Genomic DNA, 47,587 nt, shown 5'->3' on the forward strand with positions numbered 1-47,587 from the left:
TGGGCGTCGATCCGGGCCACGCGCCCGGCCGGCCCCGGGTCGGGGGGGGGGGGGCCCCTGGCCCGGGGCCCGCCCCCCCCCCCGCCGGGCGGGGGGGGGGGCCCCCCGGCGTCTCTACGGGCGTGCGTCAGCCGCCGGTCATCGGGCGGGCCGGGCTACCCGCGCGCGGGCCCCGCTCGGTGTGCGGCTGCGGACGGCGGACGCCCGCCGGGGCGACCGGCATGGAGCCCGGACGTGCGGGGTGCCCGCCATGGGCCCGGGCCCTGACGGCCGCCGTCGGATGCCCGGCGGGGACCACCGGTTCGGCCGGGGCGGCCACGGGCGCGGCGCCGCGGCCGTCGGTGGCCATCGACTGCGGCAGTAGTACGGGCTGTGGCCCGGCATCGGCCACGGGACGGGTGCCGTCGCGGCGCTCCCGCCACCGCTCGCGCATCGCGAAGATCCAGGCCTCGGTCCGGGCGATCAGCGGCTCGAACCAGGGCAGCGCCAGCAGGATGAGCAGCCCGGCCGCCCAGCCCAGCAGGACATCGCTGAGCCAGTGCGTACCGATGTACACGGTGGTGAGGCCGACGCCCAGCGAGACCGTCGCGGAGACCGCCGACAGATAGCGCCTGGCCCGTGGCGTGGTGGCCAGATAGGCGAGGATTCCCCAGGTCACGACGGCGTTCGCGGTGTGCCCGGAGGGAAATATATCGCCGCCGGCGAACATCTCGGCCGACCCGATCTGTGTCGCGTAGTGCGGGCCGAGCCGCCCGAGCCCCAGCTTGACCGCGCCCACCGTCACGTTGAGCAGCAGCAGGGACGTGCCGAGGACCAGCAGCGGCCGGAGCGTGTGCTGACGCCAGGAGCGCCAGCCCAGCCAGCAGGCGACCATCACCGCCGTCGGGCCGCGCTGACCGAGGACGACGTAGTAGTCCAGGAAGGGGTGCAGTTCGGGCCACTGCTGGTAGGGCCGGAACAGCATGACCTTCCAGTCCAGAGCCACCAGCCAGGACGTGATCAGCACCGCCCAGACGATGGCGAGATAGAACGCCAACGTCCCGCCGAAGAGGGCGATGCGGTGACGGCTCATCCGCGGTGCCTCTATCTTCGGCGGTTCCGGCTCCCGGTCCAGCCGGGCAAAGATGTCGGTACGCACCCAATCGACGTTACAGCGAGTGAGTGTGCGAGCAGGCCAATCCGGCTGCTTTGTGATGACGATGTGATGTGGACTTTGTCTCGGAGCGGCGTCTTTTCCGGGAGCGGAGAAGAATCTCCGTGATCTTGGACCCAATTGCCCGCGGGTTCCGTTCGTAAGCGTGTTTGATCTCTCGGAAAATGAGGCGCACCGGAATCCACGGGATTTGATCCGGCCATTCGGGGGAGGCGCACGCCGTCGCGCCGGCCCCGCGCCGACCGTCCCGACCCCCGCCGCGACGGGCCTCCCGCGCCCTGGGGCGGGAGCCCTCCGGCCGGGCCCGGAATGGCGTACGCCACACTGTGCGGCGGACCGGGGTATGACGTGGACCACGTGTGACCACACCGAACTCGCGTACGCTGACGGCTCACTCGCCCGTCGATGCCGGGCCCGAGGGACGCGCACCCCACGTCACCGTCGGTCCGCCGAGCGCGAGGGACTCATCGGGAGGTACGTAGATGTCCGGGACGACCACGGCCGGGGTCCGGCTGCGCAATGCCGCCGACAACGCCAACCGCTGGGTCGTCCTCGTCGTCCTCTGCCTCAGTCTTCTGGTCGTCGCCCTGGACGCGACCGTGCTCCATGTCGCCGTCCCGTCCGTCACCGAGGACCTGCGCCCGAGCGGCACGGCCCTTCTGTGGATCGTCGACGCCTACCCCCTCGTCTGCGCCTCGCTGCTCATCCTCTTCGGCACGCTGGGTGACCGGATCGGCAGACGGCGCGTGCTGCTGATCGGGTACGCGCTGTTCGGCGTGGCCTCCCTGCTCGCCGCGACGGCAGACACCTCCGCCGTCCTGATAGCGGCCCGGGCCCTCCTCGGCGTCGGCGGCGCGATGATCATGCCCGCCACGCTGTCGATCCTGCGCCAGGTCTTCCCCGACCGCCGCGAGCGGGCGCTCGCCATCGGCGTGTGGACCGCGGTCGCCGCCGTGGGCGCGGCCACCGGTCCGGTCGTCGGCGGCTTCCTGGTCGAGCACTTCTGGTGGGGCTCGGTCTTCCTGATCAACATTCCGCTGATGGCCGTGATCCTGCCGCTCGGCCGCTGGCTGCTGCCCGAGTCGCGCGGCGGCGACGACGGCCCGTGGGACGTGCTGGGCGCGCTCATGGCCGCGGCCGGGGTGCTCGGCGTCGTCCTGGGCGTCAAGCGCCTGGGCGGCGGCGCGGGGCTCCTGGATCCGGTCGCGCTCGGCCCGCTGGCCCTGGGCCTCGCGCTCCTGATCCTCTTCGTACGCCGGCAGCGGCGCCGCAGGCATCCGCTGATCGACGTCGCGATGTTCGCCCGCCCGGCCTTCTCCACCGCCGTCGGCTGCATCGTGCTGGCCATGCTGGCGCTGGTCGGCCTCCAGCTGATCGCCGTCCAGTACCTCCAGCTGGTGCTGGGGCTCACCCCGCTGGAGACCGGGCTGCGCCTGTTGCCGCTGACCTTCGCGGCGATGGCCGCGGGCGCCACCGGCTCGTACACCCTGCGCCGCTTCGGCCCCCGGCGCATGGTCGGCTGCGGCTTCGTCCTCACCGCGTCCTCGGTGCTGCTGCTCACCTCGATGGGCCAGCACGACCGGCCCGCCTTGCTGACCTGCGCGTTCGTGTTGCTCGGCTTCGGACTGCAGACCACGCTCTTCGGGGCGTACGAGTCGATGCTCAGCGACGCCCCGCCGGAGCGGGCGGGGGGCGCGGCGGCGATCGGCGAGACCTCCTACCAGCTGGGCGCGGGCCTCGGCATCGCCCTGCTCGGCAGCGTCATGAACGCCGCCTACGCCCCCGGCCTCGCCTCCCTGCGCGAGCAGGGCGTCCCGGCCCGCGCCGGGGCGGAGGCCTCCCACTCGCTGGGCGAGGCCTACCAGGTCGCCGCGCAGCTCGGCGGCCCGATGGGCGACCTGCTGCGCTCCACGGCCCGGCACGCCTTCATCGGCGGCCTCCACATCACGCTCTTCGTCAGCGCGGGGCTGCTGCTGCTCGGCGCGCTGGCCGCCCTGCGGCTGCCGAGGGTCATGGACTGCCCGCCGAAGGAGCACTGCCTCCGGAGCGAGGGCGAGGGCGAGGGCGAAGCTGCGGAGCCCGGGTCGATCGAGCCGGACGCCGCCGAGCCCGAGGCCGCCGGGCCCCGTACGTCGGAGGCCGTGACTCCCGGCTACCGGGCCGCCGACGCCGCCCGTCCGTCCGGCCGGGACCGCCAGGTCCCGCGTCCGATGCTGCCCGCGCGGCGCGAACCGGCCGAGGCGGCCGGCTCTGGACGAGCGGCACACTGACCCGTAACGTCAGCACGACGCTCTGACTACCACTGCTAGTTTTCGGAGGGCGGGCGTCTCCCGGTCCCTCCGAGCACCGTGCGAGCCGCCGGAGGCACCCTCATGTCCAGCACCGAGTCCGCGAAGCCGTCGAAGCTCCCGCCGTTCGACGCCGCCGACCCCCTCGGCATCGACGACCTGCTCGGCCCGGACGACCTCGCGATCCGCGACACCGTCCGCACCTGGGCCACCGACCGCGTCCTGCCGCACATCGCCGAGTGGTACGAGAAGGGCGAGCTGCCCGGCATCCGCGAGCTGGCCCGCGAGCTCGGCGCCCTCGGTGCGCTCGGCATGTCGCTTGACGGCTACGGCTGCGCCGGGGCGAGCGCCGTCCAGTACGGGCTGGCCTGCCTGGAGCTGGAGGCCGCCGACTCCGGGATCCGCTCGCTCGTCTCCGTGCAGGGGTCGCTCGCCATGTACGCGATCCACCGCTTCGGCTCCGAGGAGCAGAAGCAGCGGTGGCTGCCCGGCATGGCGGCCGGCGAGATCATCGGCTGCTTCGGACTGACCGAGCCCGACCACGGCTCGGACCCGGCCGGGATGCGGACGTACGCCAAGCGCGACGGGGATGACTGGATCCTCACCGGCCGCAAGATGTGGATCACCAACGGCTCGGTCGCCGGAGTCGCCGTCGTCTGGGCGCAGACCGACGAGGGCGAGGACGGCCGGGGTATCCGCGGGTTCGTCGTACCGACCGACAGCCCGGGCTTCTCGGCCCCGGAGATCCATCACAAGTGGTCGCTGCGTGCCTCGGTCACCAGCGAGCTGGTCATGGACGAGGTGCGGCTGCCCGCCGACGCGGTGCTGCCGGACGCGAAGGGGCTGCGCGGCCCGCTGAGCTGTCTGAGCCATGCGCGCTACGGCATCGTCTGGGGGTCCATGGGCGCGGCCCGGGCCAGCTTCGAGTCGGCCCTCGACTACGCGAGGAGCCGGGAGCAGTTCGGCCGCCCCATCGGCGGCTTCCAGCTCACCCAGGCCAAGCTGGCGGACATGGCCCTGGAGCTGCACAAGGGCATCCTGCTCGCCCACCACCTGGGCCGCCGGATGGACGCGGGCAGGCTCCGGCCGGAGCAGGTCAGTTTCGGCAAGCTGAACAACGTGCGGGAGGCGATCGAGATCTGCCGCACCTCGCGCACGATCCTCGGGGCCAACGGAATCTCGCTGGAGTATCCGGTGATGCGGCACGCGACGAACCTGGAGTCGGTGCTCACCTACGAGGGAACCGTGGAGATGCACCAGCTGGTACTGGGCAAGGCGCTCACCGGTCTCGACGCCTTCCGGTGACGGAGGTGCGCCGCGACGCACACGCCGACCGGAAGCGTTGACCGGAACTTTCCGGCGAGTGCCCTGCTCAGCTCTGGTTGAAGAAGCCGTCGGCCTTGCGGCCGGCGGCTTCGCCCGCCACCACCTGGGTGTCGGCGGGGGAGAGCAGGAAGACCCGGGTGGCCACCCGGTCGATCGAACCGCGCAGGCCGAAGATCAGCCCGGCGGCGAAGTCCACCACGCGCTTGGCGTCGGCGGGGTCCATGGCCGTGAGGTTGACGATCACCGGGACGCCGTCCCGGAACAGCTCGCCGATGGCCCGGGCGTCCCGGAAGCTGTCCGGGGTCACCGTCGCGATCCGGCGGTCCTGCTCCTCGGCCGCCTCGGCGGCCACCTGCACCCGCGGGTCGGTGACCCAGGCCGCCTGGTGGCCCGTGCCGGTCTCCGCGCCCTCGTTGTACTCGTCGTCGTAGTACCGCTCGTCGTTGTTCTCCACGAGGCCCAGCCAGGCACTCGCCTTGCGCACCGATCCCATGGACGCCTCCTCTCACCGCGGTTCTGTGGTGTTCCGCATCTCTTTCGTATCCCTATGGTCGTCCATGATGCGGATAGCGCGCCAAGTAGATAGTCGGCTCGCAGGCGATTCGTGACGCTACTGGTGCAGAGGATGTGGCGATTCGTCAGGGTTCGTCCTGCATAAGGGGGGTTGCGAAAAGAAAATATGATGCGTCGAGCCGTACGGGTGATCCCGGGGACGTACGGGTGAACGGGGCACTCGGTACGATGCACGACGCCCCGGTGCACGAGCGTCGCGCACCGGCTGAACGGCTCCCGGGGGATCGTCGTGTTCGGAATCGTCAGGCCCTGCACCCACCGCCTCTCCGAAGGCCTCAGAGTCGAGTGGATGGCCCATCTCTGCGGCCTCTGCCTGGCCCTGAGGGCGGATCACGGACAGTTCGCCCGTATCGTCACGAACTATGACGGCCTGATCGTGTCCGTTCTGACGGAGGCTCAGGCGGGGCTCGTACCCGGCGGGCGTCGCACCGCCGGACCCTGCCCGCTGCGCGCCATGCGCACCGCGCCGGTCGCCCAGGGCGAGGGGGCCCGGCTCGCCGCCGCCGTCTCACTCGTCCTCGCCTCGGCGAAGGTCCGCGACCACGTCGCCGACCGGGACGGGCTGTTGGCCCGCCGCCCGGTCGCCGCCGCCGCGCGCCGGGTGGCCGCCGGATGGGACCGGGCAGGCGCGCGGACCGGGGCGGCCCTCGGCTTCGACACCGCCCTCCTGGTCGACGCGGTCGACCGGCAGACCGGCATCGAGACCCTTGCCGGCCCCGGCACCCCGCTGCTGACGGTCACCGAGCCCACCGAGACCGCCACCGCCGCAGCCTTCGCGCACACCGCCGTCCTCGCCGGGAAGCCGCAGAACGCCGCCCCGCTCGCGGAGGCCGGCCGGCTCTTCGGGCGGCTCGCGCATCTGCTGGACGCCGTGGAGGACCGAGAGGCCGACGCCGCGGCGGGCGCCTGGAATCCACTCGCCGCCACCGGCACCCCGCTCGCCGAGGCGCGCCGGCTCTGCGACGACGCACTGCACGGCGTACGGCTCGCGCTGCGCGAGGTGGAGTTCACCGACGGGAAACTCGTCCACGTGCTGCTTGCCCACGAGCTGCGCCGCTCGGTCGACCGGGCGTTCGGCACCTCCTCCTGCTCGCACCAGGAGGGCCAGGGGCTGCTGGTGCCCGACGGCTCCTTCGGGCCGCCGCCGGGGAACCCGTACGGCCCGACGCCCGGTCATCCGTACGGTCCGCCGCCCGGCGGCCCGGGCGCGCCGCCCCCGCCGCGCCCCCCCCGCGACCGGCGCGGGCTGATCGCCGGATGCCTGGTCTGGGTCGGGCTCGCCTGCACCTGCCAGATGTGCTGCGGGAGCTTCGAGGACCCCTGGAGCAGGGAGCAGCGGCAGTCGCCGTGCCAGAGCTGCGGCGACTGCTGCGAGGCGTGCAACTGCTGCGGCCAGTGCGGCGAGGGCTGCTGCTGTTGCGGGGACTCCTGCGGCTGCGACTGCTGAGGCGCCGACTGGCGACCGCCGGGCTGACGCCGGGTCACCTCAGCTCGGGCGGGGAGATCTCGGAGGTCTCGATCGCGGACTCGGTGGTGCCCCACTTCTTCAGGATGCGGTCGTAGGTCCCGTCCTCCTTGAGCCGGTTGACGGCGGCCTGGAAGGCGGGGGCCAGCGGGCTGCCCTTCTTGAAGGCGAAGCCCACGTCGAGCCGCTTGAACTCGTTGAGGAAGCGGAGCCCCTCCTGCTGGCTCACGGCGTAGCGCAGCCCGTTGATGGTCGACATCACCACATCGGAGCGGTTCTGCTGGAGCGAGATCCACACCGCCGCCTGGTCGGCGTAGGTCTTCACCGTGTACGGCTCCTTGCCCGCCTCCGCGCACCGGGGAAGGTTCTCCTGGAGCGTGACCTCGAAGGTGGTGCCCGCCCCGGTCGCCACGTCCAGGCCGCACAGCTGGGTCAGGTCGTCGACCTTCTTCAGCTCGCTGTCCTCGCGGACCGCGAAGCCCTGCCCGTCGTTGATGTAGGTCACGAAGTCGATGGTTTCGCGGCGTTCGTCGGTGACGCCGAAGTTCCCCGTGCCCAGGTCGTACTTCCCGCTGCCGAGCGCCGGCAGGATCGCCTCGAAGGACGCCACCTCGCGCTTCAGCTTCAGCCCCAGCACCCGGGCCGCCGCGTCCGCGAAGTCGATGTCCGCGCCGGCCGGTGTGGAGCCGTCCTCCTCGTAGAAGGCCCCGGGCGGGGCTCCCACGGAGGAGACGATCCGCAGGGTGCCCGCCTCGCGGACCCCGGCGGGCAGCAGCTTCGCGGCGGCCTCGTCCTTGCGGACCTCGGAGACCACGTCCGTCGTCGGGGTCTTTCCCTTGGAGGCGGCCTCCGCGGATCCGCCGCCCGCCGCGCCGGTCGGCTCGGCGCAGGCGGTGAGCGTCAGGGCGGCCACGGTGATCAGGGCGAACAGGGCGGCAGGTCGGGATCGGGACATGGTGGTGCTTCTCCGGGTTCGTCAGGGTGGCCGATCGCCCCCGGGCCATGACGGCACGGAGCCATGACGGCACGGAGCCGTGGAGGCACGGGGGCAGCGGAAACGTTCAGCGGTGCGAGGGGAGGGCGACGCGGTGCGGTGAAGGTGAAGTCACGCCAGGAAGCGTGGCTCGAACGCCGGAAGAGGGGCGTGAGCAGGAAGAACCGGACAGCAGAGGGTCAGCTCAACAGGAAGAGGACCACACACGACCGAAGTCGATGTGGGAGCGGGTGACCAGCCACTGCTGCGGATGCATGGGCCAAGTGGAACAGGCATCCGAGTGCACGTCAACCAAGGTGAGATGTACAGCTCACAGTGTGGACAGGCTTGACAACTCCCCGCGCACGCCGCTTATCTCGGAGACGGACCGGCGCTGAGGGGCCCGGCCCATGTGTGGTTCTTTTCGGTGTGAAGGCACGCCCCGTGTTCGATCTGAGCATCCACGGAGCACCCGCATGCCCCCGCAGACCGTCTCGCCACCCTCCTCTCCCGCGCCCTCCCCGTCGCTCGTCAAGGACGGTGACGAGGTCGTGCCACGCATCGTTCCCGTACGCCGAACAGGCCGCTGGGCAGCGGCCGTTGCCGTCCTCGTGCTGCTCGCGCTGGCGCTGGACTCCGTCATCCGCAACGACGCCTTCCAGTGGGACGTCGTGCTCTCCTACTTCGCCACCGTCCCCGTCCTGCGCGGACTCTGGCTCACGCTGTGGCTCACCGCGGTGGTCGTGGTGCTCGGGTTCGTCCTGGGAGCGCTGCTCGCCGTCCTGCGGCTCTCCGGCAACCCCGTGCTCCAGGCGGTCGGTTGGGGTTACGTCTGGCTCTTCCGGTCCACCCCGATCCTGGTCCAGCTGCTGTTCTGGTTCAACATCGGCGCCCTGTACCCGCAGATCCTCGGCGTCTCCACGGTCAGCCTTCTCGGCCCCGTCACCATCGCCGTCATCGGACTGACCCTGCACGAGGCCGCGTACGCCGCCGAGGTGGTGCGCGGCGGGATCCTCTCCGTCGAACGCGGACAGGTCGAGGCCGCCCAGTCCCTCGGCCTCGGCCCCTGGCGGCGCTTCCGGCGCATCGTGCTGCCGCAGGCGATGCGCTCCATCGTGCCGCCGGCCGGGAACATGCTGATCGGCACCCTCAAGGGCACCTCGATCGTCAGCATCATCGCCGTGCAGGACCTGCTCTACTCCGTCCAGCTCGTCTACCACCGCACCTACCAGGTCATCCCGCTGCTGCTCGTCGCCACCGTCTGGTACGCGGTCGTCACCACGCTGCTGAGCATCGGCCAGCGCTACGTCGAGCGGTACTACGCCCGCGGCACGGCGGGTGCGCGATGACCTCCGCACCCAGCATCGTGGTGATCGGCGGCGGCCCCCGCGGCACCGGGGTCATCGAGCGCATCGCCGCCAACGCCGTCGAGCTGTACGGGGACCGAAGCCTGGACCTCCACCTGGTCGACCCCTACCCGGCGGGCGGCGGACGGATCTGGCGGCCCGACCAGTCGCCGCTGCTGTGGATGAACTCCATGGCCGAGGACGTCACCATGTTCACCGACGAGACGGTGGAGGTGGCCGGACCCGTCGTGCCGGGCCCGGCGCTGGACGCCTGGGCCGAGGACGTCCGCGCCGGGCGCGTCACCCCGGACGCGGACCCCGCCGTGCTGGCCGAGATACACGGCCTCACCGGAGCGGACTTCCCCACCCGGCGCCTCCAGAGCGCCTATCTGCGCTGGACCTACGAGCGCGCCCTGGCCGCCCTGCCGCCCGGCATCACCGTCCACGAGCACCGCACCACCGCCCTCGCCGTCACCGGACCACGCGGCGGCCGCCAGCGCGTCCGGCTCCAGGACCGCCCCGAACCCCTGCTCGCCGACCTGGTCGTCCTGACCGTGGGCCACCTCGACGCCGAGCAGAACCCCGAGCAGGAGGAGCTGAGCGCCTTCGCCCGGCGGCACGCCCTGGTCCACCTGCCGCCCGACTTCACCGCCGACAGCGACCTGGAGGCCCTGCGCCCCGGGGAGCCGGTCGTCGTCCGGGGCTTCGGGCTCGCCTTCATCGACCTGATGGTCCTGCTCACCGAAGGACGCGGCGGACGGTACGGGAACGGGGAGTACCTGCCGTCCGGCCGCGAACCCGTGCTGTACGTCGGATCGCGGCGCGGCGTCCCGTACCACGCGAAGATCGGCTACCCCTGGACCGGCGAACGCCCGCCGCTGCCACGGCACTTGGGGCCCGCGTGGACCGAGGAGCTGGTCAGCAGGACCGGGCCGCTCGACTTCCGCCGCGATGTCTGGCCGACGGTCGTGAAGGAGCTGGGTCACGCCCACTACCACCGGTTGTTCACCGCCCACCCCGAGCGCACGGCGCTGGCCCACGAGGTCTTCGCCGAGAAGTACGCCGCCGCCGACCCGGGCAGCCCCGAACTGGCCGCGATCGTCGCCGAGGCCGTGCCCGACCCCGCCGACCGGCTCGATCTCGACGCCCTTGACCGACCCCTCGACGGCGTCCGCCACGACTCGCCCGAGGCTCTCCAGGACGCCCTGCGCGACTACATCTCCGGCGACCTGACCCGACGTCACAACCAGGAACACAGCGAGGATCTCGCGGTCTTCCTGGGGCTGCTCTCCGCGTACGCCCAGCTCGTCCGGCTCGGCGACATCGGCACCTGGTGGCACGGCTTCTTCAGCTATCTGGCCTCCGGCCCGCCGGGCCCCCGCCTCCAGCAGCTCCTGGCCCTCTCCCGGGCCGGCGTCGTCCGCTTCCTCGGCGCCGACCTCACCGTGGAGACCGACGAGGAGCAGGGCCTCTTCCGGGCCCGCAGCGCCACCGTCCCCGGTGCCCACACCGAGGCCCGCGCGCTGGTCGAGGCCCGGCTCCCCGACCCCTCGCTCCGGCACACCGCGAGCCCCCTGCTGCGCGCCCTGCGCGACGGCGGGGCCGCCGTCACCGACGACGGGCTGCTCGCCGTGGACCCGGCCGACAGCCGGGTGCTGGACGACGAGGGGCGCCCGCACCCGCGCCGCTTCGCGCTCGGCCCGTTCACCACCGCCCGCTCCAGTGGCGCGTTCACCCGGCCCCGTACCGGCGGACCCGCCTTCCGGCAGAACGACGCCGCCGCGCGCGCCGCGCTCACCTTCCTGCGCGACCTCTCCTGTCGCGGCCGCCTCGCCTCCTGACGACCGCCCGGCCCTTTTCCGTACCGCCGGCCCCCTTCCCGTACCGCCATCGCTTCCGCGCCCAAGGACTCCACTCATGTCGCTGACCAGCGATCCACCCGTCGGCCCATCCACCGGCCCGCCCATCGATCCGCCCGTCGAGCCGCCCGCAGATCCGCCCGCCGCGAAGGAGGCCGGAAGCGGTGCGGGCCCCGACGAGCTGACCGTCGTGCCCGTGCGCCACCCCTGGCGGTGGGTCGCCATTGCCGCGACGGCCGTCCTGCTGGCCCAGTTCCTCAACGGGCTGATCACCAACCCCGGCTGGGAATGGGACGTCTTCGCGCAGTTTTTCACCGCGCCGACCATCCTCAAGGCCGTCTGGGTCACCCTCCAACTGACCGTCTACGGAACGGCGATCGGCTTCGCCCTCGGCATCGTCCTGGCCTTCATGCGGCTGTCGGCGAGCGTGTTCCTGAGGACGGTCGCGTACGGCTACATCTGGGCGTTCCGCTCGATCCCGCTCATCGTGCAGCTGCTGTTCTGGTTCAACCTCGCCTACCTCTACAAGGAGTTGCAGTTCGGCATCCCGTTCGGGCCGGGCTTCTTCGCCTTCGACACGATGAACCTCGTCGGCGCCACGAGCGCGGCCGTCCTCGGCCTCGCCCTGCACCAGGCGGCGTACGCGGCGGAGATCGTGCGCGGCGGCGTACTGGCGGTCGGAAGCGGCCAGTTGGAGGCGGCCGCCGCGCTCGGCATCCCCAAGTTCCGGCAGCTGCGCCGGATCGTCCTCCCGCAGGCGATGCGCTCGATCCTGCCCAACGCCGCCAACGAGATCATCTCGCTGTTCAAGGGCACCTCGATCGTCTCCGTCATGGCGATCGGCGAACTCTTCTACCAGGTGCAGGTGGTCTACGGCCGCAACGGCCGGGTCGTGCCGCTGCTGATGGTCGCCACCGTCTGGTACATCCTCCTCACCACCGCCCTCTCCGTCCTCCAGCACTACGTCGAACGTCACTACGCCAAGGGGGCCGTGCGATGAGCGCACCCAGCGATGCCATGGTCGAAATCCGCTCCGTGCACAAGAAGTTCGGCTCCCTGGAGGTACTGCGCGGGATCGACCTGTCGGTTCGGCCCGGCGAGGTCACCGTGATCCTCGGCCCCTCCGGATCCGGCAAGTCCACCCTGCTGCGCACCATCAACCACCTGGAGAAGGTCGACCGGGGCTGGATCAGCGTGGACGGCACCCTCGTCGGCTACCGCAGGGACGGTGACAAGCTCTACGAGCTGCGTGAACGCGAGGTGCTGCGCCAGCGCACCAGGATCGGGTTCGTCTTCCAGAACTTCAACCTCTTCCCGCACCTCACCGTCCTGGAGAACATCATCGAGGCGCCGATCTCGGCGCTGCGCCGCCCCCGCAAGGAGGCCGTGGCGTCGGCGGAGAAGCTGCTGGAGCGGGTCGGCCTCTCCGACAAGGCGGCCGCCTACCCCGGACAGCTCTCCGGCGGCCAGCAGCAGCGCGTCGCCATCGCCCGCGCCCTGGCCCTGGAACCCCGGCTGCTCCTCTTCGACGAGCCGACCTCCGCCCTCGACCCCGAACTCGTCGGCGAGGTCCTCGACGTCATCAAGGACCTGGCGCACGGCGGCACCACGATGATCGTCGTCACCCACGAGATCGGCTTCGCCCGTGAGGTCGCCGACACCGTCGTCTTCATGGACGAGGGCCGCATCGTCGAGCAGGGCCCGCCCGCCGACGTACTCGACCGCCCCACCCAGGAGCGCACCCGCGCGTTCCTCTCCAAGGTCCTCTGACACCCCCAACCCTCTGTCTTTCTACGCAAGGAGCACGTACGTGTCCGTCCGCCGCAGCATCACTCTCGCCCTCACCACCCTCACCGCCACCGGTCTGCTCACCGCCTGCGGCGCCTCCGACCCCGCCACCGACCTGGCCGCCCCGAAGGGCCGGAAGGACAGCGGGGTCAACATCGGACCCGACCAGGACCGCATCAGAGGCAAGAAAGTCGCTGCCGCCGCCGACCTCGTCCCCGAGGCGGTCCGCAAGCGCGGCGCGCTCAGGATCGGAGCCAGCGCCGACGCCTCGCCGCCGCTCGGCTTCTACGCCACCGACGACAAGACCCGCATCGGCTCCGAGATCGACATCGCCACCCTCGTCGCCGACACCCTCGGTCTGAAGCCGCAGTTCGAGGAGGTCTCCTGGGAGAACCTCTTCGTCGGGCTGGACAGCTCCAAGTTCGACGCGGTCCTGTCCAACGTCACGGTGACCGAGGAGCGCAAGGAGAAGTACGACTTCGCCACCTACCGGCTCGACAACATCGCCTTCGAGGCCAAGAAGGGCTCCGGCTGGAAGGTGAAGGAGCCCGCCGACGTCGCCGGGAAGACGATCTCGGTCTCCTCCGGCACCAACCAGGAGAAGATCCTCGTCGAGTGGAGCGAGGAGAACGTCAAGGCCGGCCGTAAGCCGGTGGACATCAAGTATTTCCAGAAGGACACCGACTACTACCTGGCCCTCCAGTCCGGCCGCATCGACGCCCACCTCGGCCCGAGCCCCACCGCCGCCTACCACGTCGCCACGGCCGGCCAGTCCGAGATCATCGGCCAGCTCTCCGGCGCGGGCGGCGACCTCCAGGGCAAGATCGCCGCCACCACCAAGAAGGACAGCGGCCTGGTGAAGGCGTACGCCGCCGCGATCGACCACATCGTGCAGGACGGCTCCTACGGCAAGGTCCTGGGGCGCTGGGGGCTCAGCGGCGAAGCCGTCGAGAAGTCGGAGATCAACCCGCCCGGCCTGCCCAAGACCGAGAGCTGACGCCCGGGCCGTGCGGGCGGGGGGGGGGGGGGGGGGGGGGGGGGGGGCGCGGGGGGCGGGGGGGGGGGCCGCCGGGCCCACGCCGCTCCCAGCCCCCGCCCCGCCCCCCGCCCCCCCCGCCGGCGGGGGCGGGGGGGGGGGGGGGGGGCCCCCCCCCCCCCCCCCCCCCCCCCCCCCCCCCCCCCCCCCCCCCCCCCCCGCGAGGCCCCCGACCGACCGCCGACCCGAGAGGTCCCCGCCATGTCCGCCCGTACACCCCTCCATCTGGCCGCCGAGATCGGCGGCCCGCCGCACTACGACGCCGGGCACTACCTCCGGCTGGCGAGGCTCGCCGAGGACGGTGCGCTCGACTACGTCACCCTCGGCGACTCCTTCGCCCGCCCGGGGCTCGACGCGCTCGCCGTCCTCGCCCGCGTCGCGCCCGCCACCGACCGCATCGGCCTCGTCCCGACCGTCACCACCACCCACACCGAGCCCTTCCACGTCTCCTCGGCCGTCGCCACCCTGGACTGGGTGAGCCGGGGCCGCGCGGGCTGGAGCGCCGACGTCTCCACCACCGAGGCGGAGGCCCGGCTCTTCGGCAGACGCCCGGCCGCACCCGCCGCCGACCTGTGGCAGGAGGCCGGGGAGGTCGCCGACGTCTCCGGGCGGCTGTGGGACAGCTGGGAGGACGACGCCGAGATCCGGGACGCCGCCACCGGCCGCTTCATCGACCGGGACAAACTGCACTACGTCGACTTCGAGGGCTCCACATTCACCGTGAAGGGTCCGGCGATCGTGCCGCGCCCGCCGCAGGGGCGTCCCGTCACCGTCATCGACGCCACCACCGCCCCGGCCCGTGAGGCGGCCGCCCGGCACGCCGACGTCGTCCACATCCGGGCCACCACCCCCGAGCAGGCGGCCGCCGTCCGCGACGAGGTGCGCCGCAAGGCCGCCGCCCACGGGCGCGACCCCGGGGCCCTGCGCGTCCTGGTCGCGCTCACCGTCGACCTCGGCGACGTCGAGACCGCGCCGGAACCCGGTCTGGAGAGCGGACCGCAGCTCGCCGGGCGCGGCACCTACTTCCGGGGCGGCCCGGTCGACCTGGCCGACCTCATCGCCCAGTGGCACCGGGCGGGCGCTGCCGACGGCTTCCACCTCACGCCCATCACCCCCGAACGCGACCTCGAAAGGATCGTCAACGGCACCGTGGCCCTCCTCCAGCACCGCAGCCTCTTCCGTACCTTCCACCCCGGCGGCACCCTGCGCGAACACCTGGGGCTCGTACGCCCGGCGAGCCGGTACGCCGCCGCCCGGACCGCCGCGAAGGAGGCCTGACCGTGCCCCGTCCGATGCATCTCGCCGCCCACTTCCCGGGCGTCAACAGCACCACCGTGTGGGCCGATCCGCGCTCCCGCAGCCAGATCGACTTCTCCTCCTTCGAACAGCTGGCGAGGACGGCGGAGCGCGGGAAGTTCGACTTCTTCTTCCTCGCCGAGGGGCTGCGGCTGCGCGAGCACAACGGCCGCATCCACGACCTCGACGTGGTCGGCCGGCCCGAGTCGCTGACCGTGCTGAACGCGCTGGCCGCCGTCACCGAACGGCTCGGTCTCGCCGCCACCGTCAACGCCACCTTCAACGAGCCCTACGAGCTGGCCCGCCGGATCGCCACCCTCGACCACCTCAGCGGGGGCCGCGCCGCCTGGAACGTGGTGACCTCCTCCGACGCCTTCACCGGGGAGAACTTCCGCCGGGGCGGCTATCTGGACCGGGCCGACCGGTACACGAGGGCCGCCGAGTTCGTCGCCATCGCCCGGGAACTGTGGGACTCCTGGACGCCCGGCGGCGTCTCGCGGCCGTTCGCCCACGAGGGGCCGCAGTTCACGATCTCCGGGGAGTTCACCGTCCCGCGCTCGCCGCAGGGCCACCCGGTCGTCATCCAGGCCGGGGACTCCTCCGAGGGCCGGGAGTTCGCCGCCTCGGCCGCCGACATCATCTTCACCCGGCACGGCACCCTGGAGGCGGGCCGGGAGTTCTACGCCGACGTCAAGGGCCGGCTCGCGGCGTACGGCAGGGAGCCCGACAGCCTCAAGATCATGCCCGGGGTCACCGTGGTCGTCGGCGACAACGATGCCGAGGCGCAGGAGAAGGCCGCCGAGATCCGCCGTCAGCAGGTCTCCCCGCAAAACGCGATCCTCGCCGCCGAGCAGATCTGGGGCACCGACCTCTCCGCGTACGACCCCGAGGGGCCGCTTCCCGAGATCGACCCGGTCACCGACTCCGGGATCACCCGGGGCAGGGTCCTGCACGGCGACCCCTCCGCGGTCGTCGCCCGCTGGCGCGCGCTCGCCGAGGCCAAGGGGCTCTCGCTGCGGGGGACCGTCATCGAGACGACCACCCGCCAGTCGTTCATCGGCTCGCCCCGTACCGTCGCCGCCGAACTGACCGCGTTCGTCGACGAACGGGCCGCGGACGGCTTCATCCTCGTCCCCCACCTCACCCCCGGCGGCCTGGACGACGTCGTCGACCGGGTCGTCCCGCTCCTCCAGGAGACCGGGGCGTTCCGCTCCGCATACACCGGCTCCACGCTGCGGTCGCACCTCGGCCTCCCGGAGCCGGTATGGAAAGGTTGACCGCATGAGCACGGACGCACAGCAGCAGGAGCAGGCCGGCGGCGGGCCGGACGCCGCGCGGGACTGGCAGCGGTGGCACGAGGGGCGCGTCGTCGCCGTCGCCGCCCCGTACGGCCCGCTCTCCCTGACCGGAACCCACTGGCTCTCCGACCACCCGGAAGGGCGAATTCCGGCCGTCCCCGGTCACTGGCGCGAGGACGGCGACGAGGTGGTCCTCACGGCCGCTCCCGAGGACGGCATCGTCGTCGACGGCAAGCCCCTGACCGGGGAGGTCCGCCTCGGCGCGGACCGAGGGCCGATCGACGACTCCCGGGTCGCGCAGGGGGAGCGGCGGCTCGTGGTGCTCCGCCGCGAAGGGCTGTGGGCGGTACGGGACTTCGACCCGGGATCCCCGGCCCGGCATGCCTTCTCGACCATCGAGGCCACCCCGTACGACCCCCGCTGGGCGGTGCCCGGGACCTTCCGTCCGTACGGCGACGACCGGACCGTACGGGTGGCCAACGCGGACGGGGTCGAGCGCGGTCTCGGCCTCGGCGGGGAGATCGCCTTCACACTGGACGGCGAGCAGCACACGCTCCAGGTGGCCGTCGAGCCGGACGGGTCGCTGTGGGCCGTCTTCGCCGACGCGACCAGCGGGAACGGCAGCTACCGCTTCCGATTCCTGCGGCCCGGTCCGCCGGCCGAGGACGGCAGCGTGAGCGTCGATCTCAACCGCGCGCTGCTGCCGCCGTGCGCCTTCGCCGACCACTTCATCTGCCCGTTCCCGCCCCCGGGCAACACGATCAGCGCGGCGGTCCCGGCGGGGGAGCGGAACCGCATCGACGCCTGACCCGCGAGCGGACACTCCGGCCCCGGCAGCCCCACGGCTCCCGGGGCCGGAGACGACACGGCGACCGGGACCGGAACGTCTGTGGCCCGCGTGGCCGAAAGGCATTCTTGCGCCTCCTGTCGGAGCCCCTCGATACTCCGGTCAGCGATTGTCAGGGGCACGGCAATTCCGGAATCCGGACAGGCCCCCGACTGCGCCTCACGGGCCCGCCACCCCACAGGAGGGCCCCCGATTCCCCTCGGAGGAACCCGAAGTGAGGATCAAGCGCACCAACCCCCGCTCCAACGCGGCGAGACGCGTCCGTACCACGGCCGTACTCGCGGGGCTCGCCGCCGTCGCGGCGATGGCCATCCCCACCGCGAACGCCGAAACCCCCCGAACGTTCAGCGCCAACCAGCTGACCGCGGCGAGCGACGCCGTGCTCGGCGCCGACATCGCGGGCACCGCCTGGAACATCGACCCGCAGACCAAGCGCCTCGTCGTCACCGTCGACAGCACGGTCTCGAAGGCGGAGATCAACCAGATCAAGAAGTCGGCGGGCGCCAACGCCGACGCGCTGCGCATCGAGCGCACGCCGGGCAAGTTCACCAAGCTGATCTCCGGCGGCGACGCGATCTACTCCAGCACCGGCCGCTGCTCCCTGGGCTTCAACGTCCGCAGCGGCAGCACCTATTACTTCCTCACCGCCGGTCACTGCACCGATGGTGCGACCACCTGGTACGCCAACTCCGCCCGCACGACCGTGCTCGGGACGACCTCCGGGTCGAGCTTCCCGAACAACGACTACGGCATCGTGCGCTACACCAACTCCTCCATCCCGAAGGACGGCACGGTCGGCGGCCAGGACATCACCAGCGCCGCCAACGCGACCGTCGGCATGGCCGTCACCCGCCGCGGCTCCACCACCGGCACCCGCAGCGGATCGGTCACCGGCCTCAACGCCACCGTCAACTACGGGGGCGGCGACGTCGTCTACGGCATGATCCGCACCAACGTGTGCGCCGAGCCCGGCGACTCCGGCGGCCCGCTCTACTCCGGCACCCGGGCGATCGGTCTCACCTCCGGCGGCAGCGGCAACTGCTCCTCCGGCGGTACGACCTTCTTCCAGCCGGTCGTGGAAGCCCTGAACGCGTACGGCGTCAGCGTGTACTGACCGGCCCCGCCGGCCAGGTACGGAGCAGTCCGTACATACGTGCCCCCGTCCGGAATTCCGGACGGGGGCTCCCGCTCGCCGGGGGGCTCTTGAGAGGATGTCGCGACGGGTCGTCGTGAGGGGGCGGCGGGGGGGGGGGCGCTCCCGGGGCGCGCTCCGCTGGCATCAGGGGGTAGCAGGTCCGTGTATCGCATCGGAGTGACCGGTCACCGCTCCATCCCCGCCGAGGCCGAGGCCCATGTGCTCGCCGGACTGCGGGCCGCGCTCTGCGGCCGCGACCGTGCCACCCAGGCGCTCTCCAGTCTGGCGGTCGGCGCCGACCAGCTCTTCGCCGACCTCGCCCTGACCTGCGGCGCCGAACTGACCGCCGTGATCCCCAGCGGCGACTACGAGGACTGCTTCGAGAACGCCGACGACCTCGCCCGCTACCGGAAACTCAAGGCGCGCGCGGCACAGGAGGTCCGGCTCGACTTCCCGCACTCCACCGACGAGGCGTACTACGCGGCGGGCGCCTACATCGCCGACCACTGCGACCGGCTCCTCGCGGTCTGGGACGGCCTCCCCGCCCGCGGCCTCGGCGGCACCGGCGACATCGTGACGTACGCCCGGACCCTGGGCCGCCCGGTCACCGTGATCTGGCGCGACGGGATTCTGCGCGTGTGACCCTCCCGGCAGGGTCACACGCGGTGTCTGACCAGCCAGTCGGTGTGCTCGGGCGACACGATCCGCTCGGTCTCGAACACCGCCGCAGGCCAGTGCCGTTCGGTCAGGGTGGTCTCCATGGCGGCCTGCATCGACTCCAGGTCCTGCTCCACCAGCGAGTGCGCCGAGATCAGCGGATGGTGCCGGCGCATCTCGTTCCAGGCGAGGCAGGCCGCCGCCGCCGCGGACAGCGCCCCCGTCAGCCCGAAGGACCGGCCCACCCCGAAGGTCTGCAGCACGCTCAGCGCCAGCGCCGGGAGCGTCAGCGCGACGATCGCGCCCGACCACATGAGCGCCCCGCGCCGGGAGGCCTGCTGGCGTCGGCGGTACCAACGGCGTTGTTCGATGAGCCGGTCCCGTACATACGTTTCCTTGCGGACCGTGTAGGCCTTGTTCCGTAACGCCCGCATGGACTCCGTGATGAGGCCGCCGGAATCCGGCAGTTCCTCGCGCGGATCGGCCCAGCCCACTTTCCGCAACTCCTGGAGACCGTCCTCCAGGCGATTGGCGAACAGCGCCTCCGGATGCTCGGCGGAGCTGTCGAACGGTGCGCCGTGCACCGCGTAGCGCCAGCAGTTCGATTTGATGAACTCGGCCGCGGAGCGGTTCAGTTGCCAATGCGACTTTGCTTTGCGCTGGGAGGCCAGGAAGGTCGTGAAGAGCACGCCCAGATAGGCCAGCACCGCCCCGCCGTACAGGACCCGGCCCGCCGGACCGTCCTCGGCGTGCCAGGGCAGCGCGGCCGGCACCGTCCCGACCACCAGCAGCGCCAGCTGCGCCCGGGTGGTGTTCACGGCCTCACGCTGGCGGGCCACGGCGACCGCGTCCGTGTGGTGGAACAGGGCCGGCAGGTCGTCGTTCCTGAAGACCATGGATCTCAGCGGCTCGGGCAGCGCCGTCATGGTCGCCTCCGTCTGCAGTTGTCGTATGACCCGGTCGTCGCGCCTGACCCGCCCGGGCCCACGAGAGTAGGGGGGAGCACCGGGCGCGGCAAGAGCGTCCCGGCCCCTCGGGCGGTCACCACGACGGGGTTCGGCCACTTCCGCGCAGGCAGCCTTCCTCGCCCGGCGGCGCTGTGGCAAGGTAGCCCAACTGGACGGATGAGCAGGTGAGTTGACGCCCCCTTCGGTGGGTGCGACCACCTCCGGGCGGGGGAGGGGCCATCGAGGGGGACGCGGACGGAGCGACGGACGGCGGCCTGCCGCTCCCGGACACCCAGCGCAGGGTGCGCCGCAGCCCGCTGCTCTTCACCGCCCCGCTGGTGCTGCTCGCGGCCCTGGTGCTGATCCTGCTGTGGGAGGCCGTGCGGGCCAATGTCTCGCCCGGCGCCCGGGACGACTGGCCCTGGCGGCTGCAACTGCTGGACATGGAGGCGCTCGGCAGCCTGCTGGCCGTGGCGGCGGGCGCCGTCCTGGCGAGGGCGCAGTACGCCCGTACGGTCCGGCCCTACCTCGGCTACCGGGGCTCCTGGCGCAGAGGACTGCTCACCGAGGGAGAACCCGCCTGGCGGGTGGGGATACTGAACTGCGGTCAGCACATCGCCGTGGTCGAGAGCTGGGAGTGCCACGTCGTGCTGCGCGGCGGGCCGGAAGAGGCGGCGCAGCCCTGGGTCGCCGTCCCGGACGTCGTGGCCACCCTGACGGCGGGCGGACTCACGGTGGGGCAGGACTACCAGCTCATCGCCTTCGGAACGGGCTTTCCGCTGGTCGGCACCGGGAACTACGACACCGTGCCGGTGGGGATCTTCTCGCAGCGGTGCGTCGAGAAGGTCGAGTCGCTCCACATCCGGGTCCGGGTCACGGATGTCGTGGGCGACGGTTACGAACGCGTCCTGGACTGCATGCGCGGCGCCCGCGCCGCATACAACGTCCCCGGCGCGGAACCGGTGAACGAGTGAACGGCCGACCCCGCCGAGGCGTTCCGACGCGTGCGGCCGAGGTCCCGGCGAGCCCTTCACGACGGGCGCGCCCGGCACGGGTGTGGGCGGCTCCGAAACTGCCGGAAAGCCTCCCACCTGCGAGAGCCGGCGGCGGGAAGGCCGGATTTCCGGACCGCGCGTCCCGCGACGGGTTCCTGGCTCACCCGGGCAGCCCCGCAGAAGGCGTGTTTCGTCTTTCGAAACACTGGAGTGAAGGCGCCTCCGCCGGCATGTGGAGGGGCCTCGGCGGTAGTAAAGTGCGCGTGCCGGGCCGTGTGATGACACGGAATCCGGAAGCGTTTCAATGTCCGGAAACAGACCCCTTCAGGATCCCCCTAGGACGGCCGTGAAGACCTACGGAACCACCCCCGCCTTCGCCTCTGCGAAGACCCGCGCAACCCTCGCGGCGACCGACGTCCGCAGCGCCGAGGCCGCCAGGAAGCTCAGCCGTGCAATCGGTGCGACAACGGGCCGGTCCACCCGGATTTCCACTTTCAGTTCTGCTCTCTGAGCAGTCGTCAGGAGTGGCTAGAATGGCGGAATGACAGGACCCCTGGTCCCCTTCCGTGAATTCGTTCTCAAAGTGCACAGCAGGTGCGATCTCGCCTGCGACCACTGTTATGTCTACGAACATGCAGATCAGAGCTGGCTGACCCGCCCGAAGACCATCTCTGACGAGGCAATTTCCTGGACTGCCCGGCGCCTGGCCGAGCATGCGACGACACATGCGCTTCCCTCCGTCACAGTGATCCTGCACGGCGGGGAACCGCTCCTGGCGGGGCCCGCGCGACTGCGACGGGTCTGCGAGGAGCTCGGCTCGGCCCTGCACGGCATCGCTGAGCTGGACCTCAGGATCCACACCAACGGCGTCCAGCTCAGCCCCCGATACCTCGACCTCTTCGACGAGTTCCACGTCCGGGTCGGGATCTCGCTCGACGGCGACCGCGCCGCCAACGACCGCCACCGCCGGTTCGCCAACGGACGCAGCAGCCATCCGATGGTGATGCGAGCGGTCGAACTGCTCCGCGAGGAGCGCTACCGCCACCTGGACCTCGGCCTGCTGTGCACGGTCGACATCCACAACGACCCGGTGGCCGTGCACGACGCCCTCGCCGCCCTCGAACCCCCGCTCGTCGACTTCCTGCTGCCGCACGCCACCTGGGACGACCCGCCGCCACGGCCGGACGGATCGCCCACCGCCTACGCCGACTGGCTCCTGACAGTCTTCGACCGCTGGACGGAGCAGGGCCGCCCCATGCCCGTCCGGATGTTCGCCTCGGTGCTCTCCAGCCTGAGCGGCGGCCCCAGCCTCACCGAGTCCCTCGGCCTCGCCCCCACCGACCTCGTCGTCATCGAGACCGACGGCAAGCTGGAGCAGGTCGACTCGCTCAAGAGCGCCTACGAGGGCGCCGCCGCCACCGGGTTCGACGTCTTCCGCAACACCTTCGACGAGGTCGCGGCCCACCCCGGCGTCCGGGCGCGGCAGCTCGGTCTGGCCGGGGTCAGCGAGACCTGCCGCCGCTGCCCGGTCGTGCGCTCGTGCGGCGGCGGGCTCTACACCCACCGGTACCGCTCCGACAACGGCCCCGAAAGCCCTTCGGGCGGCGGCTTCGACAACCCGTCGGTCTACTGCGCCGACCTGGCCGCCCTGATCCGCGGCATCGAGGAACGTACCGCCGCCGCGATCGAGTCGCCCGCCGTCCGGTCGCCGGACGAGCTGCTCGCCGCCCAGCTGGACCTGACCCGGACCCTCCTCGCGGCTCTCCACGACACCCTCGACGGGCGGGGCGGAGCGCTCTGGGACGATGCCTGGCGGCTCGCGGCGACGGTCGAGGCGGACACCGCGGGTGCCGATGCGCTCGACGCCGTCCTCGCGCACCCCTACACCCGGACCTGGCTGGTCGACGCCCTGGAGGACGCCGAGGCGGGCCGAGGACCGACCGGGCCCGCCGCCGAGCGGCTCGCCGCGACCGTGGCCGCCGCCGCCGTCCGGGCCGGACTCGACGACCTGCCCGTGCCCGTGGCGTACCGGGACGCAGGCCTGCACCTGCCCACCCTCGGCACCGTGCTCATCGGCGGCCCGGAGGAGCGTGGAGCGGCAGTGGTACGGGCCGTCGGCGGCGGATTCGTCGTACGCCAGGAGGCCGCGCCCGGTACGGAGCTGCGCATCGCCCCCGACGAGCCCGAAGGCCCGCACTGGCTGCCCGTACACGTGCTGCGCCGCGCGCCGGCCCCCGTACTCCTGCTGGACGACCTGGACCCCTTCCGCGACTGGTTCGACGCTCCCGCGACCGACCGCCTCGAAGCGGAGGAGGCAGACGCCTGGGCGGACGGGGTCGCCGAGGCCTGGTCGCTGCTGGCCGACGCCGTTCCCGGCCAGGCGGCCGAGGCGGCCCGGACGCTCACCACGCTGACCCCGCTGTTCGCCGGGGAGGCCGAGCCGGGGCGGCACGGCCTCGGCGCACTCGGCGTCGGGCCGGTGGTGGGCGCGAAGGAGCTGGCCTTCTGCCTGCTCAGCGGATTCCGCCGGGCGAAACTGCGGGCGCTCGCCGAAGTGACGGATCTTTACGCCCTGGACGGTACCTGGGAACATCGAACGCCCTGGGGGAGCGAACCCGTGACGTTCTCCCGACTGCTGGCCGTGACATTCGAACGGGCGGGGCTCGGGCTTTACGATCCGCACTACCTCACGGGTGTTCCGGAAGCGCTCGACATGATCGAAAACGCGGCGGAGGTGACGGTCGACGGCAAACAGCTGATCGCCGCTGTCCGCAAGGAGATCGCCGTCCGGTCATGAATCGAACGTCGCGGCGTCTGACCGGAAAGTGACGTTCGAATGACCGAACGGCAGGGGGGTGGAAAGCAGTCCGTTCCGGAATGATGAGTTCGCTTGCACTCCCTTCCTCCTTCCGGGATGCGAGTGCTCACACAGGACGGGGGTCGTGTGCACGCATCGACGCAACAGCGAGCGGTGGGCCATCGGCCGTATTTCTTTCTGAGTTATGCCCACACACCGGGGTACGGCGCCGGTACGGACCCCGACATGTGGGTCGAACGGCTTTTCCAGGACCTCTGCGGCCATGTGATGGCCATGACCGACTTACCCGCCGGCGCGCCCGCGGGCTTCATGGACCGGGAGATACGCTCCGGCGAGGGCTGGTCGGAACGGCTCGGTGACGTCCTCGCCACCTGCCGGGTCTTCGTCCCGCTGTTCTCGCCGCGTTACTTCGCCAGCGAGATGTGCGGCAAGGAGTGGTACGCCTTCGAACAGCGGGCCATCCACCACCGGGCCCGCTCCAACCAGCCGGCCGAGGCCATCGTCCCGGCCCTCTGGGTGCCGGTCCCGCCCAGTCAACTCCCGGGATCCGCCGAGCGGTTGCAGTTCAACCACCGTGACTTCGGGGAACGGTACGTCAGCGACGGCCTCTACGGTCTGATCAAGCTCAGACTCTTCGCCGAGGAGTACGAACGGGCCGTCTACGAACTGGCCAAACGCATCGTCAGCGTCGCCGACTCGGTCCGCATCGACACCGGCCGGCCCGTCGACTACCGCCTGGCCCCCAGCGCCTTCGGCTCCCCCAGCAGCGGGGTCGGCGCGCCCCGGCCGATGCAGATCACCATCGCGGCACCCACCCGCCACGATCTGCCCGAGGGCCGCAACAGCGACCACTACGGTGACCACCCGCAGGACTGGAACCCGTACTATCCCGCCTCCGCCCGGCCGCTGGCCTATGTCGCCGAGGAACTGGTCCGCTCCCTCAACTACCAGGCCGTCATCACCTCGTTCGACGAGGACCGGCACGACGGCAAGGCCCCGCCCAGCACCCCCGAGATCCTGCTCGTCGACCGCTGGGCCCTGCGGGACGAGGACCACCGCCGCAGGCTCGCCGCCTTCGACGCGGAGAACCGGCCCTGGGTGACCATGGTCGTGCCCTGGAGCCGCGACGACCACCAGAGCAGGGCGGCGGAGAGCGAGCTCACCGAGAAGCTCGAAGCCACCATGCCGATCAAGATGGGGCAGGGCCGGGCCCTCTGCCGGGCCGCCGCGAAGGGAGTGCCCACCATGGAGGCGTTCGGCCAGCTCCTGCCCCAGGTGGTCGAGGTGGCCGCCCAGCAGTACCTGAAACACGCGAAGGCCTACCCTCCCGGATCCGGCGGCGGATCCGGCGAGCGGACCCGGCTCACCGGCCCCATGGGCAACACGAGCTACATACCCGACCCGCACGACCCTGCGACGGAAGCGGAGGACCTATGAGTGCCGGTCGTGACGGGCGCATCGTCACCTTCTACTCGTACAAGGGCGGTACCGGGCGCACCATGGCGCTCGCCAACACCGCCTGGATCCTCGCGGCCAACGGCAAGCGGGTGCTGGCCGTCGACTGGGACCTGGAGGCCCCCGGACTCCACCGGTTCTTCCACCCCTTCCTCGACCCGGCCACCCTCGGCGCCACCACCGGCGTGATCGACCTGATCACCGAGTACGCCTGGGCCGCGACCAGCCCCGCCCAGCGCGCCGAGGACTGGCACCGCGACTACGCCCGCATCCAGCCGCACGCCGTGTCGCTGACCCCGGAGTCGCTCGGCTGGGAGTTCCCGCAGGGCGGCACGCTCGACTTCGTCTCCGCCGGGCGGCAGAACCGCGAGTACAGCGCCACCGTCTCCACCTTCGACTGGGACAACTTCTACGACCGATTCGGCGGCGGCCACTTCTTCGACGCGCTGCGCGACGACATGAAGGCCAACTACGACTACGTCCTCATCGACAGCCGCACCGGCCTCAGCGACATCGCCGACATCTGCACCGTCCACCTCCCGGACGTCCTCGTCGACTGCTTCACCCTCAGCGACCAGTCCATCGACGGCGCGGCCTCCGTCGCCCGCCAGATCGCCGAGCGCAACACCGGCCGACCCATCTCCATCTACCCCGTCCCCATGCGCATCGACGAGGGCGAGAAGGAGAAGGCGGACGCCGGACGGGCCCTGGCCCGGCTCAAGTTCGACCGGCTGCCGCGCGACCTGTCCGGCGACGAACTCACCGCCTACTGGGGCGCGGTGGAGATCCCCTACCGCCCCTACTACGCCTACGAGGAGACGCTGGCCACCTTCGGCGACGAGGCCGGGCTCACCAACTCGCTGCTCTCCGCCTTCGAACGGCTCACCGCGGTCATCACCGGCCGCGAGATCACCTCGATGCCTCCGATCGGCGAAGAGGTACGCCTGCGGATCCGCGATGCCTTCACCCGGCGCAGGCCCGCCCTGCCCGCCGACCTCCACCTCAGCTATGTGGCGGAGAACCGGATGTGGGCCGACTGGCTGGAGTCGATCCTCACCCGGGCCGGCTTCCGGGTCGTCCCGCGCGACGTCTCCGCCGAACGCCCGCCGGAGGAGGCGGCCGAAACCGCCCCGGAGAACGCGGCCCGCACCGTGGTCCTGCTCTCCAGCGCCTACCTCAAGTCCCAGCGCGCGGTCGAGCTGTGGGAACGGACCGCCGCCGAGGCCATCGGCAGCGGCCGCCGCCGACTGGTCCCGCTGCGCGTCGGGGACGTACGCCTGTCGTCCCCGTACATCGACCGCAACCCGGTCGACCTCTTCCGGCTGGACGAGGTGCACGCCACCACCGCCGTGATGCGGGCCCTGGACCGCCCGGTGCAGGTGACCGACGGGGTCTCACCCGGGCCCCGCTTCCCCGGCACCGTGCCGAGGATCTGGAACGCGCCGCCCCGCAACCCCGGCTTCACCGGCCGCTCGCTCGTCCTGGAGCGGATGCGCGACCAGCTCGGCGGCGGCCTCGCCGTCGTCCTCCCGCAGCCGCAGACCCTGTACGGACTCGGCGGCGTCGGCAAGACCCAGGTCGCCCTGGAGTACGTGCACCGCTTCATGGCCGACTACGACCTGGTGTGGTGGATATCGTCCGAGCAGCCCGACGACGTGGTCGCCTCGCTCGCCGAACTCGCCGTACGGCTCGGCGCCCAGGGCGGCGACGACATGGCGGCCGCCTCCCAGGAGGCCGTCGACCTGCTGCGGCGCGGGGTGCCCTCCGACCGCTGGCTGCTGGTCTTCGACAACGCGGACGACCCCGAGCAGCTGCGCCGCTACTTCCCGCAAGGAGGCTCCGGCCACATCCTGGTGACCTCCCGCAACCAGAGCTGGTCCCAGCACGGGGACGCGCTGCCGGTGGACGTCTTCCTGCGCGAGGAGTCCATCGAGCACCTCCAGCGCCGTGCCCCGGGGCTCAGCGACGAGGACGCCGCCCAGGTGGCCACGGCGGTGGGAGACCTGCCGCTGGCCGTGGAGCAGGCGGCCGCCTGGATCGCGGAGACCGCCACCCCCATCGACGCCTACCTCGAACAGCTCGCCCAGCAGGCGCCCCAGGTGCTCGCGCTCAACCAGCCGGTCGGCTACCCGGAACCGGTCGCGGCGACCTGGAACATCTCCATCGCCCGGCTCAAGGAGCGCTCGCCCGCCGCGGTACGGCTGCTCCAGCTCTGCGCCTTCTTCGCCCCGGAGCCGATCTCCGCGAACCTCCTCTACAGCAAGGAGATGATCGACGCGCTGAAGCCGTACGACTCCTCGCTCCAGGAGAAGCTGGTGCTGGGCCGGGTCATCCGGGAGATCGGCCGCTTCGCCCTGGCCAAGGTCGACCAGGTCTCCAACTCGATCCAGGTGCACCGCCTCGTCCAGGCGGTGATCAAGGCGCAGCTCAGCGAGGAGGAGCAGCGCGAGGCCCGGCACGTCGTCCACCGCATCCTCGCCGGGGCCCGGCCCGACGACGACGAGCCGATAGACAACCCGGAGACCTGGCCGCGCTTCGCCACGATCTGGCCGCACCTCGGCCCGTCCGACGCCCGCAACTGCACGGAGCCGGAGACCCGCAGGCTGCTGATCGACCGGGTCCGCTACCTCTGGAAGCGCGGCGACGTCAGGACCGCGGGAGCGCTGGGCGACGAACTGCGGGACATCTGGCGGGAGAAGCTGGGCGTCAGCGATCTGCAGTACCTCTACCTCTGCTTCCACCTCTCCAACATCCTGCGCACCCGCGGGCGTTACGTGGAGGCGAAGGAACTGGACGAGATCACGCTGGAACGACAGCGGGCGGTGCTGGGGCCCGAGCATCCGCACACGTACATGACCACCAGCAGCCTGGCCATCGACCTCGGTCTGCTCGGGGACTACGGCCGGGCGATCGAGATGGCGACCGAGGCGCACGAGGGCTTCGGGCAGATCTTCCACGACTCCCACCCCCGGACCCTGGCCGCCGCCAACAACCTGGCCCTGAACCTGCGCAGCGTCGGCCAGTACGTCCGCGCCCGGGAGATCGACCAGGACGTCTACGACCTGCGCTCCCAGGTGCTCGGCCCCAAGCACCCCTACAGCCTGTCCTCCGCCATGAACCTCGCCCGTGACCTGCGGGAGGTCGGACGGTACGAGGACTCGGTGGGGCTGCTCAGCACGACGTACAACAGCTTCAAGGAGACGATGGGCCGCAGCTTCCCCACCACGCTGAGCGCCGCGAAGAGCCTCGCGGTGTCGTTGCGCCGGGCGGGCCGGCTGGAGGACGCCCGCCGCCTCACGGTGGCGACCCGCGCCCGCTACCGGGCGAAGTACACCACCGCCAACCCCGATTCGCTGGCCTGCGATCTCAACCTGGCCGCGGACCTGTTCGCGGCGGGCGAGAGCGTCGAGGCGAGGGACACGGCGCAGGAGGTCGTCGACCAGTACATGAAGGTGCCGGGGGAGAGGCACCCGTACACCCTGGCGGCGCAGAACAACCTCGGCGTCTACCTCACGGGCGCCGGCGAGCCGGATGCGGCGGAGCGGGTGCTGAAGCTGGTCGTCGCCACCATGCGGGAGACGTTCGGCCGGGAGCACCCCAACACCCTGTTCTGCGTGATGAACCTGGCCAGCGCGACGGCCGACCGGGGCGAGCTGGACATCGTGCTGGAGACCGAGCAGCGGCTGTCCGGGCAGTTGCGCGAAGCGCTCGGGGCGCACCATCCGGAGACCCTGGCCATGACCTCGAACATGGCGGTCACGCTGGACGCCATGGGCCGGGAGGACGAGGCGGCGCAGTTGCGGTCGGAGATCATCGCCGAGCTGTCGCGCCAGCTCGGCGACGACCATCCGCTGGTGCGGATCGCCCGGACCGAGGAGCGGTTCCGGCGGGAGCTGGAGCCGATGTCGGTGTGACCCCTGCCGTGCCGGGAGGGCTCACCACCCTCCCGGCACGCGGGCTCATCCTCCCGGCACGAGGGCCGGCCGGGGCGCGTCCGGCGGCTCCCGCTCGTCGAGCAGCCAGTCGAGGACGCGGGGGAGCATGGGGAACGCGTCGAAGTGGGCCGCCGCCGGCTCCAGCACGGCGGTGGCACCCGGGATCTGTCCGGCCAGCCAGCGGGAGTGGCCGACCGGGGCGAAGACGTCCTTCACCCCGTGCCAGAGCAGCACCCTGCCGGTGATCCGGGCCGGATCGAATCCCCAGGGGCGGCAAAACGCGATGGCGTCGTCGATCCAGCCCCAGGCCGAGTGACGCAGCCCCTCGCTGAAGTTGCGCAGCAGCATGGACCGGATGCCCGCGTCGTTGACGACCAGCCGGTCGGAGTCGGTCAGCTCCCGACGCAGATCGTCCAGGAGCCGGACCGGGTCGCGCCGGATCTGCGCCGAGCGGACGATGAAGGACGCCGCCAGGCTCTCCGGGTCGTCGGCCGCCGTGGAGTACGCCTGCACATTGGACGCGGCCATCCCGTCGAACCAGTCGAGCCCGGCCGCGTCCCGGGGCGCGAGACTGACCAGGGCCGCTGTCCGGGTGATCCGCTCCGGCATCAGCGCCGCGCAGGCCAGGGCGTGCGGGGCCCCTCCGGAGCGGCCCACCACGGCGAAGCGCTCCAGACCCAGCGCGTCGGCGATGGCACGGACGTCCTCGACGACGTCCTTGATCCGGCGGCCCTCGTGCCGGTCGCTGCCGCCGTAGCCCGGGCGGTCGTAGGCGATGAGCTGTGTGTGGCGCTGGTAGAGGACCATGCCGCGGGGGGCGGGGCCGAGTCTGCTGCCCGGGGTGCCGTGGAGGAGGAAGACCGGTCTTCCCCGCGGGTCGCCCATCCGCTCGACCATCAGATGCCGCCCGTCCGCCGCGCGCACCCGATCGCGCACCCGTGCCTCCCCCGCTCGGTCACCCGGTCACCCGGCCGGTCCGGACACGGCGTGTCCCGGCGCCGGCCGCCGTTTCGATGATGACCCATCAGAGGCGTTACGGGGACTGTTCGTCGACGAGGAACTGTGAAGGTACGGGGAGGGCTCCCGGCGGACGATTTCCGTCCGCATCCGGGCGGGCGGGCACATCATCCGGGCCCGCAGGGGCGAATACCGGACAGGACTAGTCCTCACCCAGGGGCGGTCGACGGTTGCACCGGGTGTTTGCGAAGGGAACCGACATGGCATGACCGCGGGTAAGTGAACGACCCGCGCGCGAAGCGTCGGTGTCGTGTGCACGTCCGGAAGTCGACCTTGTGTGCGTTTCCCGGCCTCGGAATAGTGGGCGCCCCATCCTCCGTGTACGGGCACCCCACATGCTCCGTGCACGGCCCCACAGGAGGTCGAAGTTGAAGCATCGACGCATATCCAGGAAGCGCACGACGCTGGCCGGCTCGGCCGTCGTCGCTCTGGTCGCAGCGGGATTCACGTTCCAGTCTGCGAACGCCAGTGACGATGTGCCGGAGTTCACGGCCAAGACCCTCAGCGCGGACGCGGCCGGAAAGCTCGCCGACACCCTGGGCCGTGACCTGGGCGCGGACGCGGCCGGCTCGTACTACGACACCACGGCGAAGACCCTCGTCGTGAACGTCGTCGACAAGGCCGCCGCCGAGCAGGTCCGCCAGGCGGGCGGCAAGGCCAGAATGGTGGAGAACTCCCTCACCGAGCTGAAGTCGGCCCGGCAGACCCTCACTGACAAGGCGACGATCCCGGGCACCTCCTGGGCGGTCGACCCGGTGACCAACAAGGTGAAGGTCACCGCCGACAGCACGGTCGACGGCGCGGCCTGGAAGAAGCTCTCGGCCGTGGTCGACGGCCTCGGCGGCAAGGCCGAACTCGACAGGACAAAGGGTGAGTTCAAGCCGCTGATCGCGGGCGGCGACGCGATCTGGGGCTCCGGCTCCCGCTGCTCGCTCGGCTTCAACGTGGTCAAGGACGGCGAACCGTACTTCCTGACCGCCGGGCACTGCACCGAGTCGGTCACCAGCTGGTCGGACAGCCAGGGCGGCGCGGAGATCGGGGCGAACGAGGGCTCCAGCTTCCCGGAGAACGACTACGGCCTGGTCAAGTACACCTCGGACATCGAGCACCCGAGCGAGGTGAACCTCTACGACGGCTCCACCCAGGCGATCACCCAGGCCGGTGACGCGACGGTCGGCCAGGCGGTCACCCGCAGCGGTTCCACCACCCAGGTGCACGACGGCGAGGTCACCGGACTGGACGCCACGGTCAACTACGGCAACGGCGACATCGTCAACGGCCTCATCGAGACGACCGTCTGCGCCGAGCCGGGCGACAGCGGCGGCGCCCTCTTCGCGGGCGACACCGCGCTCGGTCTGACCTCGGGCGGCAGCGGCGACTGCTCCTCGGGCGGCACGACCTTCTTCCAGCCGGTGCCGGAGGCGCTGGCCGCCTACGGCGCCGAGATCGGCTGACGCACCACCGCTCCACCGTACGACGGCGCGAGGAAGGGCCCCCGGTTCGCCGGGCCCCCTTCCGGTGTGCCCTGGGCGCGGCCGGCTCAGGCGGCCTGGGGCAGATTCCGGGCACCCGCGTCCGCCGGGGCGACGCCGAGGGCCCTCACGGCCTGGTAGTAGGTCCAGGCCGTGCTGTTGCACGAGGTCTTCGTGGCGCCCGAGTAGCCGGCGCACACACGCTTGAGGTCCTCGTAGAAGGCGGAGTCGATACGGGCCTTGTTGGCGGAGAACGTGCCGGCGGCCTTGTAGTTGCGGTAGCCGAAGTCGTGGCGGGCGCAGGAGTTCTTGAAGGGGAAGCCGAAGGGGTTGTCGGGGGAGCTGCTGCAGTAGTCCGTCGACCAGTCGAAGCCGTACGCGGCCCAGGCGCCCTGGTTGGCCCGGGCCGCGTTCCAGGCGTTGTAGCTGGAGGCGCTCGTCTGGGTCCAGGAGCTGAGCACCTGGGGCTTGTCGGCGGGGGCGGCCGAGGCGGAGGCGGCGGAGCCCAGGGTGAGGGGGAGCGACAGGGCGACCGCGGCGAGCGGAACCGTGAAGCGACGACGCATGAACGACCTCCGTGGGGGTGAAGGGAGTTGCTCCTGAGGTGCTCCTCGCCGGGTGGTGCGAGGGAGTAGGAGCAGCATGTCGTCATGAACGCGTCATGCCTAGATGTCGCGCCGAGTGGACATCGGGAATTGTTCGTCCGGCACCGGGAGTTGGGGCGTGCGTCGGACGGGGTCGCCGAGGTGTCCTCGGGGCGGCGTTCGCGCGCCGCGTGCGACCGTCGGGCGCAGATCACGTGTGGCTGAGGATCACCGTCAGGGCCACGAACTCCGCGAGGAGCTGGGTGGCGAAGGCTGCTTGGCGTGTGCGTACGGCCGTCGCGGCCAGGGCGACGACACAGGCGACGACGGCCAGGGCGAGGCTCCAGCCGAAGAGCCAGCCGGGCAGTGCGTCGCCGCACTGCTGCCCGTAGGTCATGCAGCGCCCCGCTCGCTCGCCGGTGAGGGTCAGGAGCCCCGCGAGCAGGGCGGCGGGCACGAAGAGACCGGCGCACAGGCCGGACCAGAAGCGCGTCCGGTCCGTGGTGGCGGATCCCTCTGCCGCGGCCGGGGTCTCTTCGGTCGGCTGCGTCGGCTGCGTCGGCTGCGTCGGCTGGTGCGGCTGCGGTGCTGTGCTGTCCATGTGGTGATCCAACGCGGGTCCGCGGCCCGCCGCATCGGTTCAGGTACTCGTATCGGGGTGCGCGACATGCTCATGCGCACGCCGTCATGCGCACGCCGTCATGCGTGACGGGAGCGGCGGCGTCGCGGCCGTCCTCACCCCCATTACGCGATCCGGGCTGAGGCCGTGCCAGTTTTTACCGACGCGTAACTTCCCTCGCCTGCTTACTCGTGCGTAGCTTGGCATGAGCACGTACAGCTTGTGGTCCGGGCCACAGGGCGCACCGCCATCGCACCTCCCTTGAGCCGCAAGGAGATCCCACGATGCTGCCCTGGATCCGTGCTGCGCGCGTTCCCCGCACGCGCAGTCTGCTCGCCGCCCTGCTTCTCGCCCTCACCGTTCTCGTCGCCCCCACGGCGACCGCGAGCGCGGCCCCGGCCGCCGAGACGGCCACATCGCGGGGCTGGAACGACTACTCCTGCAAGCCTTCCGCCGCCCATCCCCGCCCGGTCGTCCTGGTCCACGGAACCTTCGGGAACTCGATCGACAACTGGCTGGTCCTCGCCCCCTACCTGGTCAACCGGGGCTACTGCGTCTTCTCCCTCGACTACGGCCAGCTCCCCGGCGTGCCGTTCTTCCACGGCCTCGGACCCATCGACAAGTCCGCCGAACAGCTCGACGTGTTCGTCGACAAGGTGCTGGATGCCACCGGGGCCCCGAAGGCCGACATCGTCGGCCACTCCCAGGGCGGCATGATGCCGAACTACTACCTGAAGTTCCTCGGCGGCGCCGACAAGGTCAACGCGCTGGTCGGCCTCGCTCCGGACAACCACGGCACCACGCTGCTCGGCCTCACCAAGCTGCTGCCGTTCTTCCCCGGCGTCGAGAAGTTCATCAGCGACAAGACCCCCGGACTCGCCGACCAGGTCGCGGGATCACCCTTCATCACCAAGCTCACGGCGGGCGGCGACACCGTTCCCGGCGTCCGCTACACCGTCATCGCGACCAAGTACGACCAGGTCGTGACCCCGTACCGCACGCAGTACCTGGACGGTCCGAACGTACGCAATGTGCTGCTCCAGGACCTTTGCCCCGTCGACCTCTCCGAGCACGTCGCGATCGGGGCCATCGACCGCATCGCCTTCCACGAGGTGGCCAACGCCCTCGACCCGGCCCGCGCCAAGCCGACCACCTGCGCCTCGGTCATCGGCTGACCCACCGCGCAACGACGGGGCGGGGCCCGCTGTCCGACGGAGCGGACGGCGGACCCCGGCCCGTCATCATGGCCTGCCGCGCCCGACGTCCCGGAGGGACGCGGCAGGGGTACGAAGGGGGGCGCTGCTGCGGTCAGCGGCTGTGGCGGCCCGTCGCGGCGACGGCCCGGCGGCGCTGCGAGGCGAACAGCACCGCCGCACCGGCGGCGAGGACCCCGGCGCCCCCGACGGCCAGGTAGGTGCTGCTGTTGGAGCCACCCGTCTCGGCGAGCACCTCGTCCTTGCTCGCGGTGTTGACCTCGGGGGCGTTGCCCTCGGCCTTCTCCGCCGGAGCGGCCGGGGCGGCGGCGGTGACCTTCGCGCCGGTGTCCGCGTCGTCGTCACCGTGGCCGTTGTGCTCGACGGACGACTTCTCGGCCCCCTCGGTGATCGCGTCCTCGGACGGCGCGGAGGGGGCCGGGGCCGGAGCCTCGGCACCGGCGTCACCACCGGCCCCCTGCTCACCCTCTTCCTTCTCCACCGCGCCGCCGCCCACCGACCCGCCGCCGAACGTCACGTCGGAGCAGGCGTAGAACGCCTCGGGGGAGTCGGAACGCTGCCAGATCGTGTAGACGAGCTGCCGCCCGGAGCGCTCGGGGATCGTCCCGTCGAAGACGTACGAACCGTTCTCCAGCACCGGGTCGGTGACCTCGGCGAAGGGCTTCGGCTCCAGGTCCGACCAGGCCAGCGGCTTCGTGGCGTCATAACCCGGCTTCGTCATGTACAGCTCGAACGAGCCCTTGTGCGGGGCCGTCGCCCGGAACCGGAAGGTGTGCTTGCCCGCCGACAGTTCGGTGGCCGGCCAGTCGGCGCGCGGGAGGTCGAGGCCCTTGAACTTGTCGTTGGCCGCGCTGCAGAGCTTGCCGTCCGGGATCAGATCACGGTGCTTGCCCGCCGCGTTGGCGATGTTGACCCCGTTCCAGTCGTACAGCGCCTGGGTGCCACCGGCCGCGACCGCCGCCTGGCACGCCGCCGACTTCGGACTCTCCGGACCCTCCGCGAAGCACGCCGACACCCGGCTCACCGGATCGGTCAGCGAACCGTGCGCGACGGCCGGGGTGGCGGTCAGCCCGGCCAGCGCGAGCGGTGCGAGTCCGAGGGCGAGGATTCCGGCGGCCTTGCGACGAGCGGTCATGGATGGATCTCCTTCTGAACGGCACTGCTACGGCACAGCTGTTGAGGGGTGGCGATCAGAAGCTAGCCGCTCGGAAGGCCAAAAAAGCCTGCTGGGAGGGGGTGATGGGGATCCTTATGGTCGCTTTAAGGGGCGGTTAGGGGAGGGCTCAGGAACCCCGGGCCGGGCCCACTCGGAGACGCCTCGGGCGGGTGCCCCCGTCAGTGGGGCCCCGTGGCTCCTCACACCTTCCAGCGGTACCGCCGCTCCGGCCGCCCCGTCCCTCCGTACCGCAGGGTCACCTCGGCGCGCCCCGTTCCGGCGAACCACTCCAGGTAGCGGCGCGCGCTGACCCGGGACAGCGTCCCCGCCTCGGCGCACTCCGACGCGGACAGGCCCCCGGGGTGGTCGCGCAGGGTGCGTTCCACCAGGTCGGCCGTGGGGGCGGCCAGGCCCTTCGGAAGCTCGCGGGAGCCGGGTGGGCGGGTGCCGAAGATCTGGTCGACGTCCTCCTGGCGGGCCTCTCCCAGCTCGTCGAGGCGGGTCCGCAGCGAGGCGACATGGCGCAGCTGCTCCTGGAGGGCCGAGCGGTTGAACGGCTTGATCAGGTAGTGGAGGGCTCCCGCTCGCAGCGCCGCCCGGATCACTCCGGCGTCCCTGGCCGCCGTGATGAACAGGGCGTCCGTGCTGGGGCGTGAGACGTCCTGTTCCTCCGCCGTGCGCAGGGCGCGCAGTACGTCGATCCCGTCCATGTCCGGCAGGTAGATGTCGAGCAGCACCAGATCGGGGCGCAGTCGCTCGGCCGCCCGCAAGGCGTCGGCGCCGTTGTGCGCCACCCCGACCACCGTAAAACCGTCCATGGCGGACACATAGCGGCCGTGCAGCTTCGCCACCATGAAGTCGTCGTCCACCACCAGCACCGTTGTCACGCCGCCACGCTAGGCCGCGACCTCAATGACCACAACGTCCGTTGATACCGGAAGAGAGACAGGTTCTTAACGCGCAGGCAACATGTGGGCCACTTCACAGCGAAAGGCGGAACCTGTGCGACTGCGCACTCCCCTCGCCCTGTTCGGGGCCGCGTTGCTCGTGGTGGTGGGGCCACCCCTGCTCTCCACGGACGACGGCTCCGACACCGGCACTCAGATTCCCGGGCTCCGCTTCATGGTCCCCAACACCCCCGGCGGCGGTTACGACATCACCGCCCGCACCATGGCCAAGAACGCCGAGGACGCCGGACTCACCCACAACATCGAGGTGTTCAACCTGCCGGGCGCCGGCGGAACGGTCGGCCTGACCCGGCTCGTCGGCGAACACGGCAACGGCAAGCTCGCGCTCTCCATGGGCCTCGGCGTCGTCGGCGCCGTCCACACCAACAAGTCCCCGAGCACCCTGGCCGACACCACCCCCATCGCCCGGCTCACCGAGGAGCCCGACATCGTGGTGGTGGCGAAGGACTCCCCGTACCGCACCATCGCCGACCTCCTCGCCGCCTGGAAGAAGGACCCGGCCCGCGTCCCGGTCGGCGGCGGATCCTCGCCCGGCGGCCCGGACCACCTGGCCCCGATGCTCATGGCGCAGGCCGCCGGGATAGCCCCGAAGACGGTCAACTACGTCCCGTTCGACGGCGGCGGCGAACTCCTCGCCTCCATCCTCGGCAACAAGGTCGGCTTCGGCGTCTCGGGCCTCGGCGAGTACCGCGACCAGATCGAGGCGGGCGAGCTGCGGCTGCTCGCCGTGACCGGCCCGAAGCGCGTGCCGGGCCTGGACGCCCCCACCCTGCGCGAGGCCGGACTCGACACCGAGTTCACCAACTGGCGCGGCATCGTCGCCCCGCCCGGCCTCTCGGACACCGAACGCGACAAGCTCACCGGCCTCATCCGCAAGCTCCACGCCTCGAAGGAGTGGAAGGAGTCGATGAAGACGAACGGCTGGGACGACGCCTTCCTCGCCGGTGAACCCTTCGGCGACTTCCTCGACGAGCAGGACCAGCGCGTCGCCACCGTCCTCAAGGAGCTGGGACTGTGACCACCGAATCGACCGAACCTGCCGGGGCGAGCGGGAGCACCACCCGCGCCTGGCTGCGCGAACGCTCCGAACTCGGCGTCTGCGTCCTGCTGTTCGCGCTCGGCGTGCTCGTCCTCGCCGACGCCCTCACCATGGACGTCGACATCGCCCAGCGCGGCCCCATCGGCCCCCGCACCGTCCCCTTCGTCGTCGGCGCAGGACTCCTGCTCGTCGGGGCCCTGCTCGCCGTCGACGTCCTGCGCGGCGGACGCGGCGAGGCCGAGGGCGGCGAGCACGTCGACCTCGACGAACCCGCCGACTGGCGTACCGTCCTCCTGCTCACCGGGGTCTTCCTCGCCGCCGCCGTCCTGATCGGCCCGCTCGGCTTCCCCATCGCCGGGGCGCTGCTCTTCTGGGGTTCCGCCTACGCGCTGGGCAGCCGGCACCACGGCCGGGATCCGCTCATCGCGGCCGGACTCTCCCTCTTCACCTACTTCGTCTTCGACAACCTGCTCGGTGTCCCCCTCCCGGGCGGCCCGCTGATGGGGGTGCTCTGACCGATGGATTCCCTCAACTCCCTCATCGACGGCTTCGGTACCGCGCTCACCCCGATGAACCTGCTGTGGGCCGCGCTCGGCGTCCTGCTCGGCACCGCCATCGGCGTGCTCCCCGGCATCGGACCCGCGATGGCCGTGGCGCTGCTGCTCCCGGTGACGTACGGACTCGACCCGACCGGCGCGTTCATCATGTTCGCGGGGATCTACTACGGCGCGATGTTCGGCGGCTCCACCACCTCGATCCTCCTCAACACCCCCGGTGAGAGCGCCGCCGTGGTCGCCGCGATCGAGGGCAACCCGATGGCCAAGGGCGGGCGCGGCGCACAGGCGCTCGCCGCCGCCGCGATCGGCCACTTCGCCGGCGGGATGATCGGCACGATCCTGCTGGTCGTCCTCGCCCCGACCGTCGCGTCGCTCGCCATCGGCATCGGCGCGCCCGACTACTTCGCCATCATGGTGCTGGCCTTCATCGCCGTCACCTCCGTCCTCGGCGCCTCCCGCATCCGCGGCATCGCCTCCCTCCTCATCGGCCTCACCATCGGCCTGGTCGGCCTCGACCAGATGACCGGCCAGCAGCGACTGACCTTCGGCTCGCTCCACCTGGCCGACGGCGTCGACGTGGTCATCGTCGCGGTCGGGCTCTTCGCGATCGGCGAGGCCCTCTGGGTCGCCGCCCACCTGCGCCGTTCCACCGGAAAGCCGATCCCCGTCGGCCGCCCCTGGCTCGGCCGCGCCGATCTGAGGCGCACCTGGAAACCCTGGCTCCGCGGGCCCGTCATCGGCTTCCCCTTCGGGGCGATCCCGGCGGGCGGTGCGGAGATCCCCACCTTCCTCAGTTACGTCACCGAGAAGCGGCTCTCCAAGCACCGCGACCAGTTCGGCAAGGGGGCCATCGAAGGCGTCGCCGGACCCGAGGCCGCCGCCTCCGCCTCGGCCGCCGGGACGCTCGTCTCGATGCTGACCCTCGGGCTGCCCACCACCGCCGTCGCCGCCGTGATGCTGGCCGCCTTCCAGCAGTACGGAATCCAGCCAGGACCCCTGCTGTTCGAGCGGGAACCGGAGCTGGTCTGGGGCCTCATCGCCTCGCTGTTCGTCGGCATGGTGCTGCTGCTCGCCCTCAATCTGCCGCTCGCGCCCGTCTGGGCGAAGCTCCTGCGGATCCCGCGCCCCTATCTGTACGCGGGCATCCTCTTCTTCGCCGCCGTCGGCGCGTACGCGGTCGGCGGTGAGTCCCTCGACCTGGTGATCCTCCTGGTCATCGGACTGATCGGGTTCGGGATGCGGCGTTACGGGCTGCCGGTGCTGCCCGCCGTCATCGGCGTGATCCTCGGCCCGGCCGCCGAACAGCAGCTGCGCCGCGCCCTCCAGATCAGCGACGGCAGTGTGACCGGCCTGGTCAACACCCCGTTCTCCGTCACCGTCTACGCGATCGTGGTGCTGATCGTGGCCTGGCCGCTGATCGGCCGGCTGATCGCACGGCTGCGCGGTGGGCGGAAGGCGGCAGAGGAGAACAGCACTGTCAGTGGCGGCTGAGAGCATCGGCACCATGACCACGATCGACTGGGACGCGATGGCCGGATCCTTCGACGAGGAGCCCGACCACGGCCCCCCCCACCCCGCGGTGCGCGACGCCTGGGCCGGGCGGCTGGAGAGCTGGCTGCCCGCCACCCGCGGCGACGTGCTGGACCTCGGGTGCGGCACCGGCAGCCTCTCGCTGCTCGCCGCGGGTCAGGGCCACCGCGTCACGGCCGTCGACCGCTCGCCCCGCATGGCCGATCTGGCCCGGGCCAAGCTCGCCGGGACCGGCGCGGAGGTCCTCGTCGGGGACGCCGCCCGGCCCCCGGTCGGGGAGCGGGCGTTCGACGTGATCGTGGCCCGGCACGTCGTCTGGCTGCTGCCCGATCCGGCAGCGGCCCTGGAGCACTGGTTCGGACTGCTGAAGCCGGGCGGGCGGCTCGTCCTCGTCGAAGGGGTGTGGAACGGCACCGGCCTCTCCGCCACCGCCCTCACCGCCCTGCTCTCCGCGCACACCGAGCGCATCCACCACGAGGACCTGGCCCCCGACACCCGGCTCTGGGGCAAGGAGGTCGACGACGAGCGCTATGCGCTCATCGCCCGGGCGATGCCGCCGCACCGGCACACCGAGGTCGTCGACGTCCACCTGATCCTGCGCCGCGGCCCGGACGTCCTGCTGGCCCGCCGCGCGAACACCGGGTATGCCGACGGGCTCCTCCACATGCCCTCCGGCCACGCGGAGGACGGCGAGGACGTCCGCGAGGCGATGATCCGGGAGGCCGCCGAGGAGATCGGCCTCGATCTGGACCCCGACGAGCTGCGGGTCGCGCTCGTGATGCAGCACCGGGGCCCCGGCGGCGGGGCGCGCATGGGCTGGTTCTTCGTCGCGGAGTACGACCCGGAGCGCCCGCCGCGCAACGCCGAGCCGGAGAAGTGCTCCGAGCTGGACTGGTTCCCGCTGGCCGCGCTGCCGGACGACATGGTCGCGTACTGCCGTGCCGGCCTGGACGGGTACCGGGCGGGCGAGCACTTCATGATCCACTGGCACCGGGACGGGGAGCCGATCGCGTACGTCCCGGGCGGTGCCGGTCGGGACGTCCCGCTGCCGACTGCCGGGGAGGCCACCGGCCGGGTGCACCACATCGAGCTGTGGGTGGCGGACCTGGCGGCGGCGGAGCGCAGTTGGGGCTGGCTGCTGGGCCGCCTCGGCCATGTCCCGTACCAGCACTGGGCGCACGGCCGCAGCTGGCGGCGCGGCGATGCGTACGTCGTGCTGGAGCAGTCCCCGGACCTGGTCGCGGGTGATCACGACCGCCGCCGCCCCGGGCTCAACCACCTGGCGTTCCACGTCGCGGACCGGGCCGCCCTGGACGCCCTGACAGCCGAGGCCCCGGCGTACGGCTGGCGCCTGCTGTTCCCCGACCGCCATCCGTACGCGGGCGGCGACGGACACTGCGCCGCCTATCTGGAGGACCCGGCGGGGCATGAGGTCGAGCTCGTCTCGGCTTCCGGCCGTGCCCCTGAGCCGCCGGGCCGTTCGTAGGGGGCGACGTGTTTCCGGCGCGCTGTCCGTGATGGACTGACGTGCGTTCACCGAGGGTCGAGGGGGAGAAATGACCGCCGAAGAAACCACGCCACCGGCGCCCGCGGCGACACCTGCCGCACCGGACCAGGCCCAGCGGGACGCCCGCCGGATCGACGCCTGGTCGATCGCGTGGATGTTCCTGGCCCTGGTGGTCTGGGGATGGTTCGCGTTCCTGATGCTCGCCGACTACGGCCCGGAGTTCGACGGCAGAGCGAGGTGCCGGGGTCCCCTGGTCGGCCCGTTGTCCGACAGCCCCGTCTGCCACAGCGAGTTGCGGCAGTGGCCCGCACTGCTGGGCATCCTCGCGCTGGCCGTCGTCACGACCGTCATCTCTGCGGCGACCATGGTGTACGCCAAGCTTCTTCCCCGGCTGGCCCGCCATGACGGGCCCGGCGCGCGGCCGCAGGGCTGACAGCTGTTCCCCCGGCGCCGGGGCCCGCCTGACCGGGCGGCGCACCCCCGCGCCGCGCCGGTCAGCCGAGAAGACCGGTCAGCCAGAAGGCCGGTCAGCCGAGAAGACCGGTCAGACCCTCGGTCCGGGCCAGGCTCTCCAGCTCGTCCAGGGCCGAGGCGGCCGCGCCGGCCGCCGCCGGGTCACGATCCGCCAGGCCGCTCGCCTCGAACTCGTCCTCGTCCAGCCGCAGTACGCACGAGCCGTCCGCCGAGACCCACAGATCCAGGTCCAGGTCCTCGACCGCCAGCACCCCGTCCGCGAGCACGGCGGGCCGGGTGATGTCGCAGTACCAGCCCTTGAGCCCGCCGTCGCCGGTGCGGACCTCCTTCACCGCGAACCACCGGTCCCGCCAGTAGTGCTCGGTGAACACGTCGCCCGGCTCGAACCGGACGAAGCCGAAGTCCCGCACCCCGGGCGCGGCCCACGGCGCCCGGACGGTGACGCGGACGCCGTCGTCGCGGACCACCTCCGCCGGATACCTGATCTTGGTGCGGCCGGCCTTGGTCAGGGCGACGACCAGCTCCTCCGGGCGGCCCGCGCGGGTGTCAGAGGGTGCGGACATGGCGGATCTCCGTTGCGCAGACCTGATAGCCGAACCACTGGTTGACGGCCAGCATCGGGCCGTTGCCGGTGTCGTTCGAGGTGTAGGCGTCCGTGTAGCCGGCCGCCCGCGCCCGGTGCAGCGAGTCGTTCTTCGCCAGCTTCGCCAGGCCCCGCCCCCGGAACTCCCGCAGGGTGCCGGTCATGGCGCTCAGATAGGTCCGTTCGCCGTCGGTGGTGGCCGCGCTGAACGCCGCCACCTTCCCGTCCACCAGCGCCACCGAGGTGAGCCCCTGGTCGAAGGCCGGGTGCCGCCAGATGTTCGTCAGCCAGTCCTCGTAGTCGTCCAGCTCGGACGTGATGTCGCCCGGTTCGTCCGCCGTCACCTCGGAGTCCGCCTCGAACAGCGCCCGGGGATCGTCGGCGAAGTCCGCCCCGGTCCGCAGCTCGACGCCCGGAGGAAGCTCCTGACGCGCCGGCAGGGTGCCGCCCGCCAGGTCCAGCCGCTGGAAGTGGGCCGACCGCTTGGGCTCGTAGCCCCGCTTACGGGCGAACTCCAGGCTCTCCGGGTTGTCCAGCACCCACGCGTACAGCACGGTGGCCCCGGCCTCGGCCAGGTGCTCCTCCGCCGTGCGCAGCAGCAGTGAGCCCGCGCCGCGGTTCGTGCGGCCGGGGAGCGTCTGCGGGGTGAAGTACCCCTGCCCCGGCTCGGTGCTCTCGTGGGCGATGCCCGCCTGCGCCGTGGCGATGATCTCGCCGTCCTCCTCGGCGACCAGCAGCCGGTAGTGCTTGTCCGGATGGGCGTGGGCCAGGTCGTGGAGAATCTGCTCGGGGGTGGCGACCATCCAGGGGACCGAGTCCCGGCGGGCACGGGTCCACGCCTCCGCGTCGGACGGACGGAAATCACGCACGATCACAGTCATGCGGTGGACCGTATGCGCAGCCGCGCCCCGAACGCCTCCCCTTTTTCCGCCGGTGGGAGACAATCGGCCCGTGACTGAGAAGATCGTCCTCGACCCGGACTCCGGCATCGCCCCGTACGAGCAACTGCGCACGCAGCTCTCCGAACTGGCCCGTTCCGGCGCGCTGCCCGTCGGCCACCGGCTCCCGACCGTACGCGGCTTCGCCGAGGAGCTGGGCCTCGCCGCCAACACCGTCGCCAAGGCGTACCGGGCCCTGGAGGCGGACGGGGTGATCGAGACCCGGGGGCGTAACGGGACGTTCGTCGCGGCCGCCGGGGGAGCGGCCGAACAGCGGGCCGCGACCGCCGCGCAGCTGTACGCGGAGACCGCCGAGCGGCTCGGCCTCACCCGGCAACAGGCCCTGTCGCTGGCCAAGGACGCGGTCCGGGCCGCGTACGGGGACTGACCTCGCGGCCGCGATCGCGTACGGAGATCAGAGGTACAGCCCCGCATCCGCCCCCGCGTCCTGCTTCGGCACCGACGCGGGGCCGAAGCCCCGGCGCAGCGCGTACAGCTCGGCCAGCGAGTTGCCCTCGCGGCCCACCCCTTCGTCCGTGCCCAGCCAGGCCACCGACTCCTGGCGGGTCAGCGGCCCGACCTCGATCCTGGCCAGGCAGCGGCCGGGCCGGACGACCGCCGGGTGCAGCCGCTCCAGGTCCTCGTTGGTGGTGACGCCCACCAGCACGTTGCGGCCCTGGCCCAGCAGACCGTCCGTCAGGTTCAGCAGCCGGGACAGCGCCTGGCCCGCCGTGTGCTTGGCCTCGCCGCGGATCAGCTCGTCGCAGTCCTCCAGGAGCAGCAGCCGCCACCGGCCCTTCGCCGTGCCGTCGTCCTCGCCGATCGCGATGTCCATCAGATAGCCGACGTCGTTGAAGAGCCGCTCGGGGTCCAGCACGCAGTCGACCTGGCACCAGTCGCGCCAGGAACGGGCCAGGGTGCGCAGCGCGGACGTCTTGCCGGTGCCGGGCGGACCGTGCAGCAGGAGCAGCCGGCCCGCGATGTCGTCCGGGGTCACCTTCATCAGGCGGTCCATGGCATCGGCCACCGGTGCGGTGTAGTTGGGGCGGACCTCGTCCCAGCTTCCGGCGGTGATCCGACGGGTGGTGCGGTAGGGGCCGCGGCGCGGGGAGACGTACCAGAAGCCCATGGTCACGTTGTCTGGTTGGGGCTCCGGCTCGTCCTGCGCCCCCTCCGTGGCCTGCCCGAGGACCTTCTCCGCCAGCTCCGCGCTGGTCGCGGTGACGGTGACGTCCGCGCCCCGGTTCCACCGGGAGACCAGCAGGGTCCAGTCATCGCCCTCCGCGAGCGTGGCGCTGCGGTCGTCGTCACGGGCGGTACGCAACACCCGGGCCTCCGGGGGCAGCAGGGTCGCCCCGGACTTGACCCGGTCGAGGGAGGAGCTGTGGGAGTAGGGCTGCTCGCCCGTCGCGAAGCGGCCGAGGAAGAGCGCGTCGACGACGTCGGACGGTGAATCGCTGTCGTCGACGGTGAGCCGGATCGGCAGAGCGGATTCGGGAGAGTCGGGCATGGCGCTCATGATCCGGCACCGGGGCACCGCGTGCACCCGGGTTTCGCAGGCTCGTGCGGGGCGGGCGAGTCCTGGCAGCCGACGGGGCGACAGCGGACGGCCGGCGAGCGCCCGTTGAACCGCCGGGGGCGGACGGAAGCACTCCGGACCTATTTTTGGCATGGACACTTCCGATCGGGCGGAGGCGCTGCTACTACGGAGTAGGCAGATACCCCCTGCTCAAGGAGGTTCCATGAAAATGTCCAGACTCGTGGCGTTCTCGTCCTCTCTCCTGCTCGGCGCCGCCCTCGCCCTGACCGGTGCGGGGGTCGCGAACGCCGACTCGTCCGCCGCGGCCGTCGACTATGTCGCCCTCGGCGACTCGTACTCCTCCGGCGTCGGAGCCGGCAGCTACGACGGCTCCAGCTGCAAGCGCAGCAGCCGCGCCTACCCCGCCCTCTGGGCGGCCGCCAACTCCCCCTCGTCCTTTGCCTTCGCCGCCTGCTCCGGTGCCAGGACCAACGACGTCACCGGCAGCCAGCTCGGCGGGCTGAACGCCTCCACCGACCTCGTCTCGATCTCCATCGGTGGCAACGACGCGGGCTTCGCCGACGTCATGACGACCTGTGTCCTCCAGTCCGAGGCCACCTGCCTCAACCGGATCGCCACCGCGCGCGCCTACGTCGACTCCACCCTCCCCGGCAGGCTCGACTCCGTGTACTCGGCCATCCGCTCCAAGGCCCCCTCCGCGCAGGTCGTCGTCCTCGGCTACCCGCGCTTCTACCAGCTCGGCGGCGGCTGCATCGCCGGGCTGAGCGAGAAGGAGCGCGCCGCCATCAACGGCGCGTCCGACCACCTCAACACGGCCACCGCCAAGCGGGCGGCGGACCACGGCTTCACCTTCGGCGACGTCCGGACGACCTTCACCGGACACGAGATCTGCTCGAACAGCTCCTGGCTGCACAGCGTGAACTGGCTCAACATCGGCGAGTCCTACCACCCCACCGCCGCCGGACAGTCGGGAGGGTATCTCCCGGTCTTCAAGTCCGCCCTCTGACAGGCGCGTTCCTCTGACAGGGGCGTTCCTCCGTGGGCCGCCCCGTGCGGGAGTTGCGGGAGTCCTCGCCGGTCGAGGCCTCCCGCTTCAGGGCTGAACGACGGGCGACCTAAGGGGCAAACCATCCGAACTGTCCCAAGTCGCCCTGGAATCATGCGGATTCGGTGACGGGCCGTCAACCTCCGTATATGTGTGCGCAATCGTGTGGCCGGGATACACGGGTGTCACCGCGGGACGATAGGGTTAACCTGCCCGGACCGGGTGCCCTCGTACGGGTGGGGAGTGACATGGAACAGATAACAGTGCGAAGCAGGCCGCGTGTGCCTGCCATCACATGCGGGAGCGGTGCGACCAGTACGCGCCTCGACCGCCATCTCGCGGTGCTCGGCGGCCCCGTCGTCCCGCAGCGCGAGTCGGCCGAAGCGACGCTGCTGATGCGTGAGCTGACCTCGCGCGACGCCGCGCACACCCGCCGGAGCAGGAGCGCCCGCGTGTCGCTCTTCGCACCGCTGCGGCGACTGCGGCGCTCGCTCTTCGGCAGCCGCCGCTGACCCACGGCCCGGCTCGCCCGCTCCGGACCGGCCCACCGCCCGGGGCGGACCAGGTCAGGCGACCACTCCGTCCCGGCGCAGCACCGATGTCTGCTCGTCCGTCATCCCCAGGGCTCGCAGCAGTGCATCGGTGTGCTCACCCAGCGCCGGTACGGCGCCCATCCGCGCCTCCTCGCTCCCCGGCAGCGTGATCGGCGGCAGCAGCGCCCGCAACGGCCCCACCGGTGACCCCACTTCCCGCCACCGGTCGCGCGCCGCGAGCTGCGGATGCGCCGCCACGTCGGCCACCGTGTTCAGCCGGGCACAGGCGATCCCCGCCGCCTCCAGCCGGGCCAGCGCCTCCTCGCCCGTCAGACACGCCAGCGCCCGTCCCACCGTCCCGTCGGTCCGCTCCCGGTTCGCGGTGCGTGCCGCGTTCGTCGCGAAATCCGGGTCCTCCGCCAGCTCGGGCCGCCCCAGCACCTGCTCCGCCAGCCGCCGCCACTCCCGGTCGTTCTGCACGGAGAGCAGCACCTGCTCGCCGTCGACCGTGGCGAAGGCGTCGTACGGGGCGATCACCGAGTGCGCGAGACCGGTACGCGCCGGGGGAGCGGAGCCGTGCATCCCCTGGTGCAGCGGGTGGCCCATCCACTCGGCCAGCGCGTCCAGCATGGAGACCTCCACCGGACCGCCCCGCCCGGTGGTCGCCCGCCGCAGCAGCGCCGCGAGCACCCCGGAGAACGCGTACATCGCCGCCGCGATGTCGGCCGCCGGAACACCCGCCTTCACCGGCTGCTCCGCCGTCCCCGTCACCGAGACGAGCCCGGCCTCGCACTGCACGAGCATGTCGTAGGCCCGCTTGTGCGCGTACGGCCCGCCGGCCCCGTAACCGGAGATGTCGACCGCCACGAGCCGCGGGTGCGCGGTGCAGAGCGTGGCGGCGTCGAGCCCGAGCCGAGCCGCCGCCCCCTGCGCCAGATTCTGTACGAACACATCGGACCCGGCGACGAGTTCACGGACCACCGCGAGGCCACGCGGGTCCTTCAGGTCGACGGCGAGGGACTCCTTGCCCCGGTTGCACCAGACGAAGTGCGAGGCGAGACCGCGCGCCGCCGTGTCGTAGCCGCGCGCGAAGTCGCCGCCGTCCGGGCGCTCCACCTTGATGACCCTGGCTCCGAGGTCGGCGAGCTGCCGGGTGGCGAAGGGGGCGGCGACCGCCTGCTCGACGGCCACCACGGTGATGCCGTCGAGGGGGAGTGGCAATGTGTTCATGACCCCGTGCATACCTGCTGACCGGCGCTTTCGCCACCTCCGGGCCTGTCGGAGGCTCCGGGGCCGGTCGCTACAGCAGCGCGAACTGCCCCTCCGGGCCTTCCTCCTGGTGTCCGAGCACCGATGCGGGGCGCCGGGCCGAGGACGGGACCGGCAGCACGCCGGCCGCCCGCAGGTCGGCGCGGCTGATCAGCGGACCCGCCTCCAGCGCGGCCCGCAACTCCTTCCGGGGCCCCGCGGTGCCGTCCAGCAGAGCCAGTACGGTGATCAGTTCGAGCAGCTCCGATGTCCACTCCCGGGGCCAGCCGCGCGCACCGACCGCGTCGAGGCCGTCCGGGGCCGCCCCCTCCGGCGCAGGGTCGTATAAACAACTCAGCGCCCACCCGCCAGG

General features: G+C 71.8%; 40 protein-coding genes and 1 pseudogene. 27 read left to right on the forward strand and 14 right to left on the reverse strand.

What is annotated here, in order from left to right; all coding sequences use genetic code 11:
- Window positions 1-127: 127 nt before the first annotated feature.
- Complete coding sequence (locus JS521_RS05715; RefSeq protein WP_205081626.1) at window positions 128-1,138, reverse strand: phosphatase PAP2 family protein; 1,011 nt, start codon at window positions 1,136-1,138, stop codon at window positions 128-130.
- Between the two features lie 497 nt (window positions 1,139-1,635).
- On the opposite strand from JS521_RS05715, the gene JS521_RS05720 reads away from it, so the two are divergent.
- Window positions 1,636-3,423, forward strand: a complete 1,788-nt coding sequence (locus tag JS521_RS05720; RefSeq protein WP_205081627.1) for an MFS transporter — start codon at window positions 1,636-1,638, stop codon at window positions 3,421-3,423.
- A gap of 102 nt (window positions 3,424-3,525) precedes the next feature.
- On the forward strand, window positions 3,526-4,746 hold the full coding sequence (locus tag JS521_RS05725; RefSeq protein ID WP_205081628.1) for an acyl-CoA dehydrogenase family protein: 1,221 nt from the start codon (window positions 3,526-3,528) through the stop codon (window positions 4,744-4,746).
- A 67-nt stretch (window positions 4,747-4,813) separates the two neighbouring features.
- Here JS521_RS05725 and JS521_RS05730 read toward each other — a convergent pair whose 3' ends face one another.
- Window positions 4,814-5,260: a cell division protein SepF gene (locus JS521_RS05730; protein ID WP_205081629.1), complete on the reverse strand. Its 447-nt coding sequence runs from the start codon at window positions 5,258-5,260 to the stop codon at window positions 4,814-4,816.
- A gap of 309 nt (window positions 5,261-5,569) precedes the next feature.
- Here JS521_RS05730 and JS521_RS05735 point away from each other — a divergent pair, with 309 nt between their 5' ends.
- Window positions 5,570-6,787, forward strand: a complete 1,218-nt coding sequence (locus tag JS521_RS05735) for a DUF5685 family protein (protein WP_205081630.1) — start codon at window positions 5,570-5,572, stop codon at window positions 6,785-6,787.
- Between the two features lie 34 nt (window positions 6,788-6,821).
- Here JS521_RS05735 and JS521_RS05740 read toward each other — a convergent pair whose 3' ends face one another.
- Complete coding sequence (locus tag JS521_RS05740; RefSeq protein WP_205081631.1) at window positions 6,822-7,760, reverse strand: ABC transporter substrate-binding protein; 939 nt, start codon at window positions 7,758-7,760, stop codon at window positions 6,822-6,824.
- Window positions 7,761-8,254: 494 nt separating this feature from the next.
- On the opposite strand from JS521_RS05740, the gene JS521_RS05745 reads away from it, so the two are divergent.
- The 10 genes from JS521_RS05745 (at window position 8,255) to JS521_RS05790 (ending at window position 19,025) form a co-directional block, all read left to right on the forward strand.
- Window positions 8,255-9,127 carry an amino acid ABC transporter permease gene (locus JS521_RS05745; protein WP_205081632.1) on the forward strand — a complete coding sequence of 291 codons (873 nt, stop codon included), beginning with the start codon at window positions 8,255-8,257 and terminating at the stop codon, window positions 9,125-9,127.
- The gene (locus tag JS521_RS05750) at window positions 9,124-10,965 is read left to right on the forward strand and encodes an FAD/NAD(P)-binding protein (RefSeq protein ID WP_205081633.1); all 1,842 of its coding nucleotides are present in this window, start codon (window positions 9,124-9,126) and stop codon (window positions 10,963-10,965) included. Before JS521_RS05745 ends, JS521_RS05750 begins: the two co-directional genes overlap by 4 nt.
- Window positions 10,966-11,041: 76 nt before the next feature.
- On the forward strand, window positions 11,042-11,983 hold the full coding sequence (locus JS521_RS05755) for an amino acid ABC transporter permease (protein ID WP_205081634.1): 942 nt from the start codon (window positions 11,042-11,044) through the stop codon (window positions 11,981-11,983).
- Window positions 11,984-12,000: 17 nt separating this feature from the next.
- Window positions 12,001-12,753, forward strand: a complete 753-nt coding sequence (locus JS521_RS05760) for an amino acid ABC transporter ATP-binding protein (RefSeq protein ID WP_205081662.1) — start codon at window positions 12,001-12,003, stop codon at window positions 12,751-12,753.
- 40 nt (window positions 12,754-12,793) lie between these two features.
- The gene (locus JS521_RS05765; protein WP_205081635.1) at window positions 12,794-13,768 is read left to right on the forward strand and encodes an ABC transporter substrate-binding protein; all 975 of its coding nucleotides are present in this window, start codon (window positions 12,794-12,796) and stop codon (window positions 13,766-13,768) included.
- A 240-nt stretch (window positions 13,769-14,008) separates the two neighbouring features.
- Window positions 14,009-15,085 carry an LLM class flavin-dependent oxidoreductase gene (locus JS521_RS05770; RefSeq protein ID WP_205081636.1) on the forward strand — a complete coding sequence of 359 codons (1,077 nt, stop codon included), beginning with the start codon at window positions 14,009-14,011 and terminating at the stop codon, window positions 15,083-15,085.
- 14 nt (window positions 15,086-15,099) lie between these two features.
- Window positions 15,100-16,380, forward strand: coding sequence for an NtaA/DmoA family FMN-dependent monooxygenase (locus tag JS521_RS05775; RefSeq protein ID WP_205081663.1), 1,281 nt, complete (start codon window positions 15,100-15,102; stop codon window positions 16,378-16,380).
- A gap of 4 nt (window positions 16,381-16,384) precedes the next feature.
- Window positions 16,385-17,209, forward strand: coding sequence for a DUF1684 domain-containing protein (locus tag JS521_RS05780; RefSeq protein ID WP_205081637.1), 825 nt, complete (start codon window positions 16,385-16,387; stop codon window positions 17,207-17,209).
- Between the two features lie 253 nt (window positions 17,210-17,462).
- Window positions 17,463-18,362: a S1 family peptidase gene (locus JS521_RS05785; RefSeq protein WP_205081638.1), complete on the forward strand. Its 900-nt coding sequence runs from the start codon at window positions 17,463-17,465 to the stop codon at window positions 18,360-18,362.
- Window positions 18,363-18,560: 198 nt separating this feature from the next.
- Window positions 18,561-19,025, forward strand: coding sequence for a hypothetical protein (locus JS521_RS05790; RefSeq protein WP_372448555.1), 465 nt, complete (start codon window positions 18,561-18,563; stop codon window positions 19,023-19,025).
- Between the two features lie 14 nt (window positions 19,026-19,039).
- Here JS521_RS05790 and JS521_RS05795 read toward each other — a convergent pair whose 3' ends face one another.
- The gene (locus JS521_RS05795; protein ID WP_205081640.1) at window positions 19,040-19,966 is read right to left on the reverse strand and encodes a DUF4231 domain-containing protein; all 927 of its coding nucleotides are present in this window, start codon (window positions 19,964-19,966) and stop codon (window positions 19,040-19,042) included.
- A gap of 230 nt (window positions 19,967-20,196) precedes the next feature.
- Between JS521_RS05795 and JS521_RS05800 the strand changes: the two genes are divergently transcribed.
- The 4 genes from JS521_RS05800 to fxsT all read left to right on the forward strand — a co-directional run bounded on the left by JS521_RS05800 (window position 20,197) and on the right by fxsT (window position 29,169).
- Window positions 20,197-20,961, forward strand: a complete 765-nt coding sequence (locus tag JS521_RS05800) for a hypothetical protein (RefSeq protein WP_307847785.1) — start codon at window positions 20,197-20,199, stop codon at window positions 20,959-20,961.
- 562 nt (window positions 20,962-21,523) lie between these two features.
- Window positions 21,524-23,779, forward strand: a complete 2,256-nt coding sequence (fxsBH, locus tag JS521_RS05805) for a radical SAM/SPASM protein FxsBH, inactivated beta-hydroxylase extension form (RefSeq protein ID WP_205081641.1) — start codon at window positions 21,524-21,526, stop codon at window positions 23,777-23,779.
- A 117-nt stretch (window positions 23,780-23,896) separates the two neighbouring features.
- A complete protein-coding gene (gene fsxC, locus JS521_RS05810) occupies window positions 23,897-25,237 on the forward strand; it encodes an FxsC protein (protein ID WP_205081642.1) in 1,341 nt (446 codons plus the stop codon).
- Window positions 25,234-29,169 (forward strand): FxSxx-COOH system tetratricopeptide repeat protein, encoded by a 3,936-nt coding sequence (gene fxsT / locus JS521_RS05815; RefSeq protein WP_205081643.1) that lies wholly within the window; start codon window positions 25,234-25,236, stop codon window positions 29,167-29,169. The genes fsxC and fxsT overlap by 4 nt, the downstream gene beginning before the upstream one ends.
- Before the next feature lie 45 nt (window positions 29,170-29,214).
- Here fxsT and JS521_RS05820 read toward each other — a convergent pair whose 3' ends face one another.
- Window positions 29,215-30,126, reverse strand: coding sequence for an alpha/beta fold hydrolase (locus tag JS521_RS05820; RefSeq protein WP_205081644.1), 912 nt, complete (start codon window positions 30,124-30,126; stop codon window positions 29,215-29,217).
- Between the two features lie 449 nt (window positions 30,127-30,575).
- Between JS521_RS05820 and JS521_RS05825 the strand changes: the two genes are divergently transcribed.
- Window positions 30,576-31,661, forward strand: a complete 1,086-nt coding sequence (locus tag JS521_RS05825; RefSeq protein WP_443732174.1) for a S1 family peptidase — start codon at window positions 30,576-30,578, stop codon at window positions 31,659-31,661.
- An 86-nt stretch (window positions 31,662-31,747) separates the two neighbouring features.
- Here JS521_RS05825 and JS521_RS05830 read toward each other — a convergent pair whose 3' ends face one another.
- Together JS521_RS05830 and JS521_RS05835 are read right to left on the reverse strand one after the other, a co-directional pair.
- The gene (locus JS521_RS05830; RefSeq protein WP_205081646.1) at window positions 31,748-32,245 is read right to left on the reverse strand and encodes a phospholipase; all 498 of its coding nucleotides are present in this window, start codon (window positions 32,243-32,245) and stop codon (window positions 31,748-31,750) included.
- Between the two features lie 229 nt (window positions 32,246-32,474).
- Window positions 32,475-32,864 carry a hypothetical protein gene (locus JS521_RS05835; protein ID WP_205081647.1) on the reverse strand — a complete coding sequence of 130 codons (390 nt, stop codon included), beginning with the start codon at window positions 32,862-32,864 and terminating at the stop codon, window positions 32,475-32,477.
- A 302-nt stretch (window positions 32,865-33,166) separates the two neighbouring features.
- Between JS521_RS05835 and JS521_RS05840 the strand changes: the two genes are divergently transcribed.
- Window positions 33,167-34,057, forward strand: a complete 891-nt coding sequence (locus JS521_RS05840; RefSeq protein WP_205081648.1) for an esterase/lipase family protein — start codon at window positions 33,167-33,169, stop codon at window positions 34,055-34,057.
- Between the two features lie 133 nt (window positions 34,058-34,190).
- On the opposite strand, the gene JS521_RS05845 is transcribed toward JS521_RS05840, so the two are convergent.
- Both JS521_RS05845 and JS521_RS05850 read right to left on the reverse strand, forming a co-directional pair.
- Window positions 34,191-35,231, reverse strand: coding sequence for a lytic polysaccharide monooxygenase auxiliary activity family 9 protein (locus JS521_RS05845; protein ID WP_205081649.1), 1,041 nt, complete (start codon window positions 35,229-35,231; stop codon window positions 34,191-34,193).
- Between the two features lie 221 nt (window positions 35,232-35,452).
- Window positions 35,453-36,106: a response regulator gene (locus tag JS521_RS05850; protein WP_239486850.1), complete on the reverse strand. Its 654-nt coding sequence runs from the start codon at window positions 36,104-36,106 to the stop codon at window positions 35,453-35,455.
- Between the two features lie 148 nt (window positions 36,107-36,254).
- On the opposite strand from JS521_RS05850, the gene JS521_RS05855 reads away from it, so the two are divergent.
- From JS521_RS05855 to JS521_RS05875, 5 genes are all read left to right on the forward strand, one after another.
- Window positions 36,255-37,238 carry a Bug family tripartite tricarboxylate transporter substrate binding protein gene (locus tag JS521_RS05855; protein WP_205081650.1) on the forward strand — a complete coding sequence of 328 codons (984 nt, stop codon included), beginning with the start codon at window positions 36,255-36,257 and terminating at the stop codon, window positions 37,236-37,238.
- Window positions 37,235-37,774 (forward strand): tripartite tricarboxylate transporter TctB family protein, encoded by a 540-nt coding sequence (locus JS521_RS05860; protein ID WP_205081651.1) that lies wholly within the window; start codon window positions 37,235-37,237, stop codon window positions 37,772-37,774. The genes JS521_RS05855 and JS521_RS05860 overlap by 4 nt, the downstream gene beginning before the upstream one ends.
- A 3-nt stretch (window positions 37,775-37,777) precedes the next feature.
- Entirely contained in the window at window positions 37,778-39,307 is a 1,530-nt protein-coding gene (locus JS521_RS05865; RefSeq protein WP_205081652.1) for a tripartite tricarboxylate transporter permease, read from the forward strand.
- A gap of 13 nt (window positions 39,308-39,320) precedes the next feature.
- Window positions 39,321-40,832, forward strand: a complete 1,512-nt coding sequence (locus JS521_RS05870; protein ID WP_205081653.1) for a trifunctional class I SAM-dependent methyltransferase/NUDIX hydrolase/VOC family protein — start codon at window positions 39,321-39,323, stop codon at window positions 40,830-40,832.
- A 70-nt stretch (window positions 40,833-40,902) separates the two neighbouring features.
- Complete coding sequence (locus tag JS521_RS05875; protein ID WP_205081654.1) at window positions 40,903-41,286, forward strand: hypothetical protein; 384 nt, start codon at window positions 40,903-40,905, stop codon at window positions 41,284-41,286.
- Window positions 41,287-41,380: 94 nt separating this feature from the next.
- Here the strand turns inward: JS521_RS05875 and JS521_RS05880 are convergent, their stop codons facing one another.
- The gene (locus tag JS521_RS05880; RefSeq protein WP_205081655.1) at window positions 41,381-41,890 is read right to left on the reverse strand and encodes a ribonuclease FAU-1 family protein; all 510 of its coding nucleotides are present in this window, start codon (window positions 41,888-41,890) and stop codon (window positions 41,381-41,383) included.
- Window positions 41,874-42,791 carry a GNAT family N-acetyltransferase gene (locus JS521_RS05885; RefSeq protein ID WP_205081656.1) on the reverse strand — a complete coding sequence of 306 codons (918 nt, stop codon included), beginning with the start codon at window positions 42,789-42,791 and terminating at the stop codon, window positions 41,874-41,876. Before JS521_RS05885 ends, JS521_RS05880 begins: the two co-directional genes overlap by 17 nt.
- Window positions 42,792-42,861: 70 nt before the next feature.
- Here JS521_RS05885 and JS521_RS05890 point away from each other — a divergent pair, with 70 nt between their 5' ends.
- Complete coding sequence (locus JS521_RS05890) at window positions 42,862-43,236, forward strand: GntR family transcriptional regulator (protein ID WP_205081657.1); 375 nt, start codon at window positions 42,862-42,864, stop codon at window positions 43,234-43,236.
- A gap of 27 nt (window positions 43,237-43,263) precedes the next feature.
- Here the strand turns inward: JS521_RS05890 and JS521_RS05895 are convergent, their stop codons facing one another.
- The gene (locus JS521_RS05895; RefSeq protein ID WP_205081658.1) at window positions 43,264-44,358 is read right to left on the reverse strand and encodes a DUF5925 domain-containing protein; all 1,095 of its coding nucleotides are present in this window, start codon (window positions 44,356-44,358) and stop codon (window positions 43,264-43,266) included.
- 232 nt (window positions 44,359-44,590) lie between these two features.
- On the opposite strand from JS521_RS05895, the gene JS521_RS05900 reads away from it, so the two are divergent.
- On the forward strand, window positions 44,591-45,394 hold the full coding sequence (locus tag JS521_RS05900) for an SGNH/GDSL hydrolase family protein (RefSeq protein ID WP_205081659.1): 804 nt from the start codon (window positions 44,591-44,593) through the stop codon (window positions 45,392-45,394).
- A 287-nt stretch (window positions 45,395-45,681) separates the two neighbouring features.
- Window positions 45,682-45,945: a hypothetical protein gene (locus tag JS521_RS05905; RefSeq protein ID WP_003970092.1), complete on the forward strand. Its 264-nt coding sequence runs from the start codon at window positions 45,682-45,684 to the stop codon at window positions 45,943-45,945.
- A 54-nt stretch (window positions 45,946-45,999) separates the two neighbouring features.
- Here the strand turns inward: JS521_RS05905 and JS521_RS05910 are convergent, their stop codons facing one another.
- Together JS521_RS05910 and JS521_RS05915 are read right to left on the reverse strand one after the other, a co-directional pair.
- Window positions 46,000-47,196, reverse strand: a complete 1,197-nt coding sequence (locus JS521_RS05910; protein ID WP_205081660.1) for a CaiB/BaiF CoA transferase family protein — start codon at window positions 47,194-47,196, stop codon at window positions 46,000-46,002.
- A gap of 70 nt (window positions 47,197-47,266) precedes the next feature.
- A pseudogene (locus tag JS521_RS05915) lies at window positions 47,267-47,587 on the reverse strand (hypothetical protein); the annotation flags it as partial.

This window comes from Streptomyces durocortorensis, assembly GCF_016901035.1.
GTDB classification, from domain to species: domain Bacteria; phylum Actinomycetota; class Actinomycetes; order Streptomycetales; family Streptomycetaceae; genus Streptomyces; species Streptomyces durocortorensis.

Coding starts and splice junctions, on each gene's coding strand:
- JS521_RS05880 (WP_205081655.1), bottom strand. CDS start 41,890: ATGTCCGCACCCTCTGACACCCGCGCGGGCCGCCCGGAGGAGCTGGTC.
- JS521_RS05835 (WP_205081647.1), bottom strand. CDS start 32,864: ATGGACAGCACAGCACCGCAGCCGCACCAGCCGACGCAGCCGACGCAG.
- JS521_RS05905 (WP_003970092.1), top strand. CDS start 45,682: ATGGAACAGATAACAGTGCGAAGCAGGCCGCGTGTGCCTGCCATCACA.
- JS521_RS05850 (WP_239486850.1), bottom strand. CDS start 36,106: ATGGTGGCGAAGCTGCACGGCCGCTATGTGTCCGCCATGGACGGTTTT.
- JS521_RS05910 (WP_205081660.1), bottom strand. CDS start 47,196: ATGAACACATTGCCACTCCCCCTCGACGGCATCACCGTGGTGGCCGTC.
- JS521_RS05740 (WP_205081631.1), bottom strand. CDS start 7,760: ATGTCCCGATCCCGACCTGCCGCCCTGTTCGCCCTGATCACCGTGGCC.
- fsxC (WP_205081642.1), top strand. CDS start 23,897: ATGCGAGTGCTCACACAGGACGGGGGTCGTGTGCACGCATCGACGCAA.
- JS521_RS05770 (WP_205081636.1), top strand. CDS start 14,009: ATGTCCGCCCGTACACCCCTCCATCTGGCCGCCGAGATCGGCGGCCCG.
- JS521_RS05875 (WP_205081654.1), top strand. CDS start 40,903: ATGACCGCCGAAGAAACCACGCCACCGGCGCCCGCGGCGACACCTGCC.
- JS521_RS05900 (WP_205081659.1), top strand. CDS start 44,591: ATGAAAATGTCCAGACTCGTGGCGTTCTCGTCCTCTCTCCTGCTCGGC.
- JS521_RS05730 (WP_205081629.1), bottom strand. CDS start 5,260: ATGGGATCGGTGCGCAAGGCGAGTGCCTGGCTGGGCCTCGTGGAGAAC.
- JS521_RS05725 (WP_205081628.1), top strand. CDS start 3,526: ATGTCCAGCACCGAGTCCGCGAAGCCGTCGAAGCTCCCGCCGTTCGAC.
- JS521_RS05795 (WP_205081640.1), bottom strand. CDS start 19,966: ATGACGGCGCTGCCCGAGCCGCTGAGATCCATGGTCTTCAGGAACGAC.
- JS521_RS05760 (WP_205081662.1), top strand. CDS start 12,001: ATGGTCGAAATCCGCTCCGTGCACAAGAAGTTCGGCTCCCTGGAGGTA.
- JS521_RS05830 (WP_205081646.1), bottom strand. CDS start 32,245: ATGCGTCGTCGCTTCACGGTTCCGCTCGCCGCGGTCGCCCTGTCGCTC.
- JS521_RS05720 (WP_205081627.1), top strand. CDS start 1,636: ATGTCCGGGACGACCACGGCCGGGGTCCGGCTGCGCAATGCCGCCGAC.
- fxsT (WP_205081643.1), top strand. CDS start 25,234: ATGAGTGCCGGTCGTGACGGGCGCATCGTCACCTTCTACTCGTACAAG.
- JS521_RS05845 (WP_205081649.1), bottom strand. CDS start 35,231: ATGACCGCTCGTCGCAAGGCCGCCGGAATCCTCGCCCTCGGACTCGCA.
- fxsBH (WP_205081641.1), top strand. CDS start 21,524: ATGACAGGACCCCTGGTCCCCTTCCGTGAATTCGTTCTCAAAGTGCAC.
- JS521_RS05870 (WP_205081653.1), top strand. CDS start 39,321: ATGACCACGATCGACTGGGACGCGATGGCCGGATCCTTCGACGAGGAG.
- JS521_RS05780 (WP_205081637.1), top strand. CDS start 16,385: ATGAGCACGGACGCACAGCAGCAGGAGCAGGCCGGCGGCGGGCCGGAC.
- JS521_RS05895 (WP_205081658.1), bottom strand. CDS start 44,358: ATGCCCGACTCTCCCGAATCCGCTCTGCCGATCCGGCTCACCGTCGAC.
- JS521_RS05755 (WP_205081634.1), top strand. CDS start 11,042: ATGTCGCTGACCAGCGATCCACCCGTCGGCCCATCCACCGGCCCGCCC.
- JS521_RS05775 (WP_205081663.1), top strand. CDS start 15,100: ATGCATCTCGCCGCCCACTTCCCGGGCGTCAACAGCACCACCGTGTGG.
- JS521_RS05840 (WP_205081648.1), top strand. CDS start 33,167: ATGCTGCCCTGGATCCGTGCTGCGCGCGTTCCCCGCACGCGCAGTCTG.
- JS521_RS05885 (WP_205081656.1), bottom strand. CDS start 42,791: ATGACTGTGATCGTGCGTGATTTCCGTCCGTCCGACGCGGAGGCGTGG.
- JS521_RS05750 (WP_205081633.1), top strand. CDS start 9,124: ATGACCTCCGCACCCAGCATCGTGGTGATCGGCGGCGGCCCCCGCGGC.
- JS521_RS05865 (WP_205081652.1), top strand. CDS start 37,778: ATGGATTCCCTCAACTCCCTCATCGACGGCTTCGGTACCGCGCTCACC.
- JS521_RS05745 (WP_205081632.1), top strand. CDS start 8,255: ATGCCCCCGCAGACCGTCTCGCCACCCTCCTCTCCCGCGCCCTCCCCG.